Here is a 57,671-nt window from a genome sequence, read left to right as displayed (position 1 = left end):
ATATCTATTAAGTGTATTTTGTTTTTATTTTATGATAATGTACAGAAAGTAAGTATTTCATCAAAATACTTGTATTTGCTTGGATACATTACGCTCCCTTTTGTTTTTATCATTAAAATTTCTTTTGGGGCGAACGATTATAATCCGAAGATCATTATTGGATTATTTGTTCTCATCTGGACCAATGACACTTTTGCCTATTTAGTAGGGAAGTCCATTGGAAAACATAAATTATTTGAACGTATTTCTCCTAAGAAAACTATAGAAGGTTTTATTGGTGGAGTTGTTTTTGCTGCATTTGCAGGATTTTTGATTTCAAAATTATACATTCAGCCTAATCCTGATTTTAGCAGCAAATCCATTTTGATTTGGACGATTATAGCTTTAATCGCCAGTATTTTTGGGACAATTGGTGATTTAATTGAATCTAAATTCAAGAGAATTGCAGGTGTAAAAGACAGTGGTGCAATAATGCCCGGACATGGGGGTATTTTAGATCGGTTAGATAGTGTTATATTTGTAGCACCCGTTATATTTTTATTTTATCAAATTTTATATTATGTTTCATAAAGAAGGAGGCCCATCGATTTTATTAGGTACTGTTTTTGCAGTTGCCGTACTTTTAATTGCTGACAAATTCATTGACATTGCATGGCTAAGAATGCTTGTTCAGATTGCAGGTGTAGTAATTTTGATTATCATCTTACAGTTTTTCAGAAATCCAAAAAGAATTGCGATTAGAAACAGTAATCAGATTCTTGCCCCGGTAGACGGGAAAGTAGTAGTTATTGAAGAAGTTTATGAAGGTGAGTTCTTTAAAGATAAACGTTTGCAGGTTTCTATTTTTATGTCACCAATAAACGTACACGTAACACGTTATGCAATGGACGGCATTATAAAATTCAGTAAATATCACCCTGGAAAATTTTTAGTTGCCTGGCATCCAAAAGCTAGTGAAGAAAATGAAAGAACTACTGTTGTAATAGAAAACGATACGTTTGGGCAAATACTGTACAGACAAATTGCCGGTGCATTAGCCCGCAGAATTGTAAATTATGCCAGGGAAGGTACACACGTTATTCAGGGAACTGATGCAGGCTTTATTAAATTTGGTTCCAGAGTAGATTTATTTTTACCTTTAGGTACTCCAATCGATGTGGTTTTAGGCCAAAAAGCAATTGGAGGTAAAACAATCATCGCTACAAAATCTTAATGAGTAAAAAAGATTTAGATATTCGTTTTTCAGAGGCTGTAGAAAATGCTATGAAAATGACACAGGCTTCACTGCCGCAAGATGTGCAGTTAAGGCTTTACGCCTATTACAAACAGGCCACGTTTGGAACCGCAGTGTACAATCAATCTGAAAATTTTGGTTTACGCGATGCATTCAAAACAAATGCATGGATGCAAATTAGTCATATGTCTATTGAAGAAGCGAAAGAGAATTACATTGAAATAATCAATTCCCTAACATCAAAATAATTAAATTATGAAAAAAAACATTCACCGTTTTACTTTCACAGCTTCATTACTGATGTTATTTTCCTGTAATGACAATAAATTAACTGAAGTTGTAGAAGTTCCTTTGCCTACAAAAGAAGAAAAAATCATCATTGGCAGTCCAGCTGATGTAAAAGCTGATGAAGGTTCATTTGCTTTGACAAAATTGCCTTTTGCATACGATGCCTTAGCTCCTGCCATACGATCCCTGACTTTAGAAACTCATTATTCCAAACATTATCTGACATACACCAATAATCTAAACAAAGAAATTGTTTCTACTGAATTCGAAAATGCTCCCATTGAAGATATTCTGAAAAAAATGGATATGAACAATGCAAAACTTCGTCAAAATGCAGGAGGTTATTACAATCATACACTTTATTTTGATATCCTGACACCAAAGGAGCAAACTCCAAAAGATACTCTGGCAGGTTCAATCAATAAAGAATTTGGATCCTTTAACAATCTTACCACTCAATTTAAAAATGAAGCGACTAAACATTTCGGTTCAGGATGGGTTTGGCTTGTTGTCGATAAAGCCGGAAAATTACAAATTACAACTACCGAAAATCAGGATAATCCTTTAATGAAAAATGCATTGATTCCCGGCACACCTATTATGGGGATTGACTTATGGGAACATGCCTATTATCTGGATTATCAAAATAGAAAAGGAAGTTATATAGATGCCTTTTATAAATTAATCAATTGGGAAAAGGTAAATGAAAACTACAAAACCGCTCTAAGCAAGGTTAAAAAATTTTAGGAATTCAATTTAAAATAAAAAAGTTTGATGAGAATATACCATCAAACTTTTTTGTTTTTTAAATCCTGAAATTAAAATATTAAATACCTGCGATTGCCTTTATTTCATCAATTATTCGAAGTGCCAAAACATCTGCTTTTTCCTGAGAATGTGCTTCTGTATATATACGAATGATTGGTTCTGTATTTGATTTTCTTAAATGAACCCACTCTGTTGCGAAATCAATTTTAACTCCGTCAATTGTTGAAATATCTTCGTTTTTATATTTATCGGTCATAGCAACTAAAATCGCATCAACATCGATTTGCGGTGTCAGTTCAATTTTATTTTTGCTCATATAATATTCCGGATATGAAGCACGTAATGCCGAAACTGACATTTTTTTGTTTGCCAAATGTGTCAAAAATAAAGCTACCCCAACTAAACTGTCTCTTCCATAATGTGATTCGGGATAAATAATTCCACCATTACCTTCTCCTCCTATTATAGCATTATTTTTTTTCATTAATTCCACTACATTCACCTCGCCCACTGCGCTGGCTTCATAATTTCCATCATGCGCTTTTGTTACATCACGCAAAGCACGGGATGATGACATATTCGAAACTGTATTTCCCGGAGTTTTACTTAAAACATAATCCGCACAAGCTACTAAAGTATATTCTTCTCCAAACATTTCTCCATCTTCGCTAATAAATGCCAAACGATCAACATCCGGATCTACAACGATTCCTAAATGAGCATTTTCTTTTACAACTAACTCTGAAATATCCGTTAAATGTTCCTTCAATGGTTCCGGGTTATGAGGGAAATGGCCGTTTGGTTCGCAGTATAATTTTACTACTTCAACACCCATTTGTTCTAATAATTTCGGAATAATAATTCCTCCTGATGAGTTTACTCCATCAACAACAACTTTAAATTTTGCGTCTTTTACAGCCTGAATATCAACTAATGGTAAGTTTAAAACTTCATCAATATGAATATCCATGTAAGCATCATTTACTGTAATTTCCCCTAAATTGTCTACATCTGAGAAATCGAAATCTTCAGCTTCTGCAATTTCAAGGATTTTAGCCCCGTCTGCACCGCTTAAAAATTCTCCTTTGGCATTTAATAATTTTAAGGCATTCCATTGTTTTGGATTATGAGAAGCAGTCAGAATTATTCCACCATCAGCGTTTTCCAATGGTACGGCAATTTCTACCGTTGGTGTAGTCGAAAGCCCAAGATCAATTACATTAATTCCTAAGCCTATCAGCGTATTTACAACCAGATTATGAATCATTGGACCGGAAATTCTGGCATCGCGGCCAATTACAACGGTTAATTTTTCTTTTTGAATATTATTTTTAAGGAAAGTCCCGTATGCCGAGGCAAATTTAACAGCATCAACCGGAGTCAGGTTATCCCCTACTCTCCCACCGATTGTTCCTCTGATTCCTGAAATCGATTTTATTAAAGTCATTTTTGTGAGTTATGGTTATTTGTTACAAATATAAAAAAGTTGGTGAGTTACTGAGATATTAAGGGACTAAGATTTTAAATAGTCGTTCAATATTATGACAGTATGACTTTTTTAAACAAAAATCATTTAAAAAGTTTTTTATACATTTACAATTCTTGATCCTAGTTCACTTCTTCTCATAATTGATAATACCTTAAAACCATGAATTTCCTTGCCCATATATACCTTTCAGGAGAAAACGATCTAATCAAGATTGGCAATTTTATGGCGGATGGTATTCGTGGAAAACAATTTGAGCATTTTCCGGATGATGTGCAAAAAGGAATTATTTTACATCGTTTTATTGATACATATACCGATTCACATGATATTTTCAGACAAAGTACCAAACGACTGCATGAAAAATACCACCATTATGCCGGAGTAATTGTAGATATTATTTACGATCATTTTTTAGCCAAAAACTGGACAAAATATTCGGATGAGAAATTGGAGGACTTCATCAATCGTTTTTACAATTCATTACATATCAATTATTCTATACTGACTGAGAAAACTCAAGACTTAATGCCTTATATGATTGAAAGAAACTGGCTTTTGAGTTACCGTACAGTTGAAGGAATCCATCAGATTTTAACCCAAATGGACAGAAGGTCGAAAAATATATCCAAAATGCAGTTTGCCAGCGAAGAATTAAAACAATACTACCCGTATTTTGAAGAAGAATTTACGGCTTTCTTTGAAGACATTCGATATCAGTCTAAACAAAAATTACTTTTCTTATAATATTTGCACTTAATTCTTATACGAATTTGAATGTTAAGAGTTAAATTTGTAACATCTTTAATTTTTCACAAACAGAATGCTTAAAAAATATTTTAGAAAATTAGAAAGTATTATTGCTTTAGCACAGTCATTAATGACACCAAAGCAGTTTATTTTTTTATCAAGTGTTCTAATTGGTATCTCGTGCTCTTTAGCAGTAATTGTGCTAAAAACTTTTGCCCATAGTGTTTTTTCTTTTGCCAATTATATTACAGGGATTCTAAAATGGAGCTTTATTTCCAGTATTTTACCAATTGTTGGTATTGTGCTAACTGTTTTTGTTGTAAACAGAATACTAAACGGAAGCATTGAAAAAGGAACTTCTCAAATATTATATGCGGTTGCCAAAAAAGCAGGGATTATTCCGAAAAAACAAATGTATGCGCAAATCATTACAAGCTCATTAACAGTTGGTTTAGGTGGCTCTGCGGGTCTAGAAAGCCCCATTGTTATTACGGGCGCTGCGTTTGGATCTAACTTTGCACAAAATTACAAATTAGCATACAAAGACAGAACGCTGCTTATCGGCTGTGGCGTAGCAGCAGGGATTGCAGCCGCTTTTAACGCCCCTATAGCCGGAGTTCTTTTTGCTATTGAAGTTTTATTGGTTGATGTAAGTATTTCTGCTTTCACCCCTATTATGATTTCAGCTGCGACGGGTGCGTTGGTATCAGCAATTGTATTAGACGAAAGTATTCTTTTATCTTTCAAAAAACAGGAAGCTTTTGATTATCATAACATCCCTTTTTATGTCCTTTTAGGCATATTAACCGGATTTATGGCAGTTTATTATGCCCGAAATTTCCAAAAGGTAGAGCATTATTTTTCAAAATTAAAAATGAATACTTACAAAAAAGCATTGTTTGGATCATCGATTCTGGCATTACTTATTTTTGTTTTTCCTACTCTTTTTGGAGAGGGTTATGAAAGTATCAGGACTTTATCTGAAACTGATCCTGGGAAACTGTTAGAAAACACCTTATTTGCTGATTTCAGAAATAATCAATGGATTTTACTGCTTTTTGTTGGATGTACGATGTTGATCAAAGTTTTTGCTTCCGGACTTACCATTGGAAGCGGTGGAAACGGAGGTAATTTTGCCCCATCTTTGTTCTTAGGATCGTACCTGGGGTATTTCTTTTCAAAATTTATAACTCTTACTGGTTTATCAAAACTTCCAATTACCAATTTTACGATGGTAGGAATGGCAGGAATCCTGAGCGGATTATTCCATGCACCACTAACAGCTATATTTTTAATAGCTGAAATTACAGGCGGTTACAGCTTAATGATTCCCCTAATGATCGTATCTTCAATAAGTTTTGCTATTTCGAAGCGCTTTGAAAGATATTCGCTTGACGTTAAAAACCTGGCTAAAAAAGGTCATGCTTTTACCAGTAATAAAGATTCTAACATCCTGTCAACCTTAGATATTGATACCATAATCCAATGCGATTATCTGACTGTTCATCCGGATGAAAACTTAAGCAAATTAGTGGACCTCATTTCACATTCAAATCAGGTAGTTTTTGCAGTTATAAATAACGAAAAAGATCTTTTGGGTATTGTTCATTTTAATGACATCAGAGAAATTATTTTTAACAGCTACCGCGTAAAATACACACAAATCAAAGATGTAATGAAGGAGCCTCCGGCAATTATTTATTCCTTTGACAGCATGGAAAATGTGATGAGAAAGTTCGAAAAGACCAAATCAGCCTTTCTTCCAGTAATCCGAAATGATAAATATTACGGCTTTATTTCAAAATCTATAGCACTTGAAGCCTATAGAACGAAACTGCGTTCTATGACGATTGAATAATTGTTAATATCGGATAAGTTTGCTTATTAGTCCTACCCGAATATTAAAGAATTCTTTTTGATATCTATTAATCAGCTATTTATCTGTAAAATTACTTTTTCTAACACATCATTATCTAAAGTCATGTTTAAAGTATTGATTTCTTTTTCTATAGTCGTTAAATCATATTTTACTCCACTAAAATGAATGTGCTGCTGTAAAGAATTTTTGATTGCCACAAACCATTGAGCGTTTTGATTAAAAGTATCCCCTGCGCTTCTTAAACGAAATCCGGTATGACCACCATGACTGTCCGAATTATCATTAAGGGCGATAAATTTATTATTAAACCCCGTAAATGCTCCGATAAATGTTCCCTGAAGTTTAAAACCTATGATTTCATCTCTTCCCACAGCCGTAATCCAATCTGCAGAATAAGGTGCCTGTACCTGAAGGTAATAATTGATATCATCTCTGACACTGGCATAAATTGTTTTATTGATACAGCTATTTACAGGAGAGAGTGAAATATGCTGATCATCAATTTTATTGAATTGCCACAAGAATGTTGAATTATCATTTGAATCGCAATTAAGTGAAGAGTACAACCAATTGCAAGTTACACGAAGTTTTCCTTTACCAGTAAGCGAAACTATTTCAGCCTGCATAAAGGGACCAGTATTAGCCGCTAAAAGTAACTCATGAACACTTCCATTATTTATTGTTATCATAATTTTTATTATTTTAAAAAGGATTCGTCCAATATTGTTCCTGCCCGGCTGTCATAGCGGGGAAAGCCTTTGCCTGTACCTGTATATCCTGCCAGCTGGCAATAGCAACATCTAAATTTAATGACTCTATAAAGGGAATTGTTACTATAACCGGCAAACTTAGCAAATGCTCTAAATCATTTGTAATAGCATTCCAAACCCCGGTAACATGACCTACAGCATCTTCAAGCACTTTTATATTATTTCCTAATGGTTCCCAAAAAACATCCAGGGAGCCTTTAAATTTTGCCATTTGGATATCCACTATACTATTGCATTTCAAAAAATTAATAACATCTGAAGAAAGCAGATTAGATTGTGCTGCTATTGGTGCTGTACTGGTACTTAGTTTTTTCAGTAAATCAATCGTTTCCTGCTTAAGGTTATCAGGCAGAGTTTGGCCTCCCGACTGAACTACTTCTTTTACCTTTGCATTCAGGCTGCCAAAATCACTAATAGCCTGAGCACTATAAGCCGATATTTTCTGGGAATTTTCTACTAACCCTGAAAAAGTATAACTCTGCCATTGCAGACAGCTATTGAGCAAATCAGGATATCCTGACAAAACAGAAGGGATATAATCTTTGACATTCTGAGTTGCCAAAACCTCTCCTACACGTTTGTTAATAGCTGTCCATTCGCTGACAGGTATTGCAAATATTTCACCAACTGAACCTGATGCTAAGCTAACCATTTAGTTTGTATTTTTTAATACTGTTTTTTTAACAGATCCAATAGCAGAACCTTCAAAAACCATAGTAATTTTACTGATTTTAGAGTAATCCAGTCCATGATTATTTGAGGTAAGTGATATGCTCCATTCACTAAATGGTGTAGGTTGAAAATAAGCATAAGCTACTTCTTTATCAACAGATCCATCTATTTGAACCACACCATATGTTCCATTCTCAAAATCCCAGCTGGAGTTTTTATTATGGGTAGAAATCAGATATTTAAAAGCTCTGGTAAGTTCTTTGCTGCCAAACTGATAATTCAGATTATTGTAGCGATCCAGATTATTACCTGCATTGCTTATATTGATATAAACAGAATCATGATTTGGATCTGGAACTATACCTTCTAACCAAACTCTTATTTTAGACAAACGAACCCTGTTTAAACCTTCAAACTCCGAATTATCTAATGGCAATACCCAGGTTGTTTTTCCTGTTGTCTGCAATTCCCTGATAACTGAATCATCGGTAATTTCAAAAATCATATTACTCATAGACTGTGGTGGCGGATTAAACTTATTCAATGCATTTGCAGTGTCCATAGCTATTTTTGTAATATCCTGAATTCCTGCATTTAAATTATTAACCGAATCTATAATTTTAGGCTGGACATCAGAATTTCGAAGAGCCCAATAAAAATAAGAAGCCTGATATGATTTTAATGCAGAAAATAAAGAACTTTTACTATCTATATACTTTTGATAAAACTGTTGCTTCATGCCTAACAAAAGAGCATCCCCTACTTTCAGATTATCAACCAGTTTTTCTAAATTGGCTTTCTTTTCCTTAGCATAATGCAGTTGAAAAGTAATAGAAGCTACCTCCTGACCCGCTTTAATAACCGCTAATTGAGAAGCAGAAAGAGACTGACCATAAACCACCATTATATCAAGCTCTTGTTTATATTCTGCTGCAAAACCTATTTCCTTTTTAATTGGATCTTCCAGGATATTATCAGCTTGTATCTGATATATTTCCCAGCCATAGGCAGCACTCAAATCTGCTCCGTTGGTTGTGTCATCCATTTCTTGTATCACCTTCATTTGTTTTTTTGCTTCAGAAATATCCCCTGCAACTTCTTTAACCGCTTTTGCCAGTTCATAGACTTTTTTAAGCACTTCGACCAGCTTTTTTAGTGAAGCCATAGAATCAGAAAGGCTCTTGGCTGTTTTAGCAATTTCTGTTCCGGTTTTTGCTGCATCAGCAACCGCCTTAGCACTATCTACTGCACCTGTTACAGCAGCGGGTGCTGCAGCCGGATCACCTGCAGCAACCATAGCAATTCCTGCACCAAAGGTAACGACAGCACTAACCAATGTTATTACGGCCTTAATGATTTGTTCTCTTTCGTAATCCGGAATACCGATTTTTTCGAAATTAGCTCCAACATCACTAACTTTTCTTTGCTGCCTGTTCAAATTCACTTCAGCTTTAATCGAAGCTGAAACTGCATTCTTATAATTTTCATTTGCCTGACTAAGTAAAGCGTTTATATAATCTATTTCGCTTTGTGTACTGACAAGCATCGTTTTAGCCAATGCAATATTTTCTGAAGTCAAAACCTCTTGTGTACTTAAATGCATATAATCATTTTCATACTTGGCGGCGTCTTTTGAAAAAGCATTAGCGAGCATTGTATAAATATCTGATGTTAAATACGGCACAAAGACAGCTCCATTCTCAGCAGCATTTATTTGAGAATTCAATAATGTAGCCATACTGGTACTGCGATAAAACAACTCTTCAGTATCAGCACTTTGTGCTGCCCAGCCCTTTACCCATAGAAAAATAGAAACAGCGAGTTTTGGATTTTGATCATACAGTAAAGACGCATAAATGAAGGCATTATTTAAATACAGAAGCATATTAGCTGGTATTTGAAAACCAATTCCCTGCTGTAATTTTAAAACCTCGCTTGTTGGACTACCTTCCAGATCATGGATAATAATTCCAGGCAAAACATTTCCTTTGTTGACACTAAATAAAGTTGGTTCCTTCTTCGCGTTTTTTACGGCAGAAACCATAATTGTTCCAGACATTTCTGCAGCAAATACCACCAGCTTTGCCGTATTATTTTTTTGATAGTCCAAAATAATAGTAGAATTTCCCTCCACTTCTATTCTTCTTGCATAAATAATAAGAGCAGCAGATTCCAGCAATATGTCTGTAAAATCGCTGATATAAAGTACATCAGCATAAATAGTAATCTGGGAAGGATTAAAACCTGAATTACGGATTTTATCCTTTACCATTGTAAGATCCACATACATATCTCTAAAGATTGCATTGTTTTTATCTGTTATAGCAATTGCTGCATCCGGAATATTTCCTTTTTTTTGCAAATTGCCATAATAAGAAGACCAATCTGTAGCTTGTACAGATTGGGTCATTGTTTCAATATCGGGTAGCATAATAATTATTTTTTAACCGTTATATAAGCATTCAGTCTATATGCTTCAGCCAGTTTACCAACTTCTGTCCATTCATTAATGGCTGTTTGTACACCCAGGTTCATAATAATTGGCAAAGCCTCAGCGATGTTTGTATCTATGGTTTCAATAATATTATTTAAATCGTCTGCGATCGATCCCCAAACACCCTGAATTTTTTGAATAACCGGTAAAGCAGCAGCAATTTGATCCGAAGTTGTACTGATGCCTGAACTTGCATTACCTACACTTATAATCAAAAGTGCATCAGTAGCTAATTTGGTATTCAAATTTTTGATCTTTTGTTCAGTCGCTCTCACTTTCTCAAGAGCCTTTACTGCCTTGTCTCCATAAACACCTGCAACAACTGCTGCAGCAACAGTTCCAAATGGCCATACCCATACATAGGTTGGTGTAGTTGATGCCACAACAACATAATGATCATAATCCTTATTGGCCTTATCTAGAATTTTTTGCTGAAGTTCTAAATCTTCTTTTATTTCCTTTACTTCTTTACTTGTAGCGCCATATTTCTCATTATATGATTTTTTTAACCCGCCATTTCCATCTACACCGGTAAGAACAACTTTATCTGCCTGAGTATCATCAGCAAAATTCTGAATTTTTTGTGCGACAGTTTTTGCTTTGGTATGATGACCCGAAGCACTTTTAGAAAGAACTTCAAGTATTCCTTTCAAGGCATCTTTAGAGTCTTTATCGTTAGGATCTTTTTTTAATTTTTCTGCTAAAGGCAAAATTGGATTATAATAAGTGGGAGCTTGTTTGGCATAATTAACTATATCTGATGCCAAAGATACACTTGCCGGAAAAGTATCTTTTTGCCAGGTCGTTACATGCTTATTAATATTTCCATAAGCTGTAATTAATGAAGCAAATGGAGCCATATCAGCAGGTGCTCCTTCTCCTAAGTAAGTCTTGAACGCCTCTGTAGTTGTAGGCAAAGCCAAAGCATTTTCAACATAAGTCTGAATTGCCAGCCATTCGGTAGCAGATAAAATAAATGCAGGTCCTTCGGCAACTGAAGCCTGAGCAATTACTCCTGGTCCTATTTCCAGTGTTTCTGTTTCATTAGAAAAAATCATGATGTTAAAGTTTAAAGGTTAAATAATTTCATTATAAATTCTGTTCAAAATGCTGTACACATAAATCCTAATTCCCAAACAATTTCATTATGAATCTTTTTATGCGTTTAACATATTTAAGGTGAATTTAAAATAGACTAAATCGAAAAAAATTAAAAATGTTACCAAAACCATTATAATTGTCATGAAATGAATAAATGATGACAGGAGTCTGTGGCTTGTTTTACTTTTAACATAAACTTCTATAATCTAACACTAAAAGAACAAATCAAAGTGGTAACTTTGCGTTTTGCTCAAATTTATGCTAGATAAAGACAATACAATTGAAGTTCTTGGTGCAAGAGTTCACAATCTAAAAAACATTGATATATCTATTCCGCGTGAAAAACTGGTTGTAATTACCGGTCTATCTGGTTCGGGAAAATCTTCTTTGGCATTTGATACGATTTATGCTGAAGGACAGCGTCGTTATGTAGAAACTTTTTCGGCGTATGCGAGGCAATTTCTGGGAGGATTAGAACGCCCGGATGTTGATAAAATCGACGGTCTTTCGCCTGTGATTGCGATTGAACAAAAAACAACCAGTAAGAGTCCGCGTTCTACGGTTGGAACAATTACTGAAATTTACGATTTCCTAAGGCTTTTATATGCTCGTGGTGCAGATGCATACAGTTATAACACTGGTGAAAAAATGGTTTCCTATTCTGATGAACAAATTAAAGATTTGATTATTCAGGATTATAACGGAAAAAGAATCAATATTCTCGCTCCGGTTATTAAAGCCAGAAAAGGACATTACGCCGAACTCTTCCAGCAGATTACCAAACAGGGATTTTTGAAAGTCCGCGTAAATGGTGAAGTTCAGGATTTGGTTGCCGGAATGAAACTGGATCGTTACAAAACGCACGATATTGAGATTGTTGTAGATAGAATGGTGATTGAAGATAATCCAGATACGCAAAAAAGATTATCAGAAAGCATCAATACAGCGATGCATCATGGCGAAGATGTTTTGATGATCTTAGATCAGGATTCTAATGAAGTACGCTATTTCAGTAGAAATTTAATGTGTCCTTCAACAGGAATCTCTTATCAAAATCCTGAACCGAATCTATTTTCGTTTAACTCCCCAAAAGGTGCCTGTCCAAATTGCAACGGATTGGGAACTGTACACGAAATCAACGTTAAGAAGATTATTCCAAATCCGAAATTATCGATAAAATCGGGTGGTTTTGCGCCTCTTGGTGAATATAAATCTTCCTGGATTTTCAAGCAATTGGAAACTATTGGAGAAAAATTCGGATTCAAAATTACGGATCCGATTGAAAAAATTCCTGAGCAAGCTTTAAATATGATTCTTCATGGAGGAAAAGACAAGTTTACCATCAACTCAAAAGATCTTGGCGTAACCAGAGAATACAAAATTGATTTTGAAGGAATTTCGAATTTCATCAAAAATCAATATGACGAAAGCGCTACAACGAGCATAAAACGCTGGGCAAAAGATTTCATGGACGAAATTAACTGCCCGGTTTGCGATGGTTCCCGTCTTAAAAAAGAAGCCTTATTTTTCAGGGTAAATAAGAAAAACATCACCGAGTTATGTGATATGGATATTTCTGATTTAACCGCCTGGTTTCTGGATTTAGAAAATCATTTGACCGACAAGCAGCTTTTAATTGCTTCTGAGGTTGTAAAAGAAATCAAAGACCGTTTGAACTTCCTGATGAATGTAGGTTTGAATTATCTGGCTTTAAGCCGAAGTTCAAAATCGCTTTCTGGTGGTGAAGCACAACGTATTCGTCTGGCAACACAAATCGGTTCACAATTGGTCGGTGTTTTATATATTTTGGATGAGCCAAGTATTGGTCTGCACCAAAGAGACAACGAAAAACTGATTCAGTCTTTGGAACAATTACGTGATATTGGAAATTCTGTTATTGTTGTAGAACACGATAAAGACATGATTGAAACTGCCGATTATGTCATTGATATTGGCCCAAAAGCCGGAAAATATGGTGGAGAAATAATTAGTATCGGAACTCCAAAAGAAACTTTAAATTCAAATACGATTACTGCTCAATATTTGAATGGTAAAATGAAATTTGAGATTCCGAAAGAAAGAAGAAAAGGAAATGGAAAATTCCTGAAACTGACCGGAGCAACAGGAAATAACCTTAAGAACGTTTCGATTGAAATTCCGTTAGGGCAATTAATTTGCGTTACTGGAGTTTCCGGAAGTGGAAAATCAACATTAATCAATGAAACGTTGTATCCAATTTTAAATGCGTATTATTTTAATGGTGTAAAAAAACCTCAGCCTTACAAAAAGATTGAAGGTTTAGAACATATAGACAAAGTAATTGATATTGATCAAAGTCCGATTGGCAGAACGCCACGTTCGAATCCGGCGACTTACACAGAGGTTTTCACCGAAATCAGAAATCTGTTTACGATGACTTCTGAAAGTATGATTCGTGGTTACAAAGCGGGTCGTTTCAGCTTTAACGTAAAAGGCGGACGCTGCGAAACCTGCGAAGGTTCAGGAGTTAGAACTATCGAAATGAATTTTCTTCCTGATGTATATGTAGAATGTGAAACCTGTCAGGGAAAACGTTTCAACAGAGAAACTTTAGAAATTCGATATAAAGGAAAATCTATTTCAGATGTTTTGGATATGACTGTGGATGAAGCAGTTCCGTTTTTTGAAAACATTCCGAAAATCCACAGAAAAATCAAAACGATTCAGGATGTTGGATTGGGATATATTACGCTTGGTCAGCAAAGTACAACACTTTCAGGTGGTGAAGCACAGCGTATTAAACTGGCAGGCGAATTATCTAAAAAAGATACCGGAAATACTTTTTATATCCTGGACGAACCTACAACAGGATTACATTTCGAAGACATTCGTGTTTTGATGGAAGTAATCAATAAACTGGTTGACAAAGGAAACACCATTCTGGTTATCGAACACAACATGGATGTAATCAAACTTGCTGATTATATTATCGATGTTGGTCCAGAAGGCGGAAAAGGCGGCGGACAATTAGTTGCTAAAGGAACTCCCGAAGAAGTCGCTGAAAACAAAAAGAGCTATACCGCTAAATTTTTGAAAAAAGAACTGGTTTAAAAATACTCAATAATAAAAAGCTGCTAATATTTAAGGGCGAATCATGAAATATGATTCGCCCTTTTCATTAACTGCCTTTAGAATTAATCTCATCCTCTATCTCAAAATATCAGTATCAACCGGAATGTAATTTAAATGTCTGCTTAATGATAATATCTGACCTTTATGATGGTATTCGTGTGTAATTACGTGCGTAAATAACTTTAAAGGATGAGCACTACTTTTTACATTTTGAATTTTATAATGTATCTCATTAATACAGTCTATAGCTTTGATAAATTCATCCATAAATTGATCTACCTGACCGAATAATTTTATGACATCAGTTATGTTGTTATATTGTTCGTATTCAGCATAAACAATGTCGTTTTTCAATGCAGTATTTCCGATCCAGTATTCGTATGTATTGGCAATATGTACCAAAAGATTTCGCACACTGCCTCCCCGACCAAAAGAACTATTTTGGTTGACAAAATCATCAGGAGAAATTGTCCGGCAAAAATCAAATAAAACATTCCGCGAACTTTTTACCAATTCATATTGCTCTTCTGCATATTTTGACATTGATGCCATTTTATGATAAATTTTAAATTTATTAGAACGTTTTTTACCACAGATAAAAATAAATGCAGATAGATTTTAATTGAAAAATTGCCTTTTTTAAAACATTATTTAATCAGGAATTCATAATGAAACCAGAGCAATAATTTACATATTATTGCTCTTCTGAAGGACCAGAGTCAGTTGCACCATCTTTAGCACTTTCACTGGGACCGGTTCCTGTACCTGTACCTCCTTTATCTTTACCGGAGGATCCTTTTGTACTCTTATTTGTTGTACTCAAACCACTAACATCTGTTGTGTCAGATACACTTGTAGCGGAAGTGTCGGTAGCCTGCAGTGTTTCAATTTTATCACTGTATCCATCTTGTTCGTTGTTCTTGCAAGAAAATAAAAGTCCTGTCAGTACTATGGCAAAAACAAATAGTATTGATTTAAATAGCTTTTTCATGATAATAGTTTTTAGTTTGACTATCTCAAATTTAAAATTATAAATCTCAATTCTTTTTACATAATTATATTCTTCTGTTACAAATCAATTCTGCAATTGACATTATTTGAGCATTTTATATTACAAACCTAAATTTGGCAGCACAAAGGATTTAGTATTAGGATGTAATCTTATCCATAACCCCGGATTTACATTTAATTGCTGTAATGCTTCCTTTTTATCTGAACTCACGGATGTTTTAAGCACGTTTGAATACGTCTGAACTTTAGCAGGAGCAGAATCGGCATCTACCACAGACTGAACGATTTTTTTGGCTTGTAATATAGCAGCCGGCCCTAAAGTGAGGATATACTCTGCAGACCGGCACTCCTTTTCATCAATTTCATTTACAAGGCTTCCACCCGCTTTAAATTTGCTAATATGATGGTCCAGAATACTGCCTGATATTGGAATTATCCCTGCAATATGATGATGCTGTGCTCCGGAGAAAGGTTTAATATAAGCAAGGTGTGATGCCTGATTTTCTTCAGGACCATGACCAATAAAAAATATATCCAGACCTCCTAACTCTTCCAGTTTAGTCAAATATTCAATAAGTGCGGACTCTAAATCTTTTGTATCTGTCTGCATTGGTGTAAAGCTTTTTATTTTTTTGAAAAAAGCATCACCCAAAATACGTTCAAAATCCCTCACAAAACTAAAACCATTATTCATTCCCAATGGAGCAAGCGCATCCTGAGTAAACACATTCAGCCTGCCCAGCAACTCATCCTGTTCTGATGTTTTTGCCAACTCTCCAAGCAAACGATGTAACTGCTGAGCCCCTCTGCCACCCAAAAGCGCAATATTAATATCCCCCTCTTTTGATGCTGCAGTTTTGTAAAGTTCATTTAACATTGCCTGGCCAACTTCAGACTCACTGTCAAGCACCATAGGCTCTATGCCATAATCTGTAAAATTAAATTCCGGATTGTTTTTTTTCGACAACCACACATTATGGTTGTCTTCATCTCTTGTAAATTGTGAATTTTGTGTGTTCATTATAATTATTTATTTTCATTCATTACAAAACCATCTTTCGGTTAATTAAACATAAAATCAAAATCTTATGTCAGCTGCTCTTTACGATGGTGTTTATTTTCCTTCAAAAAGTTTCATCTCACTTGCTAATATCTTTTCAATACTAAAATACATTCCGTCTATTTTGTATTTTCCTTTTTCAAATGCCATATAATCGCAATTTCCAACCAGGCTTTGTGATTTGTTCTGAAGTTCAAAAAGATTTAGTAAAACATATTCGTGGCTTACAGAAATTACGTGAAAACCAGTTTCGCACTTTTCTCCATTGCCGGATGACATAATTGCCCCAATAATATTATGAAACCTATTTGATATGTTTTTTGCAGAAACTTCATCTCCTTTTAAGTGGTAAATGTAAGCTAGAAAATTCATTTGCCTCAAATCAAATGGAAACAGACTGAGTGAGTGTTCAGCCAATTTTATAATTTTGTCATAATCTTTCTCGTTTATCTTCTCACTTTGATAATACTCCCTAAGTTTTTTTTCGTCTGGCGATGTAAAGTAAGCACTATATTTTGGGTCAAATACATAGCCAAAATAAAGATGCCTGTAATCTTCATTGCTTAACAGCGAATCATTAGAAGTCATTCGTTCCAGTAATTTTGGATAATAATAATTCGAGGATTTATCTGCAATATTTTTCTTAATTGAATTGTAATCCGGAATAGTATAGCTTCTTTCCTGAGAAAAAGTATTATTTGATACTAATAATAAAATCGTAAGTATAAAAATTATTTTTTTCATGTTTTTTATTTTATGATTCATGTTGTTCTACTCTTATTACTTTGCCATCTCAATCTTTTGCTCGTTTGCAACGAATACCAGAGGGAATTGCATCCTTGCAAAGTAAATCAAAAAAATTATCTTATAAAATTTAACAAAATTACTATATAAACAATAATTAGCTGTTAACAACTGCCTTTTTTACTCCAAAAATCTTTCTTTGTATTTTATCAATAACTTTCTTGAAATAGGATTTCCGTGTCCCAGATAAAAAGTTTGTGTATTTAATGAAAGAATGTGATTGATGCTGTTTTTTAATTGTTGCAAATTATCGTGGAAAGGCGGATGTTTTACCCTTGAATTAAATGCTATTCCTCCAAGTAATATTCCTGATGAAGCTAAATCCATAATTATTGCGCTTCCGTTTTCAAGAATAACGGACAAGGACCCCGGTGTATGCCCTGGAGAATGAATAACTTTACCATTGATTCCATAATTTTTTAAATCAAATTCTTCATCTCCAATTAATACAATATCCGGCAAACAAGGCGAAGTTTTACCTCTTGCCAATCTAGGTTTCAGGAAAACATCCCAGATTTTATGATTAGGATTTAAAGTTTCAAGCATGCTTTCTCCTGTTTCCAATGCTTTTTTATCTAAGTCGTGTATTAAGACTGGAACTTTCAAAATATCCTTTAATCGTTTTGCACTTCCAAAATGATCAATATGTCCGTGTGATATAACTATTAGACCAATATCTTCTAATTTGATTTTATGCTGATGCAGCTGTTTGATAATTTTAGCTTCACTGGAGGGAACGCCTGTATCAACCAAAACATGTTTAGTATTTCCTTTTATTAGAAAGCAATTTATCATTCCTAATGGCAAAATTGATAACTGAATTATTTGATTCATTTTTTCTTAGTTTAAAAATTTGATACAAAGTTCAGCTCTTAAAAAGGGATACTACTTGATAAATGTTAGGAAATTATTTTTTTCCTGATTCGGCTTAAAGATTCCGGCTTTATTCCGATATAGGATGCAATAAACTGAATGGGTACATACTGTATGATTTCCGGTTGTTCATTCAGCAATTTTAGATATCTTTTTTCAGCAGATAAAGCAATGAAGTCTATTGTTCTTTGCTGATTATGAACTATAACATTTTCATATAACTGACGACAAAATATGCTCCAGAAAACACTTTCAGATGTTAAATTTTCATAATCTGATTTGGTAATAAAGAACGCTTCACAGTTTGAAATACACTGAATATTTTCTTTTGAAGTAATTCCTGTGGTAAAGCTGTTAAAGCCTGTAATGAATTTGTTTTTACCAACAATCTGAGTTGTAACTTCTATACCGTCTTTATAAAAAAAAGATCTGATAAAACCATTTGTAACGAAATATAATTTTTGAGAAACTTTGCCTTCTCTTTCAAGAATTGAACCTTTTGAAAAATTATCAGGTTTAAAATAATGAGCCAATAAATTTATGTCATTCTCTGTAAGATCAACAATACTTGAAATGTATTTAATCAATGGGGTGATTGTCATGGTTAGTTATATGGTTATGTTAATGTTCTGGACACCAGGCTGCCTGTTTTATTTTCTTTTCTAATCGCCTGGATGTCTCAAAATTCTTCAATTCCAAACCCAAATCTAAGATTTTTGTCAGCTTCAATTTGACTTTTGTCATTCAAAGTCAAGTATTACATCGCTATCGTCAAAATCAAAATCATGTTCCTTGTTGAACATGATTGAGTCCTCATTTATAGGTTCAAAGCATTGATTTATTTTTTGTTCTCCATACTTCTCAACTAATTGTTTCCATTTGTTGGCTGGCTAGTGGAAGGAAAGCTAATGTATCAGAACCATCGCTCACTTTGCAAAATCGAATTTCATATTTTGGTTTAATAATTACGTTAAGCGCTATTATTGTGCTGTCCCTGTCAACAATTTTTTCTGTGTACACTCTGTTTTCATATTTTATAGTCAATTCCAGATCGTCCGAAACTTGTTTCATTTCGGCGCTTAATAAATTTGTTTTTAAGCATTTTTCACAGTATTCAACAATTGCATCATCAGATTCTCTCCAGTCAACCCAAAAAACAATGTCATTATCAAGATTATAAAAATCGTCGTATTCTTCAGATTCTAAATACTTGACAAGTTTCTCAATTTTTTCGTCCATTATTATTTTTTAGATTTTTAGATTAAATATGAGTAGTTTTTTGAAGCAAATCATCCAGAATATAAAACCAATTTCGATTAAGCCAATTCTAAATCCATTGCTCCCGCACGAATTCTTTCGTGTGGCTTTCTTAACTAAATTTTATCGTGAGCAAAAAATTAACTTCATAATGGCTTTTAGTCCTACTATTCTTCCAATATTTTTATTTTCTAAAAGGCAAAATAAAAGATTTTTCTTTCATTGTGGCTGAATAAAGGAATTTATTTTTAATAGCCTTTATTAAAATGTTTGAAATATAAAAAATTATTTTCAAAAAGCTCACCTGAAAGGATTAGTGCGGGAGAATAGAGTTCTGCCTTCCGAAGATAAACTTTATTCGCAAAATGTTAAAATGACCTTTGTACTCACGCTGGCAAGAGGATTCAAAAAGATTTCTGTGTTTCAGAAGCCGCGTTATAAACGCTAAAATTCATCACTTTAATTTAGAAAGTAGTTGTTGCAAATGAGTTCCAGTGGAAGTTTTACAAGAAAAACTTCAGGTGAAAGTGTTGGAAAAAGCTGAAAAGCAAGTTTTTTTTGCCCAAGTGTACTTGCTGGAAAACTGGAAAACCTGTATCCAATAGCTGTTTTTGACCAGTGTGGTCCGCCTGCATGGTATCTTGGCGTTAGCCAAAACTCCATTCCCTTTAAAAAATTCATTTTACGGAAAAGGGACTTATACCCATAATTGAATTAAAACACTTTAAAAGCCATACCTGATACTAATCCCAAAAAAAAAAGAGTTGCAATAGCTCTTATAACTGATTTATCGAAAAAACCATAAGGAATGGATGCAGCGCGGTTCAGTTCAACACTAGTTTCATAGTTCGTGCTACGTACGCAACTAAACTCTAGCTGTTATGTAAGGTTTGTTATAGTCTGCTTTTTTAGATCCATCATTCCATGAAGAATTCTTGCGATTTCTATTTCGGTTTTTGATATAGTTGAGTAAAAGATAATATGTTCACCTGATTTAAAACCTAATATTCCTTTTGTTACTATATCATAGTTTCTACCAAGTTCTGGATTATTTGCTAAAACATCACATGATGCCAAAAGTAAATCATAATACTTTTCAGCTTGCATTTCAGACCAAGTTTCGATTGTATAATCCCAAATTTCAGATAAGTCATCAACAGCTTTATTTGTTAAATAATATTTAGCCATTTGATTTTTTTCTTGCCTTTAAAAGTTCAAGATGTTTTTTAGCGTTAAAATCTACTGCACGCCCGCTTTCAATTCCTTCATTGATAGCTTTTCTTAAAGCTACAATTTTATTTTCTTCATCTTCTAAAAGACGAAGACCAGCTCTGACAACTTCACTTGCGTTATTGAATCTTCCATCATTTATGCTGTGTTCGATAAAATTTTCGAAATGATTACCAAGCGATATAGAAGTATTTCGTCCCATAATTTATTTTTTAGCTAAGTTACCAAAAAATGGTAACTTTTCAAATTATTACGATATTTTAGATCTCACATAACTTCAGTCTGTGAAAAAACTTCCGTTTGTCTAGTTCCAAATAAGTTAACAATTGTATAAAAACCAGAAAGGGTGAACCGCCGGGTTCGTGACCCGCCTGGTTTATCCTGAGCTAAGCCGAAGGGCTCGGTGGTGTGAGAGGCGCAATCCGTCAGTTACTGGCGGAGCCGTCTACTCGATTAGCAGTAGCTTTTTTATTTATTCCGTTAATCTGTTTTCAATACTCATTCTTTCGTGTAAAACTCTAACGACTTCAATTTCATTTGTTTTGTCTTTTTTAAAGAAAATTAAATGTGATTTTACTTTTGAAAATCTATAGGATTTTCGAATTTTTCCGAAGTCACGAGCCATATCAAAATTATCGACGATATATTCAATTTCGTCAATGATTAAGTTATAATATCGATTTGCTTGTTCGACAGACCAATTTTCTGCTGTATAAATCCAAATGTTATTAATATCTTCTAATGCCTTTTCACTAATTATATATTTTGACATTATTTTTGAAAATTAGTTTTTAGCATTTCAAGATTTTTATTGCGGTCAAAATTTCTAATTTTACTACTCTTTTCACCAATTTTTAGTTCATTGATTAGAGATTTTGTTTTAATTTCTTCTTGCTCAAAAACTCTTAAAGCAGTTCTGACAACTTCGCTTACTGAATTATATTTTCCTGTAGAAATTTGTTCATTGATAAAGTTTTCAAAATAGTCTCCTAATAATATTGATGTATTTCGTGCCATAATTTTTCTTTTTACCAAATATACCAATAATTGGTATTAAATTCTATTTTTTTCGGTTTTTTACACAAAAGTTACTGCTAACGTCAGTCTGTGAAAAAACTTCCGTTTGTTGAGTTCCAAATAAGTTAACAATTGTATAAAAACCAGAAAGGGTGTATAATCTCCAAAACAGGAAAGGAAGCAAGAACGACTATTGTGCGATCGGCAATTTTTTTAGTGGATTGCTACATTCTGATTTAGTAATTCTACATTAAAATTAATTTTGGCATTTAAGGCTTTAAAAACTTTAATAATTGTGTCAAATCTTGCGTCAGTTAAGCTATTCTCAATTTTTGAAATTTGAGCTTTTTTCACGCCAACTAATTCTCCTAATTGCTCTTGTGTCAAATTTCTTTCTTTACGAATTTGTTTAATTGTTTGACCAATCAAATCAATTTTTAATTCGTTTTCAAAATTTTCTCTATTTGTTGTTCCTTTTGCTCCAACGAATTTATCTGTTACTTCATCTAAACTATATGTTTTCATAATCTTATTTCTTTTCGTTAAAATATTTTACTCTTAATGATTCTGCTCTTTCAATTTCCACTTTCGGAATTTTTTCGGTTTTCTTTATAATCCCGTGAGTAGAAATCACAACTGTATCCGTTTTATCTGATTTATCCCAAAAAGCAAAAAAATACTGCTTGTTATATAAATTCCCAAATCTCTCCATCGAGTTTTTTGAATAATTCATTATCGTTTACGCTTCTAGATTTCCAAATATTATAAAGTATTTTTTCTCTAGATTTCGGTCTAGATTTTCCAAAAACTCTAAAACGGGTTTAAGAAACTCAACTTTAAATTTATATCCATTTTTCACTAATCTTAATTTTCTGTAAAGATATAAGTTTCCTTTTTAAGAAACAAATGATGTCGATTTTTTTCGGTTGTTCGTTGCTGTAGCCCAACGTCAGTCTGTGAAAAAACTTCCGTTTGTTGAGTTCCAAATAAGTTAACAATTGTATAAAAACCAGAAAGGGTGTATAATCTACTCCAAAAGCCAAGATCAGGCGAAAGCGACAGCACCAGGTTATTGCCAAATTCCTAAAAACGAAGCTCAGACTAACCATCAACGAGGAGAAAAGCGGGATCAGACGTCTTGTGAACTTCACGCTTTTGGGATTTGGTTTTGTGCCAACGTACAGGAAAGGAAGCAAGAACGACTCTCAGTTGGTAGTGGCAGAAAAGGCGTGGAAGAAACTCAAAGAACAGCTTAAAAGCATCAGCCGAAAAACCACACCAGTCAGGTTGGAAGAGCGTATTGCCAAGATAAGAGAAGTGCAACGAGGATGGTTAAACTGCGTTACTGCAACTGGCACGACTGGAAGAAGCCGGAAAGGAAGAGAAAAAATCTCATCCGATTAGGAGTTGACCCAGACCACGCCTATGCTTTTAGTCGCACCCGAAAAGGCGGTTGGGGAATTGCACAGAGTCCGATTCTGAGTACTACCATTACCTTAAAACGCTTAAGACAGCGAGGCTATCAATCCTTGACGGATGTTTACATCGAACTTAACCCATCACTTTGCGAACCGCAGGGTACGTGGCCCACCTGGTTTATCCTGAGTTAAGCCGAAGGGCCCGGTGGTGTGAGAGGCACACTCCGTCGGTTACTGGCGGAGCCGTCTACTCGATTGGGCGATCGGTTTTTAGTACAGTTCGTTTTCAAATGGTTCAACATCTTGAATTTTTGGCAAAGGCCTTATAAGGATTTTCTTTTTTGTAATAATTGGAGCTTTTTCATCTTCACCATAACTTTCTTCTTTTTCAATTCTTATTCCCGTTGAAAGATTAAAGTCCGTAGTGTACATTGTTCCGTGACCATCCGATGATATTAATGAGTAACCAATTAATTCAAAATTTCCATTTTGAAATCTATATTTATGTTCAAAGTGTCCTCTCAATAGTCCAAAATTTACGCTAACAATTCCTTCAATAATTGTAATATCAATAAACCCATCTCCTGTCCGGTATCCATCTCTACCATCAGGGTATTGTGGTGCAATTGCTTTAGTTGAAGTAGCGATTAATTTAAATTCACCGTTTGGCTGAGCAAAAAATATCTGAAGTTTATATGGAGATTTTTGATTAATAGTATCTTGAGTGACTATTACTTTATCATCTAAGTTATCTTTGTTTAAGTCTCCAATTACTTTTGTAACCAAAAAAGTAAAAGTGTCTTTTTTATTTTTCGTTTGTGAAAATGTATCTACATAAATCAATAGTAATATTAATAAAATTAGTTTTTTCATTTTGTTTAAAGGTATTTTTTAGCATTCTGAGCGAAACTGACGCCTAACGTCAGGCTGTGAAAAAACTAATTAAAAAAGAGAAACTATACGGATACCTGTCGGAGAAAAATTTCATACAGCCGATTCTCAGAGGCTCATTTTGAGTATTTTCACAGACTGACTTCCTCGCGCTACACGCAGGCTGGGATTAAGAAAGCCTAAACTTTCGGTTAAAACTATTTTTTCAAATACAAAGCCATCTCTAAATTAAGCCAATTGCCCAGCTTGCTTGTAGCGTGTGTTATGGCTCGTACTTATGCTTCAACTATTTTTTTTCTTTCTTCAGATAATTTTTCTGTTATAGTTTTAACCATTTCTGTAGCTTGTTCGTTTAGGTCAGCAGTTGGGTCATATACTAATCCCCCAATTTTATGTGACTCATCAAAAAAGCCTGGCATATTATCATTATACCAAACAGGAATAATAGTATTGTCGCCAAATCTTTGCTTAAAATTGTCTGATTCAAATTTTGTCCATATTTTTCTTGGATAGTTCTTACTTAAAAGAACAATTACAAAAGAAGCCTCTGAATTATAAATAGGAGCTAAGTAGTCCTCAACGTTCTCTGCAAGAATCCTATGCTGTTCATTTTTATCATAAAAAATTGATATTTCTTGTTCTAATAGTAATTCATTTAATTTCTCGGCTAAATCTCTATTTTCTCCTGCGAATGAAAGTGCAAAATCATATTTGTTTTTAAAAGTTATACTTAAATAACCAACTTTTTCTGCAAATTTTGACCATAATATATTACGAATGTAGAACATAAATTTTGGGTCTTCAATTGTAAGTATTCTTGAATCTTTATCATAGTGAATAACATCTTTTATTTCATCATTATCTCTTATAATTGCTTCTAAAAATCCCTTGTCTACAACTTGAGCAACACTTAGTTTGTGTTCAGGATATTTAACATATAAATAATCTATTTGTAAAGTCCATTCATCAGATTGAGAAAGCCAATATAGTAAATGCAAGTAGGGAGCTCTACCTTCTCTTCGTAATCTGTTACCAATAGCAAACTTTCTTGCCTTTGGATAAAAAGTTCTTGAAAATTCTAATAATACTTTTTCTTTAATGACCTCTATGCTTGAAGTAAGAGTTTTTAAATTCTCACAAGTTTCTAACATATCAGAATCAATGCAAGTTTCTTTACAAAGTAATTGTGTAATATGAAAACTTCCTTTTGACAAAGAAACTATATCACTTTTTGTGTTTATTAAAATATTAAGGGTTTTTTCTCCTAACTCTATTAATTCCTCAATTTTATAATCAGGATTTTGTTCAAATTTAATTGTGTCTATTCTATTGTTTAAATCGCTCGCTATCTGTATCAAAGAATCTCCTGCTTTATTAATACCTATCAATATCAATTTGTCATTTTCTCTTTCTTCATCAGCCAAGACTTTCATATAATCTGCTATTGAAGATTTTAAATCATATTCGAGTAAATGGAAATCATCAATTATTACAGTTCCTAAACTATCGAAATCGGGTAATAAACGTATAAATTCAACATCATCTTTTTTGCGCGCAGTTAATTGAGTTATATTTTTATTAAGACCTAACTCTTCAATTACTTTGATAACAGAAGTTGTTTTTCCTATACCAGATGGGCCTTCAACAACCAAGCATCTTCCTTTGGTTCTCAGAGCTACAAGAATCTTGCTATATTCATTTGGCTTAACAAAGGTATGTGTAGGAATTCCTGATGTTTTATAAACGTCTTCTAAATATGCTTTCATAGTTCAATATTTCCTTTTATTGTGTTTAATTTCTCCTCGTCTCTGTTAGTATGAGCCATAACTTGTTTATATGCGATACAAACATGCGCATATGTACCCAAATTTAGGTGTATATGCGCATGTTTGTATCGCATTATTTTTTTTCAAATATATTTATTATTTCTTACAAATCGTCAAACAACATTCTAAATAACTTTATGAAACCAAATGCCCTAGCCCTGACAGAAGCGGCATCCTTTTGGGGCGGTGTTCGCCACAAAAGATACAGCGGATGGCAGGAACAGCTTCTAATTTAAAAACGGATACTTCTTAAAACAAAAAAGCTGCTCCGGGGCAAAGTAGAGCAGCTTTTACAACTAAATAATCTGCATTACTTAATTGCTTGTATTCCTGTATGTGTTGGGGTTACCTGTTTAATGGTTCCGTCTGGGTTGAATTCTAATTTGTCAATGCAGACTTCGCGGTGAAAACCTCCGGCTCTTCCCATTTTTATTCCGGTTGGATATGAAAATCGGTGGTAGGTGATATACCATTCGTCTTTGTTTGGAATCTGTAAAACCGAATTATGTCCCGTGGCATAGATTCCCTGATGCGGAATTCCCTGAATTACGATGTTGTTTTCCGGAATTTCAATTGGTCCCAGAGGCGATTTTGAAGTTCCGTAGCGCACTTTGTAATTCGGACTTCTGGTATCATCTTCGCTCCACATGAAATAGTAGGTTCCTTTTCTGTAAATTACATAGGTTCCTTCGCGGAAGGTTTTATCGACTTTGATTAATTGTACAGCGCCTTTAAATGAGATCATATCGTCGTTCAGTTCGGCTACCGCCATGTATCCGTTACCCCAGTACAAATAACTTTTGCCGGTTTTAGGATCGGTAAAAACGTCCGGATCGATTTCCTGACCGCCTTTAGCGCCTTCCGGTTTAGTTGCTACCAACGCTTTTCCGCTGTCTTTGAACGGTCCTGCCGGATTGTCTGAAACGGCAACGCCAATTTTTTGCGCTGCTGTGAAATAATAGAAATATTTATATTTTCCTTTCACCTCTTTCTCCACGATACAAGGCGCCCAGGCATTTCTGTTGGCCCAGCTCACGTCTTTTGGAAGGTCTAAAATAATGCCTTCGTCTTTCCAGTTGACTAAATCAGATGAAGAGAAGGTTTTAAAATACGTTCCGGACCAGCCATCAAAACCATCGCTGGTTGGATAGATGTAATATCTTTTGGTTTTGTTTGAATATAAAATATCAGGATCGGCATAATAGCCTTCTAAAACCGGATTGTTATTCAGTTTTGGCAATTTTTCAGGAGTTCCCCATTTTGCAAGCAGCCTTTTTAATTCGGTACGGGTGATTGGCAAAATAGTTCCGTGGCGCGGTTTGAAATCCATTGAAATCTCATCGTCAATTGCTTTTAAGTTTTCTAAATCAGTACTTTTTGTAAACTGATATCTTCCTTTTTTGTAAACATCATACATCAGAATATAGTCGTTCGAATTGTTTAGTTTGAAAATACTGGAACCTTCTACAGATTCTTTGGTCTGTTGCAGGTAATTGTCGTTTTCTGTCCATTTTCCGGAAGTCAGATCGGTTGTGGTAGCCACTTTGATGCCCGGACTTTCTGTTTCTGTTTTATAAAAAAGGTGATACACACCGTCATTTTCAATGATATCTCCGTCAATGCAGGCTTTTTGAGATTTTGGAACGAATAATAATTTTGGTTCACTTTCCAGCGCTGTGAAATCTTTATTCGCATAAGCGTAGTAAATTTTATCAGCATCTTTGTTGTGCTGCATGCTGAAGTAAATCAGATATTTACCAGCTTTAACATCGTAAATAGTCTGAGGTGCCCAGACACGTTTCAGGTTTTCGTTCCCCGGAAATGCTTTCTGGATATTCACAATACTGCTTTTCCAGTTTACGAGATCGGGGCTTTTAAGCAAAACCATCGCACGGTTACTGTCCCAGCCTTTTGAGGACGTCATATCCGTCAATACCATATAAAATGTTTTGCCATCGTCTCCACGCAAAATATGTGGATCGCGTACCCCTCCTGTTGAACTGATGGCTTTGCTGTCTATAACCGGTTTGTTGTTATTGAGATGGTAATAATGGTAGCCATCGGTGCTGACTGCGTAACGAACTGCCTCGTCTTCGACAGCATTTCCCGTAAAGTAAACAAACAAATAGGCTGTTAAATCCTTTCCGGCATTAACCGGAGGACCTTTGGGAGTTTCCTGAGCTTGTAACGTAAAAGCGGATAAAACCAAAACTATGACTAAAAGCGACAGCAGAACCAGAAAGTTTTTCGGTAGAAAGTGCTTCATTATTTTTTGCTTTTTAGTTTATAAAGAACAGAAGCATGAGGTTTTAAAGTTACGGAAACTTCTTTTGCAGCAATATTCAGTTTTTCACCTGTCCACATGTTTTTACAATCAGCTAAACCGGCAATACCAAGATCTGAAAGAGGTACCGAAACGTTTTGAGAATCTGTATCTGAAATATTAAACAATGCCAGATATACGCTATCGTCTTTTGGATTTCCTGAAGTCACCGCAATTTTTCCGTCTTTCTGAAAAAGCTGTTTTACATCGGTACTTTCATTGTGCATTTTTACCACTTCTTTATTCGTCAGCAGTGATAAAGTAAAGGCATTGTTGCTTGGTAAATCTCCGCCAAAGAACAAAGGCGATTTAAAAATATTGAAAAAAGTAATTAAGGTATATTGCTCGTCTTTTGTCAAACGCGTCATTCGGTCATTGCCACGTTCCCCACGGATAGAAATACGTCCAAGCGGAATCATATCACAATCCGGCCATGTTCCCGGAGCAATGTGCGGATACCATTTTTGGGCAACATCCATCAAATGTGTAATGTGCGGCCAGGTATCCCACACGTCATCCACCATACGCCACATATTAGCATGCTCTTTTACGTGAGCAGCTGCTGAAATTGGTGTTTCGCCAGGTGAAGTACTCAATACGATTTTACGTCCGCATTTGTCAATGGCGTTTCTGATTAAATTGATTTCACCTTCGTGATACGGTCTTGATAAATCATCAATTTTGATAAAATCTACTCCCCATTGTGCGTATAATTCAAAAATTGAATCATAATATTCCTGTGCTCCCGGTTTGTCTGCCAGAATAGTATAATTGTCTTTTAGCCATTCGCACTGCAAAGCTGTAGTATAAATTTGATCGGCTGTAACTCCGTTTGTACCCTTAATCGGCATCTTCTCTTCAACCGCTTTTTTAGGAATACCGCGCATGATATGGATACCGAATTTCAAGCCTTTTTTATGAATATAATCTGCCAGAGGTTTAAATCCATTATTGTCTTTTGCTGAAGGAAACCGGTTCACTGCTGGAAGATATCTTCCGTATTGATCGATTACATAACGCGGATCGGTCTGATTGTAACCTCCTGCTTTATCATTTTCGACAAACCATCGGATATCAACTACAATATATTCCCAGCCAAATTTCTTCAGCTCTTTTGCCATATAATCGGCATTAGCTTTTACTTCGTGTTGTTCGACTGTTGGACCATAACAATCCCAGCTGTTCCAGCCCATTGGCGGCGTTTGTGCCCATTGCTTAAATTCATCTTTCTTAAAAACTACTTTTTGAGCATTTAAAAAAAATGATGTTAAAAAAATTCCTAAACCAAATAAAATTATACTTTTTATTTTCATATTATTAAAAAATAAGTGTTAATAGTACACTTCAAATATAACAAACTTTTTATTACTATAACAATTAACCTGCTTACTTCACAAAAAGCAAGCAGGTTAATTGGAAAATTTAAAAAATAACTTACTAATACTCGTTGGTGAAATTTGTTTTTGATGATAATTTTTCGTCAGTTCGAGTGACTCCGATTTTTCATCGGGATTGTATAGAGAACAGAAAATTATCATTAAAACGGTTCTCGATACACATCACTTCGAGGGCGAAGCATATCGAGAAGTTTTGCTTCGTTTCTCTGCACAAAAAAAAACTCGAACTGACGCTTTTAATAAATACACCCAACGAGTTTACTAATTATTTTACATTAACCGTTACTTCAACCGGTTTTAGCCACTGGCTTGTAAAAGTGACTTTAATAGGCTGTGCTTCTCCTGTAGCTTCAATGTATGCAGCAATATGCCCATGGTAAACCCGCTGGACATTATCTGTATAATCTGTCATATCACTGTTGTTTCCGGCTTCAAGTCCTAAAAGAACTCCCGGACCAGTAATATTACAAGTTACTTCGTTGTCTGAAAGCATTACCGGAAGACCGTTTTGATCCTCAACCTGAACCATAATTTTAGCAACGCCTCTGTCCTTACTGATTGTGATATCCTTTTCAGCAATTGTCAATTCTACAGGTTGCTGAGTTGTTGTGATTGCGTAACGACTTACTTCTTTATCATTTTTATCCAGTCCAACCGCTTCTAGTTTTCCAGATGCAAAAGGAATGTCCCAATAGATAATTCCGGTTTTTTGGTCATACAATTTAGTCTCTCCAACTACTTTTCCGTTTAACTCCAAACGTGCTTTTGCAGCATTGGTATAACAAACCACACGGATTTTTTGTCCCGTTTCGTAATTCCATATTGCCCAGGCGTCTTTAGAAATATCTTTTTCATTTTTCAACGGATACGTTCCTAAATACGCCATTGGTTTATCTGACCACAATGACTGACGGAAATAGCCTCTTGGCTTTATTACCCCTGCGAAATCAACCAATCCTGAGTAAAATCCTCTTGAAGGCCATCTTCCTGATTCACCCAGATAATCAATTCCTGTCCATAAAAACTGTCCAAAAATATGCTTATTGTTTTTTACGGCCAGCCAGGGCTCAATGTCATGTACATTTTCGCTTCCGAAAATTACCCTGTTTGGATATTTTTCGTGATCCGACTGGTATTTGCTTTCTGTATAATTGTATCCGGTAATGTCCAAAGCGTACGGATATTCTGTTTCGTTAGACATCGCAACACCTGCCAGACCTGCCGTTGTCGGGCGTGATTTATCGTATTTTTTAACTGCTGCAACCAGACGTTTTGCAATTGCTCCAAGACGCATGGCATCCGGCGCGTCTTTTTTGTAACCTCCGTAAGCTGCCTGTCCGAAACCGTTTTTCCCTTTATCCAGAACAGGATGCGAATACGGGTCATTTGGATAATCTACTTCGTTACCAATGCTCCATCCGAACACAGAAAGATGGTTTCTGTCACGACGTACAAAATCTTCTAAATCTTTTTCTGCCCATTCGGCAAAAATATCGAAAGAACCTTCAAAACCCGGCGTTCCGTAATTCCAGCCTTCCAGCCATTTACGTTTTGGAAATTCCCATTCGTCATACGCTTCGTTCAATACCAATAGTCCTAATTCATCGCAAAGCTCATAGAAATCAGGTGCCTGCGGATTATGGCTCGTACGGATTGCATTTACACCAATTTCTTTCAGCGTCTGCAATCTGGTTTTCCAGACTTCGCGAGGCACGGCCGATCCCAAAACTCCGGCGTCATGATGCAAACAAACGCCTTTCATTTTCATCCATTTATCATTCAGTGCAAAACCATTATCTGGATCGAAAGTGAATTTTCTGAAACCTGTTTTGGTTACCGTTTCATCGATTTGTTTTCCGTCTTTTAAAACAGTGGTTTTAAGCTGATATAAGTTTGGATTCTCCAAATCCCATAATTGTGGATTTTTGACATTCAGTTTAGTCAAAATTTTTCCGTTCTGATTTGCTGCCACATCCATTTTTGAAGAAGATTTAGCCACTGTTTTTCCGTCTTTGGAAATCAATTCATTAATAACCGTAAGAGCTGATTTTGAAGCTGAACCATTTTCTACCTCTACCTCAACATTCAAAATTCCTGTTCCTTTTTTGATCTCAGGATATGCATAAACACCCCATTGCGCAATATGAACCGGATTTGCATATACCATCCATACATCTCTGTAAATCCCGGAACCAGTGTACCATCTTGAATCGGCACTCTGGCTGTGATCCACACGAACCGAAATGGTGTTTTCGCCTCCGTATTTAACGAATGGTGTTGCATCATAAGCAAAAGAAATATAACCGTTTGGACGTTTGCCTAAAGAATGTCCGTTAAGGAACACTTCGCTTCGGTTGTAAACGCCTTCAAAATACAAATACACTTTTTCGCCCGATTTACTTTGCGGAATACTGATTGATTTTCTGTACCAGGCAATTCCACCCGGAAGATATCCGGTACAGCTTGCCAATGTTGGGCTCAGCTGTCCTTTTACGCTCCAGTCGTGAGGCACATTTATTTTTTGCCATTTGCTGTCGTCGAAAGCAGTGTTTTTTGCATCCGGAGTTTCCTGAAGACTGAATTTCCAGTTGTCATTAATTTTTTTAGAATCTCCAAACGAAATCTGACTGGTCGCTGACAGACACGAAAAGAGTAATGCGGGTAATAAGATTTTTTTTGTAAACATGTTTTTTAAAGGTTCTAAGATGCTAAGATGCTGAGATTCTAAGTTTCTGAGCTTCTTTCGTCTTTATTAATTAAATTCTTTTATTCAGGTTTCAGGTTTTCGCTCAAACCTGAAACCTGAAACTTTATTTTTTGACTATTGCAATTGTCCCACAAACGTTACTACAGACCTTGCAGGAATTTCTAAATTCGCTGCATCAACAACTGCTCCTTTTTTCAGGCTCAGCGTCTCCGAAGTGGTGTAAGGTGTTAATTTATTGTCTGTTAAAGTGCCTCCGGTAAGGTTAAATTTGTATGTTTTTGCTGTTTTACTGATATTCACAGCAACAATTACCAGCTTTTTAGCTGCTACATCTTTGTAAGCCGTCACCATAACATCGTTTACGGCTTTTGTACTATCAACAGTTGGAACCTGAACCCTTATCATTCCCGGTTTTACAAAGAAAGAAAAGTTTCCTAAAGCCCAAAGTGTTTTGGAGTCCCTGATAAATCCGTCGTTTTTGCAATAGTTTGCGTCACCGGCACCATTGCTTGAGCCATTATCAACGTGAATCAATCCGTCTTTGTAATCGCCACGGCTAATCGCTGTCCACCACTGCCATGAAGTTACGCCTCCAACTGCAATATCGGTACTGATAATACGCGCTGTCCAAAGTGCCAGAGACATTCCTAAATCTCTTCCAGGGCCTGCACCTCCCTGAAGCTCAGCTGTTCCAGGACTTTCTAAAACACAATATTCAGATGACCAAAGACTTAACCCTCCAATAGACTGTGCTCTTGCAGCAGCCAATTGCCTTGAATTCACCAACTCTCTTAAAGGCCACGCCTGCCAGTAACTGTGTGCGGAAATAGTTTTCTTAACGTTGCTTAAACCTGTAATATTTTTAGATGAACCGGAAGCAAAGAAATAATCAATCTGGTTCGATCTGTTTTCTTTTCCTGCAATCGTTTTGTACAAAGGCTCATAAGATCCTCCCTCTCCCACTACGATCTGAGAACTCAATCCATTTGATTGTAATTTTGGTGATAAAACATTCACAAAACTGTAAATATTTCCATTCGTAGCCGGAGAACCTTCCTGACCTGAACCGTCCCACTCATATTGCGGTTCGTTAAACGGACTCACATAATCGATTGTCAATCCGTGTTCTGATTTTAATTTATCTAATGAAGTTACCCAGAAATCTGCTAACTCAGGCATTTTTCCTTCTTTCAGATTGTAATATTCTTTGATGCTTGCATGCGCTTTTCCATTTTGAGTCAGATAAACCGGAGCACTGTTTGAAAATGCCAATAATTTAGCTACACCACGTTCTCTTGCCGCTTTCATAAACCAAACCTGTCCGGCCTGTTTGTTCATATCATAAGTAACTCCGTCTGTAGTAAAACATTCTGTACGTCTCCATTCGTCCGTAATATCACTGGCATCGCCCTGCTCTGAACTTCCAGCTCCAAGGTTAAAACGCCATAATGACAAACCGATTCCTTTTGGATTTCCTTCGGCATCCAAATCAGTACTGAACAGCAAATCTGCTATTTGATTTTTTTTATCCGAAGGCCAGTTTTTTCCAATAAAATTGCACTGCCAGGCATCAGAAGCACCGAAACTTTCCATGGTCTGAAGATTAGCATCCAGATTCACTTTCAGCTCTGCAACAGCATTTTCAGCATCTGAGTTTTCGTCTTTATCAGAATCACAACTTATGAATAACGAACTTGTGAAAAGCAAGCCTGCACACAGCAGACTTACTTTATTTATATTATTGAATCTCATCTTAATAATTTGGGTTTTGAGTAATTATGCCGCCACTTAAATCTCTTTCTAACTGAGGTATTGGCCAAAGCAAGTGTTTTGCAGGGTCAAAATTGATTCCTTTGTCCTGTGCTTCCCTTGTATTTGTAGTTTCATAAGGATCAGTTGAACTTAAATTGTATTTTACAAAAGTTCCGTTTGGTCCCATTAAAGTTTCAATTACTCTTTTTCCTGTTGTCGGGTCTTTTTCACGACGTATATCGAACAGACGTAATCCTTCAAAAGCCAGTTCTAAACGACGTTCTTTGTAAATTTGTTTTAAAAGCGTTGGTCCTGAAATTCCTGTTTTAGGCTCTAAATCTACACGATCCCTGATAATATTGATATCAGCCAAAGCATCTCCGCCTGTATGATAGTTTGCTTCTGCTCTTGTAAGGTACATTTCGGCCAGACGAATCAACGGAATATTCAATGGCAGGTGTCCGTCTTTTTTATCCAAGGTTCGACGTGTTGCGACAGGAATATAATATTTACGACAGATACGTCCTGACTTATTATCATTCAGACTGAATTTATGTGTTGGATTTAAAACCTCATCTCCATAAGCAGCTTCTCCCCATTTGGTAATGGTGCTTCTTCTTCGAATCTCATCATTTTCAGAAAGATAAGCATTTTCTAAATCACTGGTTGGCATGCACCATCCCCATCCGTCAATAACATCATTAGCATCGTTGCTTGGAAAATTCTTCTTATCCTCTCCTCTTGCGCCTGATAAAGTTGGCAATGCAGAACCTAAACTTTCATTTTGTACTGAAGATGACTGCGCTTCTAAAATAGACTCTTTGCCATTATGATTGTTCACATTCCAGATGTTCAGGAAATCTTCTTCCAGCTGGTAAGGTCCTTCTGCAATTACTTTATTGGAATATGTTTTTGCTTCAGCCCATTTTTCCTGAAATAAAGAAACACGAGCCAATAAAGCATACGCAGCCCATTTGTTTATTCTTCCGTTTCTTGCTGCCGGAATGTTCTCAAGTTTTGCTGCAGACTCTTTTAAGTCGGCTTCAATTTGTGCATAAACCTCAGCAGCCGGACTTCTCTGTAATTTTAAATCAGCTGTACCTAATGATTTTGTATATAATGGAACATCTCCAAAAAGATTAACCAATTCATAATAGCAATACGCACGAACAAATAACGACTCCCCCATGTACTGATTTTTCTGAGCATCTGTAATGGGCGAATTTGCCATTTTTTCCAATCCAATATTTGCCGACTGAATCGTATAGTAATGTGCTGTGTAAACACTATTCATATCCCCCATATTGTCCGGAGTAATAATGTATTGCGAGCACGGTCTGTGGGCAGAATTATCCTGACCTGTATTACCCATCCAGGCATCATCTGTAGCCATTTCGTTAGTAACCCTTGGCGCAACTAATGTGTACCAGTCATTTGGAATTAATAATCTTCGGGTTAATTCATTTGCATAATTTTCGCATTCCTGCGCTGTCTGAAAATAGTTGTCCAGCGTTTGGGTTCCTCTTTCTTCTTTTTCAATAAAATCCTCACAGGAAACTGCAAACATTGAAAAAGCTATTATAGATAAAATTATTTTTTTCATGTCTTTCTTTATTAAAATGCTACATTAAGACCCATCAAAATGGTTGGCTGTACCGGATAATTCCATCCGCCAAAACCTGATCCTTTAACTCTGTCATCCTGATTCGGATCTCCTCCTGCAACTTCAGGATCAACCCCTGTATAATTTGTCCATGTCCATAAATTCTGACCGGATATCGATAACCTCAATTTGTCTAAGCCAAACATATTCTCAAAAGTATAACCCAACTGAATGTTCTTCATTCGTACAAATGATCCGTCTTCTACATAAAAAGAAGAAAATTTAGTGAAGTTTTCGTTGTTGTCATCTTTAGACAAACGAGGAACATAATTAGAAGTTCCTTCTCCGTGCCAGGCCATCTGATCCAGTCCTCTTACTTTGTTTGTTAAACTTGCGCCATTATATAAATCTGAAATATTCTGATTTACAATGTCATTTCCGATACTGGAATAAAAATTAGCAACCAAATCAAATTGTTTGTAAGCAAAGTTCAAATTCAGACCCACATTGTAATCGGCCCAGGGTGAACCAATTTTTGTTCTGTCTTTATCGTCTAATTTCCCGTCACCGTTAATGTCTTTAAAACGAATATCACCTAACTGAGCATACGGCTGTAATTTAGTTCCGTGTTCGTCAGTATGGGAATTCAGTTCGGTTTGACTCTGGAATAATCCATCTGCTACATATCCGTAAAAATAGCCCGGTACTTCTCCTTTAACCGTTAAAGTCCTGTTTCCTGCACCATAAAGTCTTTCCCCTTCGGCAGACAAAGAAAGCATTTCTACATTTACTGTTGTAAAAGTCAAATCTACACCATAAGAGAAATCCCCTTTTTTATCTTTATACGAAAGCAACAAATCAATACCGCTTGACTGCATAGCACCTACATTCGTCCAGATTGTTGAATACCCCGGAAAACCGCTGTAGGTTGGAAATTGCTTCTTGAATAACATATCGTTTGTTTTCTTTTGATAATATTCCAATGAACCTGAAAATTTGTTTTTCCATAATGCGAAATCAAGTCCAAAACTGATATCCTCAACAGTTTCCCATTTGATATCTTTGTTAGCCATAGATGAAGGATAAGAAGTATCTACCATTTCACCTCCAATTACATAGTAACCTTGCCCAATATTAGACTGATAAACTGAAGCCGGAAGTCCCTGATTACCTACTTTACCCCAGCCTGCTCTTAATCTAAGATCACTTATGACTTCTTTAGTGTTCTCCATAAAACCTTCATTTGAAATTCTCCATGAAGCAGATGCAGAAGGAAAATTCGCCCATTTATTATTTGCCATAAACTTAGAAGAACCATCGCGTCTGAATGTACCGGTAAAATAATATTTACTGTCATAATTATAAGAAAAACGGGAGAGATATGACATCACAGAGCTAGACCAGCTGTTTCCTCCACTGTCACGGTTTTTAGTAGCTGCATTTACCTCCCTCATGGACTCCGAATTGTTAGGTACGCCTTCTCCATAAGCCCAGGTATCATTACCATTATATTCCTCCATAGTACTACCAACCATCAGCGAAGCATTGTGTTTTTCTGCAAAAGTTCTGGAATAAGTTGCAGTACTTTGCCATGTCCAGTCATGATTTGTTGTCGATCTTCGCTCAACACTATTGATTTCAGCCTTTTCGTGAGCTGCATCAATAACAAAGTCCGGTCTGAAAATACTTTGCACTTTATTCCCTACTTCAATAGAAGCCTGAGTACGAATTACAAGTCCTTTAATTGGAGCATATTGCAAATAACCATTTGTGTTTAAGTTATACTGATCTGTATAATCGTCATATCTTTTTACAGCAGCAACCGGATTCCATACATACGATGGAGAACGCGCATAAATGCTGTATTCATTTTCTAATCCGGTAAGCTGATCTGCCGGTTTGTAAATTGGTGTAATCGGATCTATTTTCACAAAATCAGCCCAGTTTGAAGGACCTCCCCAGCTTTCATAACGAGGATTTAAAGTAACTCCTGCTGAAAATTTGTCTGAGAATTTGAAATCATTATTGATTCTCATTGTGATTCTTTCCCATCCTCCTATTTCATACATTGATTCTGAATCGTAATAGTTTAAACTGGCAGCATAAGTGTATTTTTCTGAACCACCTGAAACTCCTAATGAAGCATTTGTTACAGGAGAAGCCTTTTTTATTCCCGCTCCCCACCAGTCTGTAGTTTTTCCTCTGTATTGAGAAGCATTTGGCAAATAATCTGAATAACCCGAATTATTATAAGCCGTATTCATAATGTTAGCATAACCTTCAGCATTTGCCATATCGTATGGATTTTCCATTATCTGCATACCTGAACTAAGGTCGAAAGTAAATCTTGTTTTTCCTGATTTACCTTTTTTCGTTGTAATTAGGATAACTCCGTTTGATGCTCTCGAACCATAGATGGCGCTCGCTGAAGCATCTTTTAAAACTTCCATCGATTCGATTTCATTATTACTCAGGAAATTGATGCTGGTTCCCATCGGAATACCGTCCACCACATATAGCGGATCTGTACTAAGATTAATCGTAGAAATACCCCGAATCAAAACTCTTGGCTGTGCTCCCGGACCGCCTTGCCCTGTAACCTGAACACCGGCAACTTTTCCCTGCAAAGATTCGGTAACATTACCAACTGTCATCGTTTGCAGTTCTTTTCCTTTTACTGAAGAAATAGAACTCGTTACATCGCTCTTTTTAACAGAGGCATAACCTACTACGACAATCTCATCCAATACCTGACTGGATTCTTCTAAAATTATATCAATAGTCGTTTTGTCACCTACACTCAGTAATTTGGTTGTAAAACCGATAAAAGAAAATTCGATCTGAGCATTTGCATTAGGAACAGAAATCGAATATTTACCATCAAAATCTGTTGCTGTTGAATTAGAAGTTCCTTTTACAATTATGTTCACCCCAGGAATCGGCACGTTAGCCTTGTCCTTAACAGTTCCTTTGATTGTTGTTTGCCCGAATGATACAGCACTGCACAATACGGCAATAAAAAACCATATATATTTAAATTTCATATTTAGATGTTTTATTATTAATGTGATAACAAATTACTTTTTTGTTATAAAAGCTCTCTCTAACTCGGTATCCAGAACTACCTTGTAAACTCCGGGAGCTGCAGGATATTTAGCATTTCCGTTTTCACCCGGTGACATGGTTGCAATACCGTTTTTAATAAGTCTCCAGGAAGGGCTCCACCATTGACCGGTAAAAGTAGCTTCCATGGTTCCGGTTAGTGTATACTCTCCAACTAACTGATAAGGATTGTTTGGATTATTGGTCAAATGCAGTCCTTTTTGCGTCCAGGCATCCCAGGTATCCCACGTAGCACCCTGGATTCCGCCACCGCAAACGCTCACGAAAGGTTTTCTTTGCGCTTCTGTATCATGCCATAATCCGTTGGCAATATCTGCCCATACTTTGCTTGATGGAGTATATTGTGTTGCGGTATATTTTAAGGTATTTGGATTTACTTTAATAACATAATATCCTTTTACAGGTAAGATAATTGGTGTTGAAGAAACATTATCTTCTAATTCTCCTGAAGTATTTAAACCAAAACAATGTGGGGCAAAGTCAGATTCCTGTCCTAAGAAATAAATTTCTTTATTGTCTTTATCGGCATAATATTTAAATTCAAAATCCTGTCCGTTTTTCTCATGAAAATACATCGGAACACCTACAGCATCAGTCGTAAGATTAGTTCCTTTTGGCTGATCACATAAATACAATGCAGGATATTCATTTGTGGCTACAACATTTATATTTAAACTTCCTGTATTAGGAATTGCAAATTTATCCTTAGCTGTAATTGTCAATACATAATTGGCGGCAGTTACCGGTAATGTGTAGGTTTTATTAAAAGTATAGGTTTGAGCTGACCCCGATAACTCAACTTTATCATCAATACCAAGAGCAGCACACTGAACCTGAACATAATCAATACCTGAATCGTCATTCACAACAAAATTTACAGGCATTAAATTGCTCGTTGATAATAAAATAACAGCCCCTTCTTTTGGCGTTATCATACTTATTGCCGGAGCAGCAAATTCTCCGTCTAAACGAAGGTTAATTTCTTCATTAACAGCATTACCTGAAACGTCTGTTATTATTAGTTTTATTTTAAAAGTTTCTGAGGTTCCTCTATCCGCTGGCACTTCGAAAAAATAACTTAAATCGTATGTTTCCAATAAAGGATCCGTTGAAAATGAAATTACTTTATCAAGTGACAATTCCGGAATCTGGATTTGTACACTTTTTAATCCCAAATCATCTGCCAGAGCGGCTTTGATCTCAAATTTTCTGGTTGGTGCACCGTAAATTTCTTTTGTAGCAACAACTATTGTGGGATTATCAGAACTTGGGAAATCTGATTCATTATTTTGGCATCCGGTAAAAAGGACGACAAAAAGGGCAAGAAAAAATAAAAATACATTTTTTTTCATTTCTTTGATTTTAAGGTTAGGTTAGTTAGTTTTTTTATTTGAAGTGACTTTTTATTTATGTAGGTTATTAATCACTTTTCATGAGGCATACAGAAAGAGTTTTAAAAGGTTGTTTTCATATAATATCTATGGTATTTAGGATTAATTATTTTGTTTTTTCAATATTCTTTTGAATTCGTTTGTTGTAAAAACCCGCAGACTTTTAGCTGCGGGCTGGATAAGCAATATGATAAACCAACTCATACTATCTGTTTTTATAAAAACGCTAAGTTCTTTAAACAGATTAAAAACTTATCGTAAAACAAACATTTATAACATACAGGTAATATAACTAACAATCATTACCTGTAGTGCAAAGTAATGTGTAGTTTAAAATTTTGATGAGGGGCAAAATGGAAAAAAAAGGAGGTCAAATTTGTAATTACGAGATATTTGAGCAATAAAATTAATAAGTTAAAAAAAATAAAAGCTTTTTTTTACATAAAACACAATTTAAACTTAATTGTTTTATCAGCTCTTATTCCATGCATTCTAAAACAAATAATGATTTAAACAGCATTATTAAGATATTTTTACAAAGTCTTAGTTAACTATTTTATGACATTCAAATCCGAATTAAAAGAGCTTTTATACTTTTTAATATATTCAGATGGTGTCATTCCGAATAACTTCACGAATTGCTGTCTGAAGTATTTTGGATCTTCAAAACCCACTTCGGCACTAGCCTGTGCAATATTCATATCTTCGGTAAGCATTAACATTGCGGCTCTTCGGATTCGTAACGAACGTATAAAAGCATTTAAAGTCTGTCCCGAAATAATTTTGATTTTAGTATAAAGCGTTCTGTGGCTCATACCCATTTCAAGCGCAAAGGTTTTAATCGTGAAATCTCTTTTATGAATGTTCGCCTCAACAATGTCAATGCATTTTTTCAAAATTTCCTGATATTCCACCGGGACTTTCTGGGTATTCTCTTTTAAAGTGATGCTTTCCAGGAAATAAGTTCGCAAATTGCTTCGGTTGCGCAATAACGATTCAACCCGCGCCACGAGAATATCATCATCAAATGGTTTAGTAATATAGTCATCGGCACCCTCATTGATCCCCTGCAAATGGGTTTCGGGATTTTTAGTCGCTGTTAATAAAATTACCGGAATATGAGACAAATCATTGCTTTCCTTTATTTTTCGGCACAATTCAAGCCCATCCATTTCTTCCATGGTAATATCACTGATTACCAGATCCGGCATATACTTTTTGGTCAGTTTTAAGCCTTCTTCACCATTTTCGGCACTGTATACGATATAATTCTCAGCAAACAATTTGATTAAATACCCCCTGATTTCAGCATTGTCATCTACAATTAAAACGGTTCGTTTTTCCGTAAGCATCACTTTCTGCAAATCAGCTTCAGAAAGAGTATTTCCGGATGTAATATTTTCTTCAGAGTCACCAACAATTAATTCGTCAAACAGCAGGCTTCTTTTCTGCACGTCATTGGTGATTTCAGCATTTTCAAAATGCCTGTCGCCTTTTAAAAAAGTCAGTTTAAATGTACTTCCCTTACCCGGTTCACTTGTACAGCTTACAGTTCCTTTGTGTTTGTCTGTAAAATATTTTACGATATAAAGCCCAATACCGAAACCGGTTCCAATAGAAACTTTAGAATTAATCTGTTTGAATTTTTCGAAAATTGCTTCAATATCTTTTTTCTCGATTCCGTCGCCGTTATCTGAAATTTCAAGCATTGCTTCTGTATCATTTTCAGTAAGACTCAGCTCGATTTTACCTCCCTTTTGTGTGTATTTAAAAGCATTCGACATCAGATTAAACAATGAAATTTCAATTTTTTCATAATCCCCTATAATCACAATTTCATGATCCGGAATATTAAAATTGTACTGAATATTTTTATCTTTTGCCTGATTTACAAAACACTGATACACTTCATTACAAAGATTATTTACATTTATCGGAGATAGTCGAAGGGAATCTGCATCATTTTCGGCCTTTCTGAAAAGCAAAAGCTGATCGACAAGACTCAAAAGCCGGCGTGCATTTCGGTGTGCAATCGCCAAATCACTTCCCGAAGGTCCATTTTCAACACTTTCTTTCTGTATTGCTTTTTTAAGCGGATTTATAATCAACGAAAGCGGTGTCCTGAATTCATGCGAAATATAAGTAAACATTGACGATTGCTTCTCGGCAATTTCTTTTTCCTTTTTGCTTTCCAGTTCAGCAATTTTGACCTTATATTTTAGTTTTTCTTTGTTCTTTTGATAATCCAGATAAACAAAAAGAGTTCCAGCTATAGCTGATAAATACAATAAATAAGCCCACCAGGTTCTGTACCATGGCGGCAAAACCCGTATAGAAACCAAACTGATTTCTTTGTTCCAGCCTCCCTTAAAATTGGTGGTTTTTACTTTAAAAGTATATTTTCCTTCAGGTAATCTGGAATAATTGGCTTTTCTGTTCTGCCCTACATAATTCCATTGCTGATCCCACCCGTCTAACAAATATGCATAATTGATCTTGTCTGCATTGTTATAATCCAAAGCAACAAATTCGAGTGATAAAGTCGTCTGATCATAATCTAAACTGACTTCTTTTATTTGACCTGAATCAGAATCAATCTCTGCTTTGCTTTCTTCAATTGGCTGATTGTTTACGTAAAAGTCTGTCAGCAACAGATTATTTTCCTGATTGAAACTTTTAATAGCTCCCGGAAAAAAACTGTTAAAGCCATTTATCCCTCCAAACAAAAATTCTCCTGTTGACAATTTAATTCCGGCATTAAAACTAAACTGATTGCTTTGAAGTCCGTCATTTACTGAAAAATTTCTAAAGGTCTTTCTTTTCTTGTCAAACCTGCAAATACCGTTATAGGTACTCATCCAGAGATTTCCTTCTATGTCTTCAAGCATTCTTAAAATAGTGTTTGAAGGAAGGCCATCGTCAGTGGTGAGTCTTTTAAACGTATTTGTTTTTCGGTCAAACAACAGCAACCCTCCTTCCTGCGTTCCGAGCCAGAGTTTTTTATCTTTGTCTTCATGGATACAACGAACAGGATTACCGATGGTTACTTTATTTATTTTCCTGGTTTCCTTTTCAATAGAATACAAAACTGAATAATTTCCTGCCCAGAGTTTACCGTCTGAGGTTTCTGTCATGCACTGCAGATTATTAATCGATTTATCAAAAAACACAAAATTATTTTTAGTGCGGTCAAAAAGATACAACGAACCTTCATTTGTTGCGCTTGCCCAGATATTTGACTTTGAATCTTTATAAACAAACCAGATGTTTTTTTCTACTTTCTTCGTCAAAGGATTATAACATGAAAACTGTGTAACCGAGTTATTTTTCGGATTAATTTTGCTGACACCTCCGGCCCAGGTAGAAATCCAGATTTCGTTGTTATCATCCCTGACAATACCTGTGATAAATTTGCTCGAAAGTTTATTGACGTATTTAAAATAGGTGTTTTTTTTACGGTCCCAGTATTTCAGCCCCGCACCGTCTGTTCCTACCCACAAATTGTTTTTTTCGTCTTCGCAGAATGACAGGATGAAATTTTCGTCAGGATCATTGGCATTGTATCGTACTGTTTTAAAATAACGCGCTGTATTGCTCAGCATACTAATTCCGCCACGTAATGTACCAATCCATTTATTGCCTGCCTTATCTTCATACAGACTCCAGATAGAATTGCTTTTTAATAATTTGTTTTCTTTTACAGAACTGTACGAAACGGCTTTTTTTCCGATAACTTTAAAAATCCCATTTCCGTCTGTAGTGACCCAAATTTCTTTTTTCTTATCAATGAGAATGTCAGAAACGGTACATCTGCCGGAAAAATAATTCTCAGAAAATGAGCCTGATTTTATATTAAAAAGAAAAAGACCTTCATCTGTCCCAAACCAAAGATTTCCATCTGAAGCCAGTTCGAGGGTTTCAACTTCTACAGAAAATGGAAATACAATTTTTAGATTTTTTGAATCATTATCGAAAGTACAAAGCCCTGCATTTCGGACATATATCCAGCATCTGTCATTTTTTGTATCTTTTTGAATAGCGACCGCATCGTAATGATGAATTAATCTTCTTTTTCCGGACATCATAAGCGGAACATTCCTTCCTGTATAAGAACCTTTTTCAAAAATAAGCAGTCCTAAGTTTTGCGAGGCAACCAAAACCCTGTCTTTAGAAACAGACTTAACCTGATGAATGATGTCCCTGACAACTTCAGACTTTTTGTTTGGAGAAATATATCTGGCAGGATGAAACGCTGCACTGGTTTTGTTGTAAATACAAACACCATTAGCACCTCCAATCCATATATTATTTTCTGAATCTCCCTCAATATTATAAATTGTATTAAAAGGTAGTGACTTTTTATCATTGATACGGTTTCGGAATACTTTAAAATTATATCCGTCATAACGGTTTAGTCCGTCATAGGTTCCAAACCACATAAAACCATCATTATCCTGAAATATTGTAACAACCGAATTATTGGATAACCCATCAGATATATCAAGAAATTTAACCTGAGTTTCCTGTGCCGGAACCGGTGCGTAAAATCCGATGAATAAAATCAGAGTTATAAAAAAATTCTTCAAGATTTGTTTATATTAAATTAAGTAGCAGATTTAAGTACTAAAATTATCAATAATTTAAAATAGCACAACAAAAAAGACAAAAAAATAAATAAAAGTTCAATTGTGCACCTTACGTAAGTTAGGTTATATTTGTAGACTTTTTCTTTAAACCATATACAAAGAATGACAATACAAGATTTAGCTGGCACCTATTCTGTTTCAGGAAGCAATCAGGATGGTTCTGATGAAATGACATATCAGGGTGTATTAACGCTCTCCCTTGACGAAAACAACCGTATCAAAGCCAAATGGATTATTGGTAATCATGAACAAAAAGGTTCCGGATTTTTTAAAGATAATATTCTTGCAATCAATTTTAGTTATAAAGGAGAAGACAGAAAAACATACAAAGGGGTTGCCATTTACCGTTGTATTACAAAAGATATTCTGGAAGGATTTTGGTCTGAGAAACACGGAAACCCGCTCTATCTGGGAACAGAGCACTGTCACAGAACAACAACTTCTGAAAGGCTGAACTAAATCATTAGAATAAAAAACCACTTATTACCTGAATTAATAAGTGGCATGGAAAAGAAAAAAAAATATCAGTCAGGATTTGCCAGTATTTTAAACAATTCGGCATTTGAAATGTAAAACTGATTTTCGATACTGATTTGGGAAAGTTTGGCACTCACCAGATTATTTTCCCTTGAATTGATGAGAAATATAGAACTTTCGCCAAAAGAGAACAGTTTTTCTTCCGAATTCAGCATGGTCATGTAATCTTTTACCAGATTATCAATTACGCCTTTCTGCCTTTTCAAAGAAGCAATTTCGGTCTGCTGTGCCTTGATTTTATTTTTAAGTTCCAGTCGCTGCTGGTCAATATCATACTTTAAATCCTGAATCTTAAGTTTAGCCAGTTTTAAGCTTCCGCGTTCTTTTCTCAAAAAAATCGGAATACTGAAATCGACGTTAAATTTATAATCATCTGTATTGAAAGAATCAAAATAAGAAGGTTCTGAAAGGTAATTGTATCCTAAGTTTATCTTAGGAAGCAATGAATTCGCTTTTAATTGCCTTCCTACTTCAAGTATTGACATTTTGGTTTCCAGGGCCTGAATTTTCGGATGAGAATCCAGACCTTCAACATCGACCATCATAGCATCAGTTCTCAGGGTTTCTTCCAGGGTTTTTATCAGATTCTCTTCCGGTTTAACAGCGTCTCCTAATTCTACAGGGACATTTTCGATCCATAAATAATTTGACAGATATAATTTCGCTTTGGCTAATTTAAGATTTCCGTTTTCTACGTTCAATTCACGGTTGCGAACGGTAATTCCGGCTTCGACGCTGTCAATTGAAGGCGAATCTCCAAGTTCAATCAATTTTTTTACGCCCTGAAAACGAGCACTGGCGAAACCAAGATATCGTTTGTACAGCTCAGCTTCATTATAGCTTTTTCTCCACTCAAAATAGGCTTCGCTTGCTTTGTATAAAACTTCAATTGCTCTTAACTTTCGCTGTGCATCACTCAGTCTTACCTGCAGTTTCCCCTCCCTTACATCTGCCATTCGCTGGTTAATGAACATTCCCTGACCTAAGGCTACATTGATTCCCAGAGAAGTCAGTCCTGCTTCAGGAGTACGATTCTGCGGATTGTAATATTGTCCGTCAGTCTGGTCAAAACCTGCTTTGATTTCGATTCCGTACCAGGTTGGAATTTTAAAACTGCTGTTCAAAAGCGAATAATATTCGGTTCCCTTAAATTCTTTTTTATTATAATCAACTTCAATTTTAGGATCAAAACCCCCACGGGCAAGCATCAATGCAGCCTGGGCGCTACTAATCTCAAGATTTGCCTGCTTTACCAGCGGATGATACTTTTTTACGTATCCCAAAAACTCGCTGTAACTTAATTCTTCTTTATTAAAATCCTGACCGTATAAATTAGAAAAGCCGAATAAAAACAAGAGAGAAAACACCATTACAGCATATTTCAATTTATTTTTTGTCTTTGCCATCCTTTGCTTCTTTTTCGTCTGCTTTATAATAATTTGGAGGAAAACCATTTAGGTTACGCCATATTTCGTACCATACTGAAACAGTATCGAGTAAAGCAATACTCTGCGCTCCTGCTCCGATACTCAGTTCTTTTGGCCATTTATTATCCGGGCCGTCAGGAGATACAAGAATTCTGTATTTTCCGTTTGAGCTTATAAAATTTTCGATTGCCACCACTCTTCCGCCATACGTACCGTAAGACAATCCCGGCCATCCTGAAAACACAATTCTGGGCCATCCGTCAAACCATACACGGACTTTTGCACCGCGATGCACCAACGGCAGATCGATAGGTTCAACATAGGTTTCTACCGCAATATCATAACTTGATGGCATAATGCTTACAATTGGAGTTCCTTCTTTAATTGTTTCCCCTAAACCTGCCAGCAAAGCACGGTTCACATATCCGCTCTGAGGTGCTGTAATGTAGTATAAGCCATTTCTAAGACTATAATTTACATATTGATTCTGCAATTTGTTTACCTGCGCTTCTGTATCATATTGCGTACTTAAAGCGGTGTATTTATCACTTTTTGATTTCGAAATTTTTTCGGTGTACTCAGCAGTAATCCGGCTTATTTCTACTTTTGCATTTATCAGTTCATTTTTACTGCTCAGCAATTTATTTTCCTGCGTAATTACATACGCTTCCGATTCCTGTAGTTTTAGTCTTTTCTGTTCTACATCAGTAAGCGGTTTCAAACCTTCTTTATTGAGCGCTGTCGAACGGTCAAATTGTGTTTTTGCAATTCGGAGTTGTGTTTTTACCGCTACAAGATCTATACTGTCACTTTTTATTTTCAGTTTGGCCTGTCTGATTTTATTCTGTGCCTGCTGTAATTTTAATTCCTTTTCGGTATTAAGCGATTGCGCCTGTACCTCCAGGGAATTTACTTTGTCTCCATAGGATTCTACAGCCATTTTCTTGGCATCGACCTGTTGTTTTGTGTTCCCAACAAGATTGGGATCCAGATAGTCTTCTTTTACTTCAGAAATAAAAACAATCGTATCCCCTTTTTTCACATAATCACCTTCCTGAACATACCATTTTTCAATCCTGCCTGCAATGGCATTATGAACAGTTTGTGGTCTCTGATCCGGTTTTAGTGTAGTTACTGAACCACTTCCGGAGATGTTTTGTGTCCATGGCAGAAAAAGGCAGGCTACACAAAAAATCAAAAATCCTATTATGACCCTGTTTAAAATTTTATAATGTGGTCTTCGGGCAACGCTGGTGATAGATTTATATTTGCCCGGAGTTATCAGTACATTATTATCTTTAGATATATTGAGCATGATTAAAGCTTTATGTCATTAATAATTTTTCCGTCATCGATCGTTATCATACGGTTACACTTGTTCTTCCAGATATCGTTTTTAGAAGTTACAATTACTGTCCAGTCATTTTCTTCAGAAAGCAGAAAATCGATAATTTTCCCGGAAGTCAGTTCATCCATTTTATCAACAGGATCTTCAAGAAATAATATATTAGGTTTATGAACAATACTACGGGCCAAAAGAATCTTCTGGATATCTGAAGCCGAAAGTTCATTACCTCCGGGATGTACCTGATGTTCCAGTCCGTTCGGGAATGTTTTGAGATCCGGTGTCAGGCAAACATTATCCAAAGCCCACTTAAGATCATCATTATTTAGTGTTTCGTTTCCAAAAAGGATATTCTCTCTAATGGTCCCTGCAAAAAGCGTATCTCCCTGCAAAAAAGTTCCCGCCTGTGCTCTGTAGGTATCTTCGCTAAGACGATTCATATAATTATCTGTAACGTACATCGCGCCGCTTTCCGGTTCGAGCAATCCCGACAATAAACGTAATAAAGTACTTTTTCCGGCACCGTTTGTTCCTCTTAAAATTATTTTCTCACCCTGGCTTATTTTCAGATTGACATTTTTAAGCGATTTTTTATTGTGATCCGGATAATTATAACTTACGCTTTCTGTTTCAATATTAATTCCGCTTTCAGTGATCGCAGATGTCTCCGGAATACAAGACGTTTCCATATCGGTTACTTGTCCGATTTTTTCCAAAGAAGTTAGTACATCATAAAAAGACTCAAGTCCGAAAATAATTTTTTCAACCGAATTGATCAGTAAAACGATTACAATTTCTGCTGCTACAAACTGCCCGATGTTCATTTGATGGTGAATTACCAGAAAACCACCAATAGACAATAAGGCAGCTGTAACAATAACTTTAAAAACAGTAAGCTGAATGTATTGTTTTTTCATTACCTGAAAATGCTTTTCACGATAATTCACATACTTGCTTACATAGTCATCATTTCTTTCGAGTGCATATTCAAAACCTCCTTTTTTTCGGAAACTATCACGATTACGTGCAATTTCCTGAAGCCAGGCAGCTACTTTATACTTAAATTTTGATTCGTTAAGACTCGTTTCAAGTCCGTCTTTGTATGAAAACTTAAAAATGATATATAAAATGATGATAAACAATAGACCAATTACAGTAAAGAAAGAATGGTACAAAACCAATAATATGATTCCGAGGCCCACTTGTAAAAAAGCAGTACAGAAATCGAGTAAAAGCTTTGCCGTGCCTTTTTGTACCGTCAAAGTATCGAAAAAACGGTTCGCTTTTTCCGGAGCATATTCAGAATACATTTCCTTGAATTTGATCAAAGGCATTTTGTAGGCAAATTCAAATGAAGAACGCACAAAAATTCGCTGTTGCAGGTTTTCTACTATCCGAAGCTGTAAGATAGTCAGGATTCCGCCAAAGCCAACTCCTATTGTAACCAAAATTACAAGGATAATCCAGGAAACACTTAGCTGTCCGCTCTGAATAAAATTAATAATCGCCTGAATACCTAAAGGCAGTGAAAGATTTACCAATCCCGCAAAAGCAGCATAAAAAATGATTTGATATACATCGCGTTTGTCAAGATGAAGTAAATTGTAAAAACGTTTTAATGGTGTCATGAATTTATATATAAATACAAAATTAACAGATAGATACTAATGTACGACAAAAAGCGTATCAAGGATATAGGAATTTCTCCTACTCCAAAAAAAGAGATAAGTATTTATACTATAAATTCGGGAGGCGGTAAATGAATTTTACCATGAAAACCAAATGAGAATATTTGATTATCAATATAGTTCTTTCTTTTTGTACTAATTTTAAAGTACAAAACAGACAATGAAGTATTTAATGGAACAAGATAATCTAAGGAAGGAATTCCTTTTGCAATTTTAGTAGTTTTCGTTTCTTTTGTTTCGTAATCATCAAGCTCTTCCGGAATGCCGTCACATTTGAATATCTTTTTAAGAAAATTACAGGTCATGCCTTTAACGGTACTAGTTTCGGCATTATCAGCTATGATGCGCCCAAAACTATTTGATATGTTGATGCTGCTGATTAGAAAGTACCCGATAAGCAACGCCTGAAGGCATTTACATAAGATACTATTTTTAATTCTGCTCAACATTTTCTTTTTCTTAAAGAGGCGCAAGTTAGAACGAAATTTTATGGCCAACATTAAAATAACATTAGAATTGATATCTGTTCTGTTATTTTTTTCTTAATAAGATTAAAAAAAATAGCCGGAAGATAATCCTACGGCTATTACTATTTCAGCTAAATGTTTATTTGAAATTCTTATTTCTTATCAATCTTGTAGAGCTTTCCTCCATCAGTGACAGCATATAAAGCACCGTCATTTCCCTGGGTAATATCCCTAAAGCGCTGCCCTTCACTCACAAGAAGTCTTTCTTCACCGATAACACGATTATTTTCAATTGCGAGTCTTACGATATGCTGACCACTTAGTGCTCCTATGAAAAGATTGTTGTTCCACTCCGGAACTCTGTTACCCGAATAAAAAGTCATCCCACTTGGAGAAATGACCGGATCCCAGTAATAGACCGGCTGTTCCATACCATCCTTTTTTTGAATTCCATCTCCAATAGCCGGTCCTTCATATTCAATTCCGTAAGTTATGATTGGCCATCCGTAATTTTTACCAGCCTGCAGACGATTTATCTCGTCTCCTCCACGTGGTCCGTGTTCGCTAAGCCAAATCTCTCCCGTCTGAGGATGAATTGCAAGTCCCTGTGGATTTCTGTGTCCGTATGTAAACAATTCCGGCAGTGCTCCTCCCTGAGTAAAAACAGGGTTTCCTGTTGCAGCAACTCCATCTTTGGTTATTTTGATAACTTTACCCAAACTTCCAACAAGTGATTGCGCTAATGGTCTCGTTTCAAGAACTGAACGTTCGCCAGTACTTATTACAAGGTTTCCCGATTTATCAAATAAAATACGCCCTCCATAATGCTTCGTACTGGGATGTGCAGGCGTGGTACGATAAATTATGGTTGCGCCTTCTATTTTTGTCTCATCATTCGACAATTTTCCTTTAGCAACTGCTGTAAGATTTCCTCCACCAGTAGCTTCAGAAAACACCCAATATACCATTCTGTTAGAAGTAAAATCAGGATCCAGGCATAAGCCTAATAAACCTCCCTGATCTAATGAATTAACTGCCGGCAAGCCAGTGATTTTAGCACTTACTTCTCCGTTTACTTTAACTATACGCATATTACCAGCCTTTTCTGTAATCAAAAGTCTGCCATCCGGAAGAGACTTAACCCCCCAGGGACTTGCAAGTGTTGAAGTAATAACTTTTGCTTCATATGCAGTATTAGTTTGTAAACCACCGATACGGGTTTGTCCTTCGAATGCAGGCTTATAAGTCGTGTTCGGCGAATTATTTTCTACCGGATCAGTCGGAGTACCTGGATCATTCGTGTTCTTATCATCATTTGAGCAGCTAATTAATGTTAGCATTGCTATAGAAAAACTTAGAATTGGTTTTATATTTTTCATTGTATAACAGAATTAAATTTGAAAATCAAAAATCTAAAAATCTGATTACAAAAAATTATACTATTTATATTATGGTTTATATAATTATACGAAAGTTTCACTCTCATTGATTTGTAAAAAACGTTTAAGTCCTCAGTTTTAAAAAAATAAAAATAGATTGTTATTGTATTATTTATTTTTATATTTGCCTTATTTTTATTTATTCTAAATAATTAAAAAAACAGCAAATTTTAAACCTTTTGAGTTATAAAGCATCTAATGTTCATTTTAGATAACTTTTTGCCCAAACTTATTTACAATTTTATGAAAAATAATTTACTTGTTTCTTTTGCTTTAACGGTTACCTTATTCGTAAATGCCCAGCAAAAAAATACTTTATTAGACCAGTCTTTCTGGAAAACCACTCCTAATGTTGAAACTGTAAAGGCCGAAATTGCAAAAGGCAACAGCCCTTCTGCATCAACGGCAAATGCTTTTGATGTTGTGGTCATGGCAATCAATAATGATGCTCCCACAGAAACTATAAAATTCTTATTGGAACAACCAGGCAATGAAGTAAACAAGCCGACACACGACAACCGAATCTATCTTCACTGGGCTTCAGGTAAAGGGAATGCTGAAATCGTAAAATATCTTATAGCCAAAGGATCAGATGTTAATTTAGAAGACAGCCACGGCTCATTTCCTATAACGGCAGCGGCCAGCAGCGGCCAAAGCAATCCTGAAATTTATGATGCTTTTTTTAAAGCCGGAATAGATCCTAAGAAAAAATACCAAAATGGTGCTAACTTATTATTGTTAGCCATTTCATCTGACAAAGAATTAAAAGCTGCCGAATATTTTACTACCAAAGGAATGTCCCTGAAAGATGTAGATAACGATGGGAATACCGCTTTTACATACGCCGCCAGATCCGGAAATATAGCATTAATGAAAAAAATTCTTGAAAAAGGGGTTAAACCAAACGATAACGCACTTTTTACTGCTGCTCAGGGAAGCCGCAGGGAGAGCACTACAATAGAAACGTATAAATATCTGGTTGAGGAAGTAAAAATTAAACCAACTGCATTAAATAAATCAGGACAAAATGTTTTGCATCTTTTGGCAGGTAAACCAAACCAGACAGAAATCATCAAATATTTTATCAGCAAAGGAGTTGACCCAAATAAAGCAGACAAAGAAGGAAATACTCCATTAATGGCTGCTGCATCTGCCAGAGAAACTTCTGCTTTGGAACTTTTGCTTTCTACATCAAAAAACGTAAACCTTCAAAATTTAAAAGGCGAGTCTGCCCTGACAAATGCTGTGAGATATGGATCTCCCGATGCAGTAAATTTACTTTTAGTTAAAGGTGCCGATGTAAATGTAAAAGACAAAGACGGTAACAATTTAGGTGTTTATCTTATTCAGTCGTACCGTCCGCAAATGATGGGGCGAGGTCAGGAAGGAGTCAGTGGAAAACAAGATCCTTTTGGATCTAAGATAAAATTATTACAGGATAAAGGGTTGAACTTAGCCACTCCTCAAAATGACGGAAACACGTTGTACCATATCGCCATCATCAAAAATGATTTAAACTTACTGAAAAAAATTGCTGATTTAAACATCGACATCAATGCCAAAAACAAAGATGGTTTAACAGTTCTGCATAAAGCAGCAATGGTTGCCAAAGATGATACTATATTAAAATATCTTATTTCTGCCGGTGCCAAAAAAGAAGTAACAACTGAGTTCGATGAAAGTGTTTATGCTTTAGCAAAAGAAAATGAATCGCTTACAAAAAGTAATATTTCTGTTGAATTTTTAAAATAAATATTAAAAACTTTCAATTTCTAAATTCCAAATTCCAATAAAAAACAAATCAATTTCAAATGAGATCTATTATTAAAACTGCTCTTACGGGCGCCCTTATATGCCTTGTTTCTTTTACTATAAATGCACAGTCATCAAAATACAAATGCATGCTGCAGATGTCCAACTACATGGGAGAGGGAGCTTATGTGGTAGTATCACTAATAAATGCTAAAGGAGAATATGAAAAAACGCTTTATGTAATGGGTGATGACAAAAAGTGGTACAGTTCTTTGAAAGAATGGAACAAATTTCATTCTAAAAAAACAGAAGACATCAGTGCCAAAACCGGCGCATCTGTTACTGGGGGTGACAGAAGCATCACTACAATTGAAATTGATAATTCTAAAATAAACAAAGGTTACAAATTGCGTTTTGAGTCGGCTGTTGAAGATCAGAAATATTACGTAAATGATCTTGAAATTCCGCTTACAACTGAAGGACTTGCTGCAAAAACAGAGGGCAAAGGATACATCAGATACGTAAGACTAAACAAAATATAATCCGATTACATTTTTAGAATACACGCAATGACTCTTTCTTTCTGGCGTTACGCACACCTGGCCTTAGCCTTATTTTCTTCTGTTTTTTTAATTTTAGCTTCGGTAACCGGGATCATTCTGGCGGTCGATGCGGCTCAGGAAAAAGCATTGCCGTACAAAGCAGCCAATTTTAATCAGATAACTTTAGGCGAAACACTTCCTGTACTAAAAAAAGCGTACCCGGAAATTACAGAGCTGAATATCGATTATAATCAGTTTGTAACCTTGCAGGCAATCGACGAAAATGGAGATGACATCAATGCTTATATTGATCCGAAAACCGGTAAAGTATTAGGTTCACCTGAGAAAAAAAGTGAATTTATTCAATGGATTACAGGGTTTCACCGCTCTTTGTTTCTTCATGAAGCAGGGCGATTTTTTGTGGGTGTAATCTCTTTTTGTTTAGTATTAATATCAATTTCGGGTTTCGTACTTGTCTTAAAAAGACAACGCGGCATCCGAAATTTCTTTTCTAAGGTAATTAAGGAATATTTTGCCCAGTACTACCATGTAGTTTTAGGAAGGCTGGCCTTAATTCCAATTTTGATTATTGCTCTTACCGGAACTTATTTGTCACTCGAAAGGTTCAACTTTTTTATGGGTGATAAAAAAGCAAAGCCAATAAAAACGGAACTTTCGGCGGAAGCCAAAAAAACTTCCATATTCAAAAACACATTTCTTTCTGATGTAAAAAAAATAGAATTCCCCTTCACGGATGATCCTGAAGAATATTACATCATCGAATTAAAAGACCGCGAAATTGAAGTAAACCAGATTACAGGAGCTGTTGTTTCAGAAAAACGTTCTCCTGTTACCATTCGGTTGTCTGCATTAAGTCTTGATCTTCATACGGGAAGAATTCATGGGGTTTGGGCTATTATTCTAGCTTTAGCCTGTATCAATATTCTTTTCTTTATTTATTCGGGATTTGCAATCACTTTAAAAAGACGTTCAAGCCGTATTAAAAATAAATTCAAAGCTCACGAGAGCAATATCATTCTTTTAGTTGGTTCTGAAAACGGAAGCACATTCAGGTTTGCCAATGCAATTCTGAAACAATTAACAGATCAGGGGCACAAAGCTTTTATATCCGAATTAAACCGGTTTTGTGTTTATCCGAAAGCAGAGCATATTATTGTCTTTTCTTCGACGCATGGATTAGGAGATGCTCCTTCAAACGGAACTCAGTTTAAATCTCTTTTGCACAAGCAGCATCAACAACAGAAAATCAATTTTTCTGTTGTAGGTTTTGGTTCAGAATCGTACCCCGATTTTTGCCGATTTGCAATTGAAATTGATGAGCATTTAGAAACTCAAAACTGGGCTGAACGTTTTCTGGAACTACAGACTGTTAATGATAAATCGGCTGTTGAGTTTGTTAACTGGGTGAAATTGTGGAGCAAGAAAACCGGCATTACATTAGCTACTACTCCTTCTTTGTACAATCATGTTCCAAAAGGACTGCAAAAACTGATGGTTTTAGACAAAACAGCTATTTCTGAAACTGAGCATACTTTTATCATAACCTTGCGTGCCAGTATGCGCGCAAAATTCACTTCCGGAGATTTAGTGGCTATTTATCCTGCTAATGATTCACGCGAACGCCTCTACTCTATCGGAAATCATTCGGGAAACATACAATTGGTTGTAAAACTGCATCCACACGGATTAGGTTCGGGATTTTTAAATAATCTTGAAGCCGGAAATACGTTTAAAGCCCGAATCATAAACAACAAAGCTTTTCATTTTCCTGCCAAAGCTCCAAAAGTAGCCCTGATTTCGAACGGAACGGGAATTGCTCCTTTTCTTGGGATGATTGAGCAAAACAAGAAGAAAACAGAAACCCATTTATACAGTGGCTTCAGAATGGAAACCGAAACCGTTTCAGGTTATAAAAAGTTTTCAGACGAAATGATTCAGAAGCAAAAGCTTACGAGTTTTCATCTGGCACTTTCACGTGAGGCCGAACATATTTATGTGATGGATTTGATAAAACGTGACGCGTCTTTTTTTGTTGATTTATTACAGCAGGGCGGTGTTATCATGATTTGTGGTTCTCTTGCTATGCAAAAAGATGTCGAAGCAGTTCTGAACGAAATATGTTTGGCAAACAGCATCAAAAATCTTTATGATTATAAGAAAAACGGACAATTATTAACCGATTGTTATTAATATTTTTATATCATGAAGTCATCTCTCTATAAAATTTTATTTCTCTTTATAATTCTGTATAGTTTTTCCCTACATTCTCAGGTGTTGCGCAAAAGAACGACTTTGTTAATGGGTGGACGTTTTGACATTAGCATAGTTGCCAATGATTCTCTTATTGCAGAACAAAATATTAATGAAGTAATAGCAGAAATCAGCCGGATTGAAAGCCTGATTTCAGACTGGAAACCGGACTCACAGGTTTCTGAGGTGAATCAAAATGCGGGAATTAAACCCGTAAAAGTAGATCGTGAAGTTTTTGAACTGACGCAAAGAGCCATTCGGTTCTCTGAAATTACTAATGGCGGTTTTGACATCAGTTTTGCTGCCTTAGACCGTGTTTGGAAATTTGACGGCTCGATGACCGAAATGCCTTCAGCGGAAGCCATAAAAAAATCGGTAGCCAAAGTGGGTTATAAAAATATTGTGTTAGATAGTGTAAACTCAACCATTTTCCTGAAATTAAAAGGAATGAAAATTGGTTTTGGCGCTTTGGGAGAGGGATACGCAGCCGATAAATGCCGAAGCATGATGCTGGCAAAGGGTATAAAAGCCGGAATCATAAACGGATCCGGAGATATGAGCACCTGGGGAAAACAGCCCAATGGACAAGACTGGAAAATCGGAATTACGAATCCGTTTAAGCCTGAAAAACTTTTGGCTGTTGTTCCTTTGAATGAGGGTGCTGTAACCACATCAGGCAATTATGAAAAATATGTTGTTTTTAACGGCAAACGATATTCTCACATAATAAATCCTGCAACCGGCTATCCTGCAACTGGTTTATGCAGTGTTACTGTTTTTGGTGCCAATGCCGAAACTGCCAACGGATTAAGTACTTCGATAATGGTTTTAGGAAAGGATGATGGCTTGCTTTTACTTCAAAAATTCCCTGAATACAGCTGTTTGATGATTACAGATAATGGAAAAGTAATTAAATCTAAAAATTTTAAGATTTCTAAACTCAAAGCTAAATTGTAATTATAGATTTTTATAAATTATAACTCGTTGGGTGAAATAGAATAAAATAGCTTTATTCAAGTATTAAATCTAATTTGATCTGCAAAAATCCTTTAAAATCTGCGTGAAATACTTTTGGAGTATTAATTTTTTAAGCAGATTTACACAGATTAAAGCAGATTTAGACAGATTTATATCTAAGCTGATGCGATAGAATTGAAAAAAAATAATTTCACCCAACGGGTAATTATAATACTTATCTAGTTGAATTAATTCACCTTATGTATTTGTTTAAAAAACAATTCTTATAATTAATTCAAGTTGCTAGTTGGGATAGCATAAAAAAACAAAGCAGAGGTTAAGTAAATTTGTTTTGCGAACCAAT

Annotated in this window: 46 protein-coding genes and 1 pseudogene (1 of these 47 running past the window's edge); 14 read left to right on the top strand and 33 right to left on the bottom strand. The window is 35.6% G+C overall.

Going from position 1 to position 57,671, the window contains the following annotated elements:
- The 4 genes in view from GXM17_RS07795 to GXM17_RS07780 are tightly spaced (at most 7 nt apart) and all read left to right on the top strand, a layout consistent with a single transcriptional unit that may run on beyond the window.
- Nucleotides 1–570 carry the 3' portion of a phosphatidate cytidylyltransferase gene (locus GXM17_RS07795; RefSeq protein WP_163398735.1) on the top strand. It extends 321 nt beyond the left edge of the window, so only the last 570 of its 891 coding nucleotides appear in the window; its start codon lies beyond the left edge, outside the window; its stop codon occupies nt 568–570.
- Entirely contained in the window at nt 560–1,213 is a 654-nt protein-coding gene (locus tag GXM17_RS07790) for a phosphatidylserine decarboxylase family protein (protein ID WP_163398734.1), read from the top strand. Before GXM17_RS07795 ends, GXM17_RS07790 begins: the two co-directional genes overlap by 11 nt.
- Complete coding sequence (locus GXM17_RS07785; protein WP_163398733.1) at nt 1,213–1,482, top strand: acyl-CoA-binding protein; 270 nt, start codon at nt 1,213–1,215, stop codon at nt 1,480–1,482. Before GXM17_RS07790 ends, GXM17_RS07785 begins: the two co-directional genes overlap by 1 nt.
- A gap of 7 nt (nt 1,483–1,489) precedes the next feature.
- Nucleotides 1,490–2,269: a superoxide dismutase gene (locus GXM17_RS07780; protein WP_163398732.1), complete on the top strand. Its 780-nt coding sequence runs from the start codon at nt 1,490–1,492 to the stop codon at nt 2,267–2,269.
- A gap of 79 nt (nt 2,270–2,348) precedes the next feature.
- Here GXM17_RS07780 and glmM read toward each other — a convergent pair whose 3' ends face one another.
- Complete coding sequence (gene glmM / locus GXM17_RS07775) at nt 2,349–3,737, bottom strand: phosphoglucosamine mutase (protein WP_163398731.1); 1,389 nt, start codon at nt 3,735–3,737, stop codon at nt 2,349–2,351.
- A gap of 201 nt (nt 3,738–3,938) precedes the next feature.
- Between glmM and GXM17_RS07770 the strand changes: the two genes are divergently transcribed.
- Together GXM17_RS07770 and GXM17_RS07765 are read left to right on the top strand one after the other, a co-directional pair.
- Nucleotides 3,939–4,523, top strand: a complete 585-nt coding sequence (locus GXM17_RS07770; RefSeq protein WP_163398730.1) for an acyl carrier protein phosphodiesterase — start codon at nt 3,939–3,941, stop codon at nt 4,521–4,523.
- A 76-nt stretch (nt 4,524–4,599) separates the two neighbouring features.
- Nucleotides 4,600–6,384, top strand: coding sequence for a chloride channel protein (locus GXM17_RS07765; RefSeq protein ID WP_163398729.1), 1,785 nt, complete (start codon nt 4,600–4,602; stop codon nt 6,382–6,384).
- Between the two features lie 71 nt (nt 6,385–6,455).
- Here the strand turns inward: GXM17_RS07765 and GXM17_RS07760 are convergent, their stop codons facing one another.
- The 4 genes from GXM17_RS07760 to GXM17_RS07745 are packed head-to-tail and all read right to left on the bottom strand — an operon-like array spanning nt 6,456 to nt 11,399.
- Nucleotides 6,456–7,094 carry a hypothetical protein gene (locus tag GXM17_RS07760; RefSeq protein ID WP_163398728.1) on the bottom strand — a complete coding sequence of 213 codons (639 nt, stop codon included), beginning with the start codon at nt 7,092–7,094 and terminating at the stop codon, nt 6,456–6,458.
- A gap of 13 nt (nt 7,095–7,107) precedes the next feature.
- Nucleotides 7,108–7,827 carry a hypothetical protein gene (locus tag GXM17_RS07755; protein ID WP_163398727.1) on the bottom strand — a complete coding sequence of 240 codons (720 nt, stop codon included), beginning with the start codon at nt 7,825–7,827 and terminating at the stop codon, nt 7,108–7,110.
- Complete coding sequence (locus GXM17_RS07750; RefSeq protein ID WP_163398726.1) at nt 7,828–10,278, bottom strand: hypothetical protein; 2,451 nt, start codon at nt 10,276–10,278, stop codon at nt 7,828–7,830.
- 5 nt (nt 10,279–10,283) lie between these two features.
- Nucleotides 10,284–11,399 (bottom strand): alpha-xenorhabdolysin family binary toxin subunit A, encoded by a 1,116-nt coding sequence (locus tag GXM17_RS07745; protein WP_163398725.1) that lies wholly within the window; start codon nt 11,397–11,399, stop codon nt 10,284–10,286.
- A 301-nt stretch (nt 11,400–11,700) separates the two neighbouring features.
- Here GXM17_RS07745 and uvrA point away from each other — a divergent pair, with 301 nt between their 5' ends.
- Nucleotides 11,701–14,532, top strand: a complete 2,832-nt coding sequence (gene uvrA / locus GXM17_RS07740; protein WP_163398724.1) for an excinuclease ABC subunit UvrA — start codon at nt 11,701–11,703, stop codon at nt 14,530–14,532.
- Between the two features lie 96 nt (nt 14,533–14,628).
- Here the strand turns inward: uvrA and GXM17_RS07735 are convergent, their stop codons facing one another.
- The 7 genes from GXM17_RS07735 to GXM17_RS07705 all read right to left on the bottom strand — a co-directional run bounded on the left by GXM17_RS07735 (nt 14,629) and on the right by GXM17_RS07705 (nt 19,540).
- A complete protein-coding gene (locus tag GXM17_RS07735) occupies nt 14,629–15,105 on the bottom strand; it encodes a DinB family protein (protein WP_244307355.1) in 477 nt (158 codons plus the stop codon).
- Between the two features lie 142 nt (nt 15,106–15,247).
- Nucleotides 15,248–15,544: a hypothetical protein gene (locus tag GXM17_RS07730; RefSeq protein ID WP_163398723.1), complete on the bottom strand. Its 297-nt coding sequence runs from the start codon at nt 15,542–15,544 to the stop codon at nt 15,248–15,250.
- A 120-nt stretch (nt 15,545–15,664) separates the two neighbouring features.
- Nucleotides 15,665–16,585, bottom strand: a complete 921-nt coding sequence (locus GXM17_RS07725; RefSeq protein WP_163398722.1) for a sugar phosphate isomerase family — start codon at nt 16,583–16,585, stop codon at nt 15,665–15,667.
- Between the two features lie 93 nt (nt 16,586–16,678).
- Nucleotides 16,679–17,368 (bottom strand): DUF4919 domain-containing protein, encoded by a 690-nt coding sequence (locus GXM17_RS07720; protein WP_163398721.1) that lies wholly within the window; start codon nt 17,366–17,368, stop codon nt 16,679–16,681.
- Between the two features lie 180 nt (nt 17,369–17,548).
- The gene (locus tag GXM17_RS07715; protein WP_163398720.1) at nt 17,549–18,262 is read right to left on the bottom strand and encodes an MBL fold metallo-hydrolase; all 714 of its coding nucleotides are present in this window, start codon (nt 18,260–18,262) and stop codon (nt 17,549–17,551) included.
- Nucleotides 18,263–18,327: 65 nt separating this feature from the next.
- Complete coding sequence (locus tag GXM17_RS07710) at nt 18,328–18,903, bottom strand: Crp/Fnr family transcriptional regulator (RefSeq protein ID WP_163398719.1); 576 nt, start codon at nt 18,901–18,903, stop codon at nt 18,328–18,330.
- A gap of 259 nt (nt 18,904–19,162) precedes the next feature.
- On the bottom strand, nt 19,163–19,540 hold the full coding sequence (locus tag GXM17_RS07705) for a hypothetical protein (RefSeq protein ID WP_244307354.1): 378 nt from the start codon (nt 19,538–19,540) through the stop codon (nt 19,163–19,165).
- Nucleotides 19,541–20,058: 518 nt separating this feature from the next.
- Between GXM17_RS07705 and GXM17_RS21990 the strand changes: the two are divergent.
- Nucleotides 20,059–20,267: pseudogene (locus GXM17_RS21990) on the top strand (hypothetical protein); the annotation flags it as partial.
- Between the two features lie 170 nt (nt 20,268–20,437).
- On the opposite strand, the gene GXM17_RS07695 reads toward GXM17_RS21990, so the two are convergent.
- From GXM17_RS07695 to GXM17_RS21945, 6 genes are all read right to left on the bottom strand, one after another.
- A complete protein-coding gene (locus GXM17_RS07695; protein ID WP_163398717.1) occupies nt 20,438–20,746 on the bottom strand; it encodes a type II toxin-antitoxin system RelE/ParE family toxin in 309 nt (102 codons plus the stop codon).
- Nucleotides 20,739–20,990: a type II toxin-antitoxin system ParD family antitoxin gene (locus tag GXM17_RS07690; protein WP_163398716.1), complete on the bottom strand. Its 252-nt coding sequence runs from the start codon at nt 20,988–20,990 to the stop codon at nt 20,739–20,741. The genes GXM17_RS07695 and GXM17_RS07690 overlap by 8 nt, the downstream gene beginning before the upstream one ends.
- Before the next feature lie 270 nt (nt 20,991–21,260).
- Entirely contained in the window at nt 21,261–21,560 is a 300-nt protein-coding gene (locus GXM17_RS07685; protein ID WP_163398715.1) for a type II toxin-antitoxin system RelE/ParE family toxin, read from the bottom strand.
- Nucleotides 21,560–21,805 carry a type II toxin-antitoxin system ParD family antitoxin gene (locus GXM17_RS07680; RefSeq protein ID WP_163398714.1) on the bottom strand — a complete coding sequence of 82 codons (246 nt, stop codon included), beginning with the start codon at nt 21,803–21,805 and terminating at the stop codon, nt 21,560–21,562. The genes GXM17_RS07685 and GXM17_RS07680 overlap by 1 nt, the downstream gene beginning before the upstream one ends.
- Nucleotides 21,806–22,018: 213 nt before the next feature.
- Nucleotides 22,019–22,330 carry a helix-turn-helix domain-containing protein gene (locus tag GXM17_RS07675; protein WP_078226418.1) on the bottom strand — a complete coding sequence of 104 codons (312 nt, stop codon included), beginning with the start codon at nt 22,328–22,330 and terminating at the stop codon, nt 22,019–22,021.
- A gap of 4 nt (nt 22,331–22,334) precedes the next feature.
- Nucleotides 22,335–22,538 carry a hypothetical protein gene (locus tag GXM17_RS21945; RefSeq protein ID WP_341872901.1) on the bottom strand — a complete coding sequence of 68 codons (204 nt, stop codon included), beginning with the start codon at nt 22,536–22,538 and terminating at the stop codon, nt 22,335–22,337.
- A 407-nt stretch (nt 22,539–22,945) separates the two neighbouring features.
- Here GXM17_RS21945 and GXM17_RS21775 point away from each other — a divergent pair, with 407 nt between their 5' ends.
- Nucleotides 22,946–23,209, top strand: a complete 264-nt coding sequence (locus tag GXM17_RS21775; protein ID WP_244307353.1) for a hypothetical protein — start codon at nt 22,946–22,948, stop codon at nt 23,207–23,209.
- Nucleotides 23,210–23,493: 284 nt separating this feature from the next.
- On the opposite strand, the gene GXM17_RS07660 is transcribed toward GXM17_RS21775, so the two are convergent.
- From GXM17_RS07660 to GXM17_RS07615, 10 genes are all read right to left on the bottom strand, one after another.
- A complete protein-coding gene (locus tag GXM17_RS07660) occupies nt 23,494–24,096 on the bottom strand; it encodes a hypothetical protein (RefSeq protein ID WP_163398713.1) in 603 nt (200 codons plus the stop codon).
- 293 nt (nt 24,097–24,389) lie between these two features.
- Entirely contained in the window at nt 24,390–25,880 is a 1,491-nt protein-coding gene (locus tag GXM17_RS07655) for a TIR domain-containing protein (RefSeq protein ID WP_163398712.1), read from the bottom strand.
- Between the two features lie 370 nt (nt 25,881–26,250).
- On the bottom strand, nt 26,251–28,206 hold the full coding sequence (locus GXM17_RS07650) for a glycoside hydrolase family 43 protein (protein WP_163398711.1): 1,956 nt from the start codon (nt 28,204–28,206) through the stop codon (nt 26,251–26,253).
- Nucleotides 28,206–29,576, bottom strand: coding sequence for a glycoside hydrolase family 27 protein (locus GXM17_RS07645; RefSeq protein ID WP_163398710.1), 1,371 nt, complete (start codon nt 29,574–29,576; stop codon nt 28,206–28,208). The genes GXM17_RS07650 and GXM17_RS07645 overlap by 1 nt, the downstream gene beginning before the upstream one ends.
- Nucleotides 29,577–29,925: 349 nt before the next feature.
- A complete protein-coding gene (locus tag GXM17_RS07640; protein WP_163398709.1) occupies nt 29,926–32,346 on the bottom strand; it encodes a glycoside hydrolase family 2 TIM barrel-domain containing protein in 2,421 nt (806 codons plus the stop codon).
- A gap of 135 nt (nt 32,347–32,481) precedes the next feature.
- Nucleotides 32,482–34,119 (bottom strand): glycoside hydrolase, encoded by a 1,638-nt coding sequence (locus tag GXM17_RS07635; RefSeq protein WP_163398708.1) that lies wholly within the window; start codon nt 34,117–34,119, stop codon nt 32,482–32,484.
- Nucleotide 34,120: 1 nt separating this feature from the next.
- The gene (locus tag GXM17_RS07630) at nt 34,121–35,722 is read right to left on the bottom strand and encodes a RagB/SusD family nutrient uptake outer membrane protein (RefSeq protein ID WP_163398707.1); all 1,602 of its coding nucleotides are present in this window, start codon (nt 35,720–35,722) and stop codon (nt 34,121–34,123) included.
- Nucleotides 35,723–35,733: 11 nt separating this feature from the next.
- A complete protein-coding gene (locus GXM17_RS07625) occupies nt 35,734–38,766 on the bottom strand; it encodes a SusC/RagA family TonB-linked outer membrane protein (protein ID WP_163398706.1) in 3,033 nt (1,010 codons plus the stop codon).
- 33 nt (nt 38,767–38,799) lie between these two features.
- Nucleotides 38,800–40,197: a hypothetical protein gene (locus GXM17_RS07620; RefSeq protein ID WP_163398705.1), complete on the bottom strand. Its 1,398-nt coding sequence runs from the start codon at nt 40,195–40,197 to the stop codon at nt 38,800–38,802.
- Nucleotides 40,198–40,787: 590 nt separating this feature from the next.
- Complete coding sequence (locus GXM17_RS07615) at nt 40,788–44,822, bottom strand: hybrid sensor histidine kinase/response regulator transcription factor (protein WP_163398704.1); 4,035 nt, start codon at nt 44,820–44,822, stop codon at nt 40,788–40,790.
- Between the two features lie 162 nt (nt 44,823–44,984).
- Here GXM17_RS07615 and GXM17_RS07610 point away from each other — a divergent pair, with 162 nt between their 5' ends.
- The gene (locus GXM17_RS07610; protein WP_163398703.1) at nt 44,985–45,341 is read left to right on the top strand and encodes a hypothetical protein; all 357 of its coding nucleotides are present in this window, start codon (nt 44,985–44,987) and stop codon (nt 45,339–45,341) included.
- Nucleotides 45,342–45,406: 65 nt separating this feature from the next.
- On the opposite strand, the gene GXM17_RS07605 is transcribed toward GXM17_RS07610, so the two are convergent.
- The 5 genes from GXM17_RS07605 to GXM17_RS07585 form a co-directional block, all read right to left on the bottom strand.
- Nucleotides 45,407–46,825 (bottom strand): TolC family protein, encoded by a 1,419-nt coding sequence (locus GXM17_RS07605; RefSeq protein WP_163398702.1) that lies wholly within the window; start codon nt 46,823–46,825, stop codon nt 45,407–45,409.
- Nucleotides 46,806–48,161 (bottom strand): HlyD family secretion protein, encoded by a 1,356-nt coding sequence (locus GXM17_RS07600; RefSeq protein ID WP_163398701.1) that lies wholly within the window; start codon nt 48,159–48,161, stop codon nt 46,806–46,808. Before GXM17_RS07600 ends, GXM17_RS07605 begins: the two co-directional genes overlap by 20 nt.
- Nucleotides 48,162–48,163: 2 nt before the next feature.
- The gene (locus GXM17_RS07595; RefSeq protein WP_163398700.1) at nt 48,164–49,819 is read right to left on the bottom strand and encodes a peptidase domain-containing ABC transporter; all 1,656 of its coding nucleotides are present in this window, start codon (nt 49,817–49,819) and stop codon (nt 48,164–48,166) included.
- Between the two features lie 104 nt (nt 49,820–49,923).
- Nucleotides 49,924–50,328 (bottom strand): hypothetical protein, encoded by a 405-nt coding sequence (locus tag GXM17_RS07590; RefSeq protein ID WP_163398699.1) that lies wholly within the window; start codon nt 50,326–50,328, stop codon nt 49,924–49,926.
- A 170-nt stretch (nt 50,329–50,498) separates the two neighbouring features.
- Nucleotides 50,499–51,725 (bottom strand): PQQ-dependent sugar dehydrogenase, encoded by a 1,227-nt coding sequence (locus GXM17_RS07585; RefSeq protein ID WP_163398698.1) that lies wholly within the window; start codon nt 51,723–51,725, stop codon nt 50,499–50,501.
- A 303-nt stretch (nt 51,726–52,028) separates the two neighbouring features.
- On the opposite strand from GXM17_RS07585, the gene GXM17_RS07580 reads away from it, so the two are divergent.
- Genes GXM17_RS07580 through GXM17_RS07565 form a run of 4 tightly spaced genes read left to right on the top strand, consistent with a single transcriptional unit; the run spans nt 52,029 to nt 57,307 of the window.
- Nucleotides 52,029–53,537 (top strand): ankyrin repeat domain-containing protein, encoded by a 1,509-nt coding sequence (locus GXM17_RS07580; RefSeq protein WP_163398697.1) that lies wholly within the window; start codon nt 52,029–52,031, stop codon nt 53,535–53,537.
- Nucleotides 53,538–53,596: 59 nt separating this feature from the next.
- On the top strand, nt 53,597–54,079 hold the full coding sequence (locus tag GXM17_RS07575; RefSeq protein ID WP_163398696.1) for a DUF2271 domain-containing protein: 483 nt from the start codon (nt 53,597–53,599) through the stop codon (nt 54,077–54,079).
- A 27-nt stretch (nt 54,080–54,106) separates the two neighbouring features.
- On the top strand, nt 54,107–56,290 hold the full coding sequence (locus GXM17_RS07570; RefSeq protein ID WP_163398695.1) for a PepSY domain-containing protein: 2,184 nt from the start codon (nt 54,107–54,109) through the stop codon (nt 56,288–56,290).
- Between the two features lie 12 nt (nt 56,291–56,302).
- Complete coding sequence (locus tag GXM17_RS07565) at nt 56,303–57,307, top strand: FAD:protein FMN transferase (RefSeq protein WP_163398694.1); 1,005 nt, start codon at nt 56,303–56,305, stop codon at nt 57,305–57,307.
- Nucleotides 57,308–57,671: the final 364 nt, after the last annotated feature.

Origin of the sequence: Flavobacterium fluviatile (genome assembly GCF_010645065.1) — a bacterium.
Classification (GTDB): domain Bacteria; phylum Bacteroidota; class Bacteroidia; order Flavobacteriales; family Flavobacteriaceae; genus Flavobacterium; species Flavobacterium fluviatile.
This window is presented reverse-complemented; position numbering and strand designations above follow the sequence as displayed.

Bases quoted from the DNA above. Each gene is read 5' to 3' on its own strand.
- GXM17_RS07790 (WP_163398734.1), top strand. From the start codon at position 560: ATGTTTCATAAAGAAGGAGGCCCATCGATTTTATTAGGTACTGTTTTT.
- GXM17_RS07785 (WP_163398733.1), top strand. From the start codon at position 1,213: ATGAGTAAAAAAGATTTAGATATTCGTTTTTCAGAGGCTGTAGAAAAT.
- GXM17_RS07780 (WP_163398732.1), top strand. From the start codon at position 1,490: ATGAAAAAAAACATTCACCGTTTTACTTTCACAGCTTCATTACTGATG.
- glmM (WP_163398731.1), bottom strand. From the start codon at position 3,737: ATGACTTTAATAAAATCGATTTCAGGAATCAGAGGAACAATCGGTGGG.
- GXM17_RS07770 (WP_163398730.1), top strand. From the start codon at position 3,939: ATGAATTTCCTTGCCCATATATACCTTTCAGGAGAAAACGATCTAATC.
- GXM17_RS07765 (WP_163398729.1), top strand. From the start codon at position 4,600: ATGCTTAAAAAATATTTTAGAAAATTAGAAAGTATTATTGCTTTAGCA.
- GXM17_RS07760 (WP_163398728.1), bottom strand. From the start codon at position 7,094: ATGATAACAATAAATAATGGAAGTGTTCATGAGTTACTTTTAGCGGCT.
- GXM17_RS07755 (WP_163398727.1), bottom strand. From the start codon at position 7,827: ATGGTTAGCTTAGCATCAGGTTCAGTTGGTGAAATATTTGCAATACCT.
- GXM17_RS07750 (WP_163398726.1), bottom strand. From the start codon at position 10,278: ATGCTACCCGATATTGAAACAATGACCCAATCTGTACAAGCTACAGAT.
- GXM17_RS07745 (WP_163398725.1), bottom strand. From the start codon at position 11,399: ATGATTTTTTCTAATGAAACAGAAACACTGGAAATAGGACCAGGAGTA.
- uvrA (WP_163398724.1), top strand. From the start codon at position 11,701: ATGCTAGATAAAGACAATACAATTGAAGTTCTTGGTGCAAGAGTTCAC.
- GXM17_RS07735 (WP_244307355.1), bottom strand. From the start codon at position 15,105: ATGGCATCAATGTCAAAATATGCAGAAGAGCAATATGAATTGGTAAAA.
- GXM17_RS07730 (WP_163398723.1), bottom strand. From the start codon at position 15,544: ATGAAAAAGCTATTTAAATCAATACTATTTGTTTTTGCCATAGTACTG.
- GXM17_RS07725 (WP_163398722.1), bottom strand. From the start codon at position 16,585: ATGAACACACAAAATTCACAATTTACAAGAGATGAAGACAACCATAAT.
- GXM17_RS07720 (WP_163398721.1), bottom strand. From the start codon at position 17,368: ATGAAAAAAATAATTTTTATACTTACGATTTTATTATTAGTATCAAAT.
- GXM17_RS07715 (WP_163398720.1), bottom strand. From the start codon at position 18,262: ATGAATCAAATAATTCAGTTATCAATTTTGCCATTAGGAATGATAAAT.
- GXM17_RS07710 (WP_163398719.1), bottom strand. From the start codon at position 18,903: ATGACAATCACCCCATTGATTAAATACATTTCAAGTATTGTTGATCTT.
- GXM17_RS07705 (WP_244307354.1), bottom strand. From the start codon at position 19,540: ATGGACGAAAAAATTGAGAAACTTGTCAAGTATTTAGAATCTGAAGAA.
- GXM17_RS07695 (WP_163398717.1), bottom strand. From the start codon at position 20,746: ATGGCTAAATATTATTTAACAAATAAAGCTGTTGATGACTTATCTGAA.
- GXM17_RS07690 (WP_163398716.1), bottom strand. From the start codon at position 20,990: ATGGGACGAAATACTTCTATATCGCTTGGTAATCATTTCGAAAATTTT.
- GXM17_RS07685 (WP_163398715.1), bottom strand. From the start codon at position 21,560: ATGTCAAAATATATAATTAGTGAAAAGGCATTAGAAGATATTAATAAC.
- GXM17_RS07680 (WP_163398714.1), bottom strand. From the start codon at position 21,805: ATGGCACGAAATACATCAATATTATTAGGAGACTATTTTGAAAACTTT.
- GXM17_RS07675 (WP_078226418.1), bottom strand. From the start codon at position 22,330: ATGAAAACATATAGTTTAGATGAAGTAACAGATAAATTCGTTGGAGCA.
- GXM17_RS21945 (WP_341872901.1), bottom strand. From the start codon at position 22,538: ATGAATTATTCAAAAAACTCGATGGAGAGATTTGGGAATTTATATAAC.
- GXM17_RS07660 (WP_163398713.1), bottom strand. From the start codon at position 24,096: ATGAAAAAACTAATTTTATTAATATTACTATTGATTTATGTAGATACA.
- GXM17_RS07655 (WP_163398712.1), bottom strand. From the start codon at position 25,880: ATGAAAGCATATTTAGAAGACGTTTATAAAACATCAGGAATTCCTACA.
- GXM17_RS07650 (WP_163398711.1), bottom strand. From the start codon at position 28,206: ATGAAGCACTTTCTACCGAAAAACTTTCTGGTTCTGCTGTCGCTTTTA.
- GXM17_RS07645 (WP_163398710.1), bottom strand. From the start codon at position 29,576: ATGAAAATAAAAAGTATAATTTTATTTGGTTTAGGAATTTTTTTAACA.
- GXM17_RS07640 (WP_163398709.1), bottom strand. From the start codon at position 32,346: ATGTTTACAAAAAAAATCTTATTACCCGCATTACTCTTTTCGTGTCTG.
- GXM17_RS07635 (WP_163398708.1), bottom strand. From the start codon at position 34,119: ATGAGATTCAATAATATAAATAAAGTAAGTCTGCTGTGTGCAGGCTTG.
- GXM17_RS07630 (WP_163398707.1), bottom strand. From the start codon at position 35,722: ATGAAAAAAATAATTTTATCTATAATAGCTTTTTCAATGTTTGCAGTT.
- GXM17_RS07625 (WP_163398706.1), bottom strand. From the start codon at position 38,766: ATGAAATTTAAATATATATGGTTTTTTATTGCCGTATTGTGCAGTGCT.
- GXM17_RS07620 (WP_163398705.1), bottom strand. From the start codon at position 40,197: ATGAAAAAAAATGTATTTTTATTTTTTCTTGCCCTTTTTGTCGTCCTT.
- GXM17_RS07610 (WP_163398703.1), top strand. From the start codon at position 44,985: ATGACAATACAAGATTTAGCTGGCACCTATTCTGTTTCAGGAAGCAAT.
- GXM17_RS07605 (WP_163398702.1), bottom strand. From the start codon at position 46,825: ATGGCAAAGACAAAAAATAAATTGAAATATGCTGTAATGGTGTTTTCT.
- GXM17_RS07600 (WP_163398701.1), bottom strand. From the start codon at position 48,161: ATGCTCAATATATCTAAAGATAATAATGTACTGATAACTCCGGGCAAA.
- GXM17_RS07595 (WP_163398700.1), bottom strand. From the start codon at position 49,819: ATGACACCATTAAAACGTTTTTACAATTTACTTCATCTTGACAAACGC.
- GXM17_RS07590 (WP_163398699.1), bottom strand. From the start codon at position 50,328: ATGTTGAGCAGAATTAAAAATAGTATCTTATGTAAATGCCTTCAGGCG.
- GXM17_RS07585 (WP_163398698.1), bottom strand. From the start codon at position 51,725: ATGAAAAATATAAAACCAATTCTAAGTTTTTCTATAGCAATGCTAACA.
- GXM17_RS07580 (WP_163398697.1), top strand. From the start codon at position 52,029: ATGAAAAATAATTTACTTGTTTCTTTTGCTTTAACGGTTACCTTATTC.
- GXM17_RS07575 (WP_163398696.1), top strand. From the start codon at position 53,597: ATGAGATCTATTATTAAAACTGCTCTTACGGGCGCCCTTATATGCCTT.
- GXM17_RS07570 (WP_163398695.1), top strand. From the start codon at position 54,107: ATGACTCTTTCTTTCTGGCGTTACGCACACCTGGCCTTAGCCTTATTT.
- GXM17_RS07565 (WP_163398694.1), top strand. From the start codon at position 56,303: ATGAAGTCATCTCTCTATAAAATTTTATTTCTCTTTATAATTCTGTAT.